The sequence below is a fragment of the Rhodococcus sp. Chr-9 genome (assembly GCF_000801125.1).
Classification (GTDB): Bacteria; Actinomycetota; Actinomycetes; order Mycobacteriales; family Mycobacteriaceae; genus Rhodococcus; species Rhodococcus pyridinivorans.
Window position 1 is genome coordinate 1 of record NZ_JTIZ01000071.1, and the last position, 57,671, is coordinate 57,671.

Sequence of the window (57,671 nt, forward strand, 5' to 3'; positions counted from 1 at the left end):
TGCCGGGAATCGAACCCGGGTCCTCCGCCGCCTCGCGAGGGCTTCTCCGTGTGCAGTTCGCTATGTCTCTACTCGGATCTCCCGTTCTCGCGAACAAGACGAGATGACGATCCCAGTCGCTGTTTGTTGTCCCGCACGTCTCCGCGACCGAGCCGTACGGTAGAGCTCTCTAGTCGATGCCAGGATCCGGGTCGAGAGCAAACCCGGGCTGACAGAGACGCGCTCGCTTAGGCAGCGAGGGCGTACTCGCGCTGAGTGGACTCGGCGCTTAATTGGTTACAGCGACGCTTACGGTGGTCTCTTGCCTGCACCGACACGCTTCCCCTTGCTCAACGTACGCAGTCGAAACCGTTCAGCCCCGTACGCGCCTGCGACCTTCGCAGGACTACCTACTGTAACGACCCGAAGGCCCGATGTCATTCCCATTTTCGAAAACGATTCGTTGCCGGGTCATGAGCCTACTCACACCGCCGCTCACCGGCAACGGAACCGGGTCGGGGTGACCCGAGTCCGGCGTCGCCGGGTGTCACCCGTAGCGCTCCGTCCGGTGACGCGCTTTCCACGATGCCGGGTCCAGCGCCTCCAGGATTCGTGTTCTTCCCACCCCACCCCGGATCAGCCGGGCAGGCTGACGAGTGCGACGGCCAGTCCGGCTGCGAGCAGGCCGAGCAGTTTCACCCGGCTCACGCGCTCTCCGAGCACGATGACGGCGAGTAGCACCGTCACCGCCGGATACAGCGCCGCGATCACGCTCACCAGCGACAGCAGGCCGTGCTGGTAGGCGAACAGCAGTGCACCGTTCGCGATCACGTCGATCACGCCGATCCCGATCAGGATCGGCAGGAGCGACCGGATCGGCCACACCACGGTGCGCCACGAGAAGGCGATCACCAGCCAGACCACGAGGGTGGCGGTCGCGCGGGAGGCGGCGAGCGGCCACAGGCCGGTGCCGGTGCCGACCTGACCGAGGCCGATGAACGACAACGCGAAGGCGATGCCCGATCCGACCGTCCACCACGCGATCCTCGACGTGAAGCGCGGGTGTCCGACACCGGTGACGGTCTCGTCGGATTCGCGGCTGACCAGCCCCACCGCGATCACCGCGACGACGATGCCGAGATAGGCGAGAAGACCGGGCCGGTCCCCCGTCGCGATCCCGAACAGCACGGGGATTCCGGCCACGACGACAGCGGTGACCGGTGAGACGACCGACATCGGCCCGTTCGCCAGTGCGAGGTAGAACCACCAGACGGCGATGCCGCCGGCCACGCCCGCTGCGGCACCCCACGCGAGGGACGCCGCGGTGAGGTCGCCGCCGACGATCGACGCGGCGATCAGGGACACGACGAGCGAAGCCGGGTAGGTGACGGCGACGACGCCGAGTGCGCTCGCGCGACGGGAGGCGGCACCCCCGGCGAAATCGCTGAGGCCGTACCCGACCGCCGCGAGGAGCGCGAGCGCGACCGCGATCAGCGGCTCATGCCCTTCACTCGCCGGCCGAGCTCGCGGGTCACCTCACGTTCGGCGGTCCGGCGGGCGAGATCCTGACGCTTGTCGTAGTCCTGCTTGCCCTTGGCGAGCGCGAGCTCGACCTTGACCTTGCCGTCGGAGAAGTACATCGACAGCGGCACGAGGGTCTGGTTGCCCTCCCGGGTCTTGCCGACGAGCGCGTCGATCTCGCGACGGTGCAGCAGCAGCTTGCGGGTGCGGCGCGGAGCGTGGTTGGTCCACGTGCCGTGCCCGTATTCCGGAATGTGCAGACCCCGCAACCACACCTCGCCGTCGTCGACGGTCGCGAATGCGTCCACCAGGGAGGCCTTTCCCTCCCGCAGGCTCTTGACCTCGGTACCGACGAGGGCGATGCCCGCCTCGTAGGTGTCGAGGATGGTGTAGTTGTGGCGCGCCTTCCGGTTGGTCGCGATGACCTTCCGGCCCTTTTCCTTCACGTGCAGGCCTTTCCGGTCCACGATCGATCGAACAGAACACCGTCCAGCATAGGAACCTCGCACGACACCTTATTCACGCACGTACAGACGCAAGGTCACATACGAGGTGAGAGCGGCCATTCCCACGCCCACGAGGACCAGGAACGGCGAGACCAGAAGGATGTCGCTGTCGGTGATGCGGGCGACGATGTTCGCGTCGTAGACCTCGGTGAGCATGTCGTCGACGAACATGCTCTTGGCGACGAAGAGTCCGCCGATGGCGAGTGCGGCACCCACGATCGCGGCGATCACCGCTTCGAGGAGGAAGGGCAGCTGCGTGTACCAGCGAGTCGCGCCGACCAGCCGCATGATGCCGACCTCGGTGCGGCGGGTGAAGGCCGCGATCTGCACCATGTTCGCGATCAGAAGCACGGCCGCGATCGCCTGGATCGTGGCGATTGCGAACGCGCCGTTGCGGATGCCGCCGAGCACGCCGAACAGACGCTCGACGAGATCCTGCTGGTTGAGCACGCTGTCGACTCCGGGCCGGGTACCGAAATCGTCCTGGATCGCCGCGAATCGATCCGGATCGGACATCTTGATCTTGAAGGAGGCAGGGAAGCTGTCGGCACTCACGAGTTCGGCGAGTTCGGGCTGATCGGCGAAGACACGATCGGTGGCGTCGAGGACGGCGTCGTCGCGGCTCAGGTACTGGACCGACACCACGTCGTCGGTGCTCTCGAGGTCGCTGCGCAGGGTGGAGCAGAGATCCTGCTTGCACTCCGGATCGAGCGAGGAGATGTCCTCGGTCAGGAACACCTGCACCTCGACCCGGTCGAGGAAGATCCGTTCCGTTTTGCCCGCCATCTGGACCACGAGCAGCCCTGCACCGAACAGCGCGAGGGAGATCGCCGTGGTGAGGATCATCGCGATGGTCATGGTGAGGTTGCGGCGCAGGCCGGTGGTGACCTCGCTGAACAGGAAGCTGGCACGCATCGGGTGGGATTCCTTCGGTTGCCTGGTGGGGATGCTCGGGTGACGGGATCTAGCGGCCGACGCCGTAGACGCCGCGTGCCTCGTCGCGCACGACGCGTCCGAGATCGAGTTCGACGACCCGTCGCCGCATCGAGTCGACGATGTGGTGGTCGTGGGTCGCCATGAGCACCGTCGTGCCCGTGCGGTTGATGCGTTCGAGCAGCAGCATGATGTCCTGGCTGGTCTCGGGGTCGAGGTTGCCGGTCGGTTCGTCGGCCATCAGCACGAGCGGCCGGTTGACGAACGCACGCGCGATCGCGACACGCTGCTGTTCGCCGCCGGACAGTTCGGCGGGCAACCGGTCGGCTTTGCCGGACAGTCCCACCAGGTCGAGAACCTCCGGCACCGTCCGTTCGATCACTCCGCGCGGCTTACCGATCACCTCGAGAGCGAACGAGATGTTCTCGGCGACCGTCTTGCGCTGGAGCAACCGGAAGTCCTGGAAGACGCATCCGAGATTCTGGCGCAGCTTCGGTACGCGACGCGCCGGCAGCCGGTTGACGTGGAAATCGGCCACGTGGATGTCGCCGGTGGTGGGCTTCTCCTCTCGCAGGAGCAACCGGAGGAAGGTCGACTTCCCGGATCCGGAGGGACCGATGAGAAAGACGAACTCGCCCTTCTCGACGTGCACCGAGACCCCTTCGAGCGCGGGACGCGTGGACGTCTTGTAGGACTTGGACACATTCTCCAGCCGGATCACGTGGACATGCTAACCGTTACCGGACGGTGACCTACGGCACCGGCTCGTCGGTGCTCTACGACGACGGAGCGTCGGTGTCCTCGGTCACCGTCGGATCCTGCTGGTCGTTCAGTCCGGGGATCGTGGGCAGGTCGAACGGGAACTGCCTGTTCGTCGTGGTGGGGGGCGCTGTCGTCGTGGCATCCTGCGGCGGCGTCCCGCCCTGTTCCCTGCCCGGCACGCCGGTCGCCGTCGTCGGCGGATAGGGCGTGTCGGTGGTCTCCGGCACGGACTTCTCCTGCGGGGCGGTGGTCGCCGGCGGCACGTACGGCACGTAGGGCGTCTCGGAGATGATCACGGCGGTCGACGGCGCATCGGGGGTGTCCTCGGGCGGGTTGAGGAACAGGTAGGTCACCCACAGCGCAAGCCACAGGGTGCACAACGCGAAGGTCGTGGTCCTGATCCGCCCACCGAGGAGGTGCGACGGGATGCGCCTGCGGTGCTTCTCCTCCGGCTCGGTGGCCGCGCCCCCACCCGACGTCCCTCCACCCGGTGTCACTGTGCCTCCACTCGATCGACCACGCTGGCGGTGTCGAGCTGGGGCGTGACGGTGATGCCCCGTTCACGCAGTGCTCGCGCGATCCGCGCACGCAGCAGACGGCCCACCTGGAACTGCTTGCCGGGCAGCGTGCGCGCGACCATGCGGACGCTGAGCTGATCCACCTCGAGGCTCTCGACACCCATCACACTCGGTTCGTCGAGCAACAGCTCCCGCAGGCGGGGTTCCTTGTATGCGGCGACACCCAGTTCGCGCAGCATCTCGGTGACGTCGGCGATGTCGGCGGTCACCGGGATCGGCACGTCCACCACGGCGCGCGCCCAGTCCTTCGACAGGTTGACGGCCTTGTTGATCTGCCCGTTGGGGACGGTGATGACCTCACCCGCCGTGCTACGCACCCGGGTGACGCGCAACGTGACGTCCTCGACGGTGCCGATCGCGTCCTCGGACGCACCGGTCACGGAGATCTGCACGGTGTCGCCGAAGCCGTACTGCCGTTCGGTGATGATGAAGAACCCCGCGAGGATGTCCTGCACGATGCGCTGGGCACCGAAGCCGAGCGCCGCGCCGAGCACGGTCGCCGGCGCGACCAGGCTGCCGATGGGCAGCTGCAGATAGTCGAACACCTTCAGGGTCGCAACGATGTACACGAACGAGATCGCCATCCACGTGACCACCTGGGCGACCGAATGGCGATGCTTCGTCGCCTCGGACCGCACGAGGTCGTCGGACTGCGTGTAGCGCTCGTCGATGCGGCGCGTGATGCGGCTGCCGATCCAGGAGACGAACCGGGCGATCAGAACCGCACCCAGAATCGTGAGTGCGATCAGCAGCCCGCTCGTCGACAACCAGTCGAGCAGTCTAGCTCCGGGAAGAAACGGCACAGGCCCCTCTCCTGTTTCCGATCACGATTTCTGCTCTTCTCGCATACGCCAGCGGATGCCCGATTCGAGGAATCCGTCGATGTCGCCGTCGAGCACCGCCGAGGGGTTGTTGACCTCGTACTCGGTGCGCAGGTCCTTGACCATCTGGTAGGGATGCAGCACGTACGAGCGCATCTGGTTGCCCCACGAACTGCCGCCGTCGCCCTTGAGCGCATCCATCTCGGCGCGCTCCTCCTGGCGCTTGCGCTCGAGGAGCTTGGCCTGCAGGACACGCATGGCCGCGACCTTGTTCTGCAACTGCGACTTCTCGTTCTGACAGGTGACGACGATGCCGGTCGGGATATGCGTCAGGCGCACGGCGGAGTCGGTGGTGTTGACCGACTGGCCTCCCGGGCCGGACGAGCGGTAGACGTCGACGCGGACGTCGTTCTCGTCGATGTCGATGTGGTCGGTGGTCTCGACGACCGGCAGCACCTCGACCTCGGCGAAGGAGGTCTGGCGGCGGCCCTGGTTGTCGAAGGGGCTGATGCGGACGAGACGGTGCGTGCCCATCTCGACCGACAGGGTCCCGTAGGTGTAGGGCGCCTTGACGGCGAAGGTGGCGGACTTGATGCCGGCCTCTTCCGCGTAGGAGGTGTCGTAGACCTCGACGCCGTAGCCGTGCTTGTCGGCCCAGCGGATGTACATACGCATGAGCATCTCGGCCCAGTCGGCGGCGTCGACGCCACCGGCGCCCGCGCGGATGTTGACGAGCGCGTCGCGCTGGTCGTACTCGCCGGACAGCAGCGTGCGCACCTCCATCGCCTCGATGTCGGCGCGCAGGCTCTCGCGTTCGGCCTCGGCGTCGGCCAGGGCGGCGGTGCGGGCCTCGCCCTCCTCGCCCTCGGCGAGCTCGTACAGAACCGGGAGATCCTCGAGCCGCTGGCGCAGGCCCTCGACCCGGCGCAGCTCACCCTGTGCGTGCGACAGTTCGCTGGTGACCTTCTGGGCGTGGTCCTGGTCGTTCCACAGCTCGGGGTCGGCGGCCTGGTGTTCGAGTTCGTCGATGCGCCGTCGCAGCTCCTCGACGTCGAGGACCGACTCCACGGTGCGGAGGGTCGTGTCGAGCTCGGTCAGGGCTGCGGAAACATCGGGATGCACGATTCAACAGGTTACCGGAGCGACGAACCGGCCCGCCGTGGGCAGCGATCGACACGGCAGGGCCCCGGTCGGGTCGAGCACCGCGCCGACCCCGGAGTGGACGGCAAGCTGCTCGGCCCCGGACGACGGCGGCTAGCGTTTCCGTCATGACCACCGACTACACCGCCGACCTGGACCTCGCACTCCGACTCGCCGACGCGTCCGACGCCATCACCCGCGACCGCTTCGGTGCGCTGGACCTGAAGGTGGACGACAAGCCGGACCTGAGTCCGGTCTCCGACGCCGACCTCGCCGTCGAGCGCGCCATCCGCGAGATGCTCGGCGAGCAGCGACCGGACGACGCGGTGCTCGGCGAGGAGTTCGGTGGCGACGCGGTCTTCCGCGGGCGGCAGTGGGTCGTCGATCCGATCGACGGCACGAAGAACTTCGTGCGTGGCGTACCGGTCTGGGCGAGCCTGATCTCGCTCCTCGAGGACGGTGTGCCTGTCGTGGGCGTGGTCAGCGCCCCGGCACTGAACCGTCGGTGGTGGGCGGCCGTGGACGGCGGCGCCTGGGTGTCGCACGACGGTGCCGAGCCCCGGCGCATCTCGGTGTCGGAGGTGACCGACCTCGCGTCGGCGTCGCTGAGCTTCTCGAGCCTGAGCGGCTGGCACGAGCGTGGCATCCGTGATCGTTTCGTCGCCCTGACCGACGACGTGTGGCGGGTGCGCGCCTACGGCGACTTCTTCTCCTACTGCCTGCTCGCCGAGGGCGCCCTCGAGATCGCGCTCGAACCCGAGGTTTCGCTGTGGGATCTGGCCGCGCTCGACGTGCTGGTGCGCGAGGCAGGTGGACGGTTCACGAACCTCGAGGGTGCGGACGGTCCGCACGGCGGCAGTGCGGTCGCGACCAACGGCACGCTGCACGACGAGGTGCTCGGTCGACTGAAGTGAGTGGCCGGCCCCACGCACGGATGGTCACGCGTGGGGCCGGGTTCGTCAGCGGACCGGGAGATGCACAGCGGTCTCGAGGTCGGCTTCGTTCGTGACGCCCGGATCATCGAGATAGACGTTGAAGTGGTGGGTGGCCACGTCGTCGTCGACCCGGGCCGCGGACAGGCCGTGTTCGGTCAGGAATTCGGCGATCGCCTCGTGGGCCCGCGGGATCGATTCGGCGTACGGCCCGGTCACGGTGGCGACGACCGCCCGGCGTGAGGGGAACTCGTGGACCGTCAGCGGCTCGCGGGCCGTGGTTCCCGGCGCCACCGGCAGGAACACCGATTCGTCGACGTCCGACTCACGGAACTCGCCGTCGTGTTCGATGCATCCGCCGGGTCCGGTCGGGACGATGCCCTGCTCCTGCAGGGCGGGCATGAAGCGTTGCCACAGTTCACCTTCGGCCGAGTAGTCGGCGACGGTGCCGCGGAGGCAGACGTAGGTCTGCTGAGGAATCTCGCGCGGCATCGGCGGTCTGCTCGGGGAGGTATCGGCGGTAACCGCTGACCTCGTCGACCACGGCGGGGATCAGCACTCCCTGCGAGTCGTAGTGCCGCAGCATCCGCACGCTGATCCGGGTCAGGGACGAGAACTCTCCGATGGACATCAACCTGGTGGTGTCGGCCATGGCGCCGAGTCTGCGACCTCACACGGTGTGAGAGTCAACTCGTGCTCGCGACACAGCGGACGATGCTGGGCGACACGCGTCCACCGCGGAACTTACTGCGCGGTAGACAGTGACCTTACTCAGAAGTAAGATCGGGAGTGTCCGCTGCCGCATCGAGAGACTTCTGGTGATCATGAGCAAGCAAGACAGCGTGGGCCGCCACACGCCTCGCGACACGTCCGCCGTCGGCCTCAATCCGATCAAACGCGACGCCATGGGTGCTGCCATGCGCGCGCTCACCCGGATCACGGGTTCCGAACTGGCCGACCGGTACAAGATCCGCGAGACGATCGACCGGATCACGTACCAGTCCACGAAGACCGGCTTCAAGACCCTCGGCGCCGCCACGCGCACCTTCAAGAAAATGTCCGGCGGCGCGAGCGGCCCGCAGCGTCTCACCACCGCGAAGAACGCCGACTTCTTCGATCTCACCCCGACCGACGATCAGCAGATGATCACGGAGACGGTGCGTGAGTTCGCCGCCGAGATCCTGCGCCCCGCCGCGCACGACGCCGACGAGGCCGCCGCGGCCCCGGCCGATCTACTCGCGCGCGCAGCCGAACTCGGCATCACCATGGTCAACGTACCCGAGGCGTTCGACGGCGCCGCCGACGAGCGCGGCGTGGTCACCAACGTGCTGGTCGCCGAGGCCCTCGCGCACGGCGACATGGGCCTGGCCCTGCCGATCCTCGCGCCGAGCGGTGTGGCCGTGGCGCTCACACAGTGGGGCACCGAGGACCAACAGAAGACCTACCTGCCGGCCTTCGCCGGCGACGATGTCCCCCAGGCGTCGGTCGTCATCGCCGAGCCGCGCGCCCTGTTCGATCCCTTCGCGTTGCAGACCAAGGCGGTGCGCTCCCCCAGCGGCTACCGGCTCAACGGCGTGAAGTCGTTCGTCCCGGCGGCGGGCAGCGCCGAACTGTTCGTCGTGGCAGCCGAACTCGACGGTAAGCCGTCCCTCTTCCTCGTCGAGGCGAAGAGCAAGGGCGTCGTGATCGAGGCCGATCCGGGCATGGGCCTGCGCGCCGCCGGACTGGGCCGCCTCCTGCTCGAGGACGTCGCGGTGCCGGAATCGGCACGTCTCGGCGACGACGACGCCGACGTCCGCGCCGAGCAGTACGCCGACGCCGTGCGCCTGTCGCGCCTGGGCTGGGCAGCTCTGGCGATGGGCACCGGTCAGGCCGTGCTCGACTACGTGGTCCCCTACGTCAACGAGCGCGAGGCGTTCGGCGAGCCCATCAGCCACCGGCAGGCGGTGGCGTTCATGGTGGCCAACATCAAGATCGAGCTCGACGGTCTACGTCTGGTCACCCTGCGCGGTGCGTCGCGGGCCGAGCAGGGCCTGTCGTTCGCTCGCGAGGCGGCCCTGGCCCGCAAGCTCGCCACCGACAAGGGCATGCAGTTCGGCCTCGACGGCGTCCAGCTGCTCGGCGGCCACGGCTACACCAAGGAACACCCCGTCGAACGTTGGTACCGCGACCTGCGAGCAATCGGAGTCGCCGAGGGCGTCGTCCTCGTCTGATCGGCCCGACCCGAACAAGGAACCTGTGATGATCAATCTCGAACTTCCCCGGAAGCTCAAGGCTTCCGCGAACCAGGCCCATCAGGTCGCCGCGCAGATTTTCCGGCCGATCTCCCGCAAGTACGACCTCGCCGAGCACGAGTACCCCATCGAACTCGACACCATGGCCGCGATGGTCGAAGGGCTCAACGACTCCGGCCAGGGCGCGGCGGGTGCCGCGCTCGGCCGCGACAGCAAGGCCAAGCAGGACGGCCCCGCCGGAAATGCCAACGGCGGCAACATGGCCGGACTCCTCAATGTCATCGAGACGTGCTGGGGCGACGTCGGCCTGACCCTGTCGATCCCCTACCAGGGCCTGGGCAATTCCGCGATCGCCGCGGTGGCCACCGACGAGCAGCTCGAACGCTTCGGCAAGGTGTGGGCCTCCATGGCAATCACCGAGCCCGGTTTCGGATCCGATTCGGCGGCCGTGACGACCACGGCCGTGCTCGACGGCGACGAGTGGGTCCTCAACGGCGAGAAGATCTTCGTCACCGCCGGTGAGCGTTCCACGCACATCGTCGTGTGGGCGTCCGTCGACAGGTCGAAGGGCCGCGCCGCGATCAAGTCGTTCGTCGTGCCGCGCGAGGCTCCCGGACTCTCGGTCGCGCGTCTCGAGAAGAAGCTCGGCATCAAGGCATCCGACACCGCGGTGCTCGTGCTCGACAACTGCCGCATCCCGAAGGACAACATCCTCGGCTCCCCGGAGGTGAACACCGAGAAGGGGTTCGCCGGGGTCATGCAGACCTTCGACAACACGCGTCCGATCGTGGCCGGCATGGCCGTGGGTCTCGGTCGTGCGGTACTCGAGGAACTGCGCACGATCCTGAAGGAGGCGGGCGTCGAGGTCTCCTACGACATCCCCGCGAACAACCAGCATGCCGCGGCCGCCGAGTTCCTCGCGCTCGAGGCCGACTGGGAGGCCGCCTACCTGCTCGCGCTGCGCGCGACGTGGATGGCCGACAACAAGAAGCCCAACTCCCTCGAGGCGTCGGTGTCGAAGGCGAAGGCCGGCCGCACCGGCACCGCGGTCTCGCTCAAGGCCGTCGAACTCGCCGGAACCTACGGGTATTCGCAGCGGCCGCTGCTCGAGAAGTGGGCACGCGATTCCAAGATTCTCGACATCTTCGAGGGCACCCAGCAGATCCAGCAGCTCATCGTCGCTCGGCGGGTGCTCGGAAAGTCGTCCTCCGAACTGAAATAACGCTCGGGGCATGGGGTCCGTCCGCGGGCGCCGGAAGGATGGGACCGGTGTCTGCGCACGGTACCGGACGTGTCGGAGGATCCATCGGGGTAGAGCCCTCGCCGCAGGTGCGGCGAGGGCTCTACCCGTTCCAGGAAGATCATCCGTGGAAGATTGCCTGGAATGTGAGCTACGTCACGGCTACTGTGTGTGCTGACGCCGACACACAGCTAGGGGGACGGATGCTCGGTCAGGACATTCTCGGCAGGATCACGAGTGGGCGGATCACGCTCGACGACACGATCGGCCAGGTCAAGGACACCATCGGATCACTCGCGGTACTCCATCGCGCAGGTCTGCTGCACTTTCCGCGCGTGGACCACAGCATCGGGACGATCATGGCGGCCAACAAGTACGGCCCCTTCGCCGGCGCCGTGCACGCACAGGCCGAACGCGGTCTCGACGCCGTCGCCCTGATCGACGAGGCCGGCGATGTCACCTACAAGGAACTCGAGGCCCGCTCCAATGCCCTCGTGCGTGCGTGGCAACGCGCCGGGGTGGAGCCGGGATCGGTCATGGGCATCATGGCCCGGAATCACCGCGGTCTCGTGTTGACGATGCTCGCCACCGCCAAGCTCGGTGTGCGACTGGTGATGATGAACACCGGTTTCGCGCCGCGGCAACTCGTCGATGTCGCAGCGCGCGAACAGGTCTCGACGTTCGTCTTCGACAGCGAATTCGCCGAGGTCGCAGCCGCGCTCCCCGACGACGTGCGCCGGTACGTCTCCTGGGCGGACGACGAGGTCCCCGGCATCCCGACGCTGGAGCAGTCGATCGAAGGGCTGGACGGCTCGTCCCTGCCCGCGCCGGAGGTCTTCGGTGGATTCGTATTGCTCACCAGCGGCACCACCGGCACCCCGAAGGGCGCGCCGCGCGGCCGCACGTCACCGTTCGCGTCGGTCCAGTTCCTCGATCGGGTTCCGCTGCGCCCCGGGCAGACGATGCTCATGGCCGCCCCGGCCTTCCACGGCACCGGCGTCTCGCAGTTCGCGCTCGCCCTCGCACTGGGTCAGACCGTGGTGATGATGCGGCGCTTCTCCCCCGTCGACACCTTGGGCCTCGTCGAGCAGCACGGAGCGATCGTGCTGGTGGTGGTCCCGACGATGCTGCAGCGGATCCTCGACCTCGGACCGGAGAAGATCGCCGAGTACGACACCTCGAGCCTGAAGATCGTCTTCTCCGCGGGTTCGTCGCTCTCGCCCGACGTGTGTCGCCGGACGACGGAGGCGTTCGGACACGTGCTCTACAACCTGTACGGCTCCACCGAATGCGCCGTCGCGACGGTCGCGACCCCCGACGACATCCGGCAGGCCCCCGGCACGGCCGGTCGCCCTCCCGTGACGTGTCGGGTGGTGCTGTTCGACGACGACGGCAACCGCATCACCGAGCCGCACGTCCCCGGCCGCATCTTCGTCTCGAGCGGCCTGTCCTTCGCCGGCTACACCGACGGTCGCGACAAGGAACGCATCGACGGGTTGCTGTCGATCGGCGACATCGGGCACTGGGACGAGAACGGCCTGCTCTTCGTCAACGGTCGCGACGACGACATGATCGTCTCCGGCGGCGAGAACGTCTATCCGCTCGAGGTCGAGAACCTGCTCGCCGAGCGGGAGGACATACTCGACGCCGCCGTGGTGGGTGTCCCCGATCCCGAGTTCGGGCAGCGACTGCGAGCCTTCGTGGTTCCCTCCCCCGACTCCTCCCGCAACGCCGAGGACATCAAGGCGTTCGTGAAGTCGAATCTCGCCCGGTACAAGGTTCCGCGCGAGGTGGTTTTCCTCGACGAGCTGCCGCGCAACGCCACCGGGAAGCTGCTGCGCCGGGTGCTGGTGGAGATGGATCTGCCCGAGGATCCCGAGAAGGGGTACACCACCGCCCGGGGGTGACCCCCTCGAACGAACGAAGGCCGGTCGTCCGAGACGACCNAATGAACCTACACGAGCACGGAAACGGAATGCAAATCGCCTCGTCGGACGCGGATGAGCCTCGACGACAACCGAAATCGCAACCCCGAGGTGTCTCGGTTCACATTTCCACCATGACTATCGCCACATAACGACGGTGTAACGATCTTGCATCGACCCCCGTTATCACCTTCCTGAGCTGCGAAGACTCAATCGTCCCATCCCATCAGGTGGACAAACACCTCTCCCGGCGGGGGATGACGCGCCGCGGAGCGCTTTGTACTGTCGGTCCCGGCTCGAAACAGCCGAGCCACCACCGGCCCGTCGCCGCCAGTCTGCCCCGCGGGATCCGGTGCCTACGAAGACCCGAGGGGCAGGGACGCAACCGACGTGGTCCCCGATCCGGACGGAGACATTTCTCCGTCGAGCGAGATCGACGAGGGCCGTCGCGCTCCGCGAGCGCGGGAAGGACTCCACAGAATGACCAACTTCAGCACGCGTGCATTCCGCACTGCCGTCGTCACCGGTGCACTCGCCGCGGTTCCGTTCGCGCTCGCCACCGGCACCGCGTCCGCCGCCCAGCACAACTGGGACGGCGTCGCCCAGTGCGAGAGCGGTGGCAACTGGGCCATCAACACCGGCAACGGCTACTACGGCGGCCTGCAGTTCTCGCAGAGCACCTGGGAGGCCAACGGCGGCAGCGGCCGCGCGGACCAAGCCTCGAAGGCGGAGCAGATCCGTGTCGCCGAGAACGTCCTGCAGACACAGGGCCCCGGCGCGTGGCCCGTCTGCGGTCAGTACCTGACAACCGAATCCGCGCCGGCTCCCGCCGCACCCGAGGCGCCCGCACCGGCACCCGAGGCTCCGGCACCCGCGGCTCCGGCCGCCCCCGAGTTGCCGGCCGAGGTCACCCAGGCCGTCGACACCGCGAACCAGCTCGCCCAGCAGTACGGCTTCGGCGCCGAGTTCGCGCAGATCGTCGATATCACGCTGGCCGGTCGCTGACGCAGACCGTCTCTGCGAACACGACGAAGGCCCGCGGTGCGAACCGCGGGCCTTCGTCGTGTCGGTTTCCGTTACCGGATCAGCCGCCGGTGGATTCAGCCGCCAGTGGATTCGTAGGCATCGACGGCCTGCTGCACCCGCCGCAGCGCCCGTCCGTAGGCTTCGAAATCGCCGCTGGTCTGCGCGTTGGCCAGCTCCGCGAGTGCCGAATCGAGCTCCGCGACCGCGGCATCGCGATTCGCGGGAGTCGTCGGCGCCGGCGAGGTGGGCTGCTGTTGCTGCTGATCGGAAGGCTGGTTCTCGTCCGTGGTGCCCTCGATCACCTCGCCCCGCGTCTCGTCCTCCACCTCGGCGGTGGGCAGCGCCTCGCCACCGGGAGCGGTGGCCGCGTCGCCGACGCCGGGACCGAACACCTGGTCGAGCGCACCGGCGAGAGTCGGTGCGTAACCGATCCGGACGCCACCGCTGGCACCCGGCTCCCGGTAGCTGACGAGCACGCGCGACAGCTGCGGGAAGGTCGACGTGCTACCCGCCGTCGCGTTGCGCTCGGTGTACATCGGCTGGACGTACAGGATGCCGCCGTCCGCGATGGGCAGGGTGAGCAGGTTGCCGTATTGGATCCGGTTGGACCGTTCGAGCAGGGTCCGTTCCGAAGCCACTCGGGTGTCGGAGATCATCGCGTTCTGCGTCTGCTCCGGACCGAAGGTCTGCGTATCCGTCGGCAACTGCAGGATCGTGAACTTCCCGTAGTTCTCCGGGTCGGATTCGACCGAGATGTACGCCGACAGGAACTGCCGGTTGTAACCCACCATCGCCGAGGTCAGACGGAACCGGGGATCCGCCGTCTCGCGATCGCCCATGAGCAGGTAGTAGGGCGGCTGGTTCGCGCTGGTGTCGACCGTCGGGTCCGCCGGCACCGACCAGAACGCATTGTTCGTGAAGAACTCGCGCGGGTCGTCGACGTGGTACTTGGCGAGCATCTCGCGCTGCACCTTGAACAGATCCTCCGGGTACCGGAAGTGCGCCCGCAGCTCGTCGGAGATCTGGTCCTGCGGGGTCACCGCATCAGGGAAGACACCCATCCACGCCTTCAGGACCGGGTCCTCATCGTCGACCTGGTAGAGCGTCACTGTGCCGTCGTAGGCATCGACCGTCGCCTTCACCGAGTTGCGGATGTACGAGACCTCCTTGCGGGGCAGCAACCGGCCGGTGTTCTGGTCGATGCTGTCCTCGACGAGGCCCTCGAGCGACGCGCGCTGCGCGTACGGGTAGTAGTCGAGCGTGGTGTACGCGTCGACGACCCACTTGATGCGGCCGTCGATCGCGGCCGGGTAGGCGTCGCCGTCGGCCGTCAGCCACGGCGCGACCTTCGTCACGCGCTCACGCGGGTCGCGGTTGAACAGGATCTTCGAGTCGCTGCCGATGGCGCTCGAGAACAGGATGTTGCGTTCGCCGTACTTCGCGGCGAAGGCGAGCCGGTTGAACCAGTTGCCGATGTCGACGCCGCCCGAGCCGGTGTAGGTGTACTTTTCGGTGTCGGTGTCGTACTCGCGCGGACCGGACGAGTCGGCGCTGTTGCCGACGATCGCGTAGTCCGGATCGGCCTCGGCGATGACCTCGCCGTAGTAGATGCGGGGCTGCTCGACGGGGATGACCTGGTTCTCCGCGGCGAGCGACGCCAGGTCGCTGACGAAGTAGACGGGATAGCCGCTGTTGCTGTTGGCGGCCTCCTCCGCCGAGGCACTCGCGGCGGCGTTCACGCGGTTGGCGGGCGCCGCGACGAGACCGTTGCCGTGCGTGTACACGGTGTGGCGGTTGATCCAGTCGGTCTGGTTGCCGGTCAGGCTCGTCGGCGAGAGCTCACGCGCCGCGACGATGTAGTCCTCCATACGACCGTCGAGCTCGTACCGGTCGATGTCGAGCGACTCGGGGTAGCCGTAGAAGTTCTTCAGCTGCGTCTGCTGCGTGAACGTGCGGGGAAGCACGTTCGGGTCGAGCAGGCGTGCGTTCGCGATCGTGGTGATGTCGGCCGGGATGTTCTCGGGCGAGGTGGTGCCCACACCCGGGTAGTCCTCGTACGCCACCTTGTCGTCGGTGATGCCGTACGCCTCGCGGGTCGCGGCGATGTTGCGCTCGATGTACTCGCTCTCCTTGTCGGCAGCGTTCGGGCGCACCGAGAACTGCTCGACCATGAGCGGGTACACCGCGCCGACGAGGATCGACGAGAGCACGAGCAGCGCCGTCGCGAGCGCGGGGATCCGCAGGTCGCGCAGGAAGATCGCGGCGAAGAACGCGATCGCGCAGATGACGGCGATCGCGAGCAGGATGAGCTTGGCCGGCAACACCGCATTGATGTCGGTGAAGCCACCGCCGGTGAAGGTGGGTTCCTTGCGGCTGCTCCACAGCAGTTCGTACCGATCGAGCCAGTAGGCGAACGCCTTGAACGCGACGAACAGGCCGGCGAGGACCGCGAGCTGCACACGCGAGGCCGTCGACATGCTTCCCCCGCGACCGGCGAGGCGGATGCCGCCGAAGATGTAGTGGGTGACGAGGTTCGCGATGAACCCGAGCACGATCGCGACGAAGAACCAGTTGAGCAGGAAGCGGTAGAACGGCAGGTCGAAGGCGTAGAAGCCGACGTCGAGACCGAACTGCGGATCGGTGGTGCCGAAGTCGCCGCCGTTGAAGAACATCTGGACGGTGACCCAGCCGGCCTGGGCGACCAGACCGGAGAGCACACCGAGCACGACCGGGATACCGATCCCGAAGGCGCGCATGCGCGTCATCACGGTGGTGCGGTAGCGCGCCACCGGATCGTTGGGTCCGGTGGTCGGCACGAAGACCGGGCGCGACCGGTAGGCGAGCAGCATCGCCAGCCAGACGACACCGCCGATGAACAATCCGACCGCCAGGAACAGTGCGATCCGGGTCAGGAGAACCTTGACGTATACGTCCCGGAAGTCGACCTCGCCGAACCAGAGCCAGTTGGTGTAGGTGTCCACCAACCGTGGTCCGAGCAGGAGCAGCACTGCGGCCACCACTGCCAGGATCAGCAGAACTCTGCTCCGCTTCGACAATGTAGGTACTCCGGTCGGGGGCCTCATGCCCACGTGCCACGCTCCCAACTCGTCCGGCGGCGCGATCGCACCGCATCTGTACATCTCGCGCTCGACGAAAGCGTGCGAGCACGCCTCGTTCTCACGGAGTGACCGTTTCGCCCCACTCTACGGAATCCTCGTACAGGGGGTCGCACGACGCAGGTCCGGCAGCGCACACCCGCGTACGGGTGCCAGGATAGGCCGGTGAACCAACGTCTTCCCGTACCTTCCGAACAAGGACTCGCGCGCGCCGTCCACGAGATCATCGATTTCGCGGATGCGGAGGGTTGGGACCGCCCTCCCGTCATGTTCGCGCTCGTCCCGACCGTGCTTCTCGCAGCCGCCGAACCCGCCCTCGCCGACCAGCTCGACGAGGGACACGAGTACACCCCGATCGCGCAGGAATCTCTCCCCGACGACGTCGAGGGCGGCAGTCCCGCACTCGAGGAGTTCCTCGCCACGACCACCTGGCCCGGATCGGTTGCCGGGTGCGCTCTCGTGCAGGAGGTGGTCGTGCTGCCGCCGAGCGCCGAGAACGAACTCGACGACGCCTTCACGCCATTGCTCGCCGACGCCCACGCGGCAGACGAGGCGGCCCGGCTCGCAGCGCACAGTCACCCGGAACGACGCGCCGCCCGCCTCATCTCCGCGGTCCTGCGCGACGGGCCGTCACTCTCGCTCCTTCAGTTGCGCCCCCTCGACGACGACGATCCGTTCGCGGGCACTGAACTGCGGACCTACGACAACCTCGCCCCGCACGTCGTGGCCGCGTTGTACGCGACCCTCGAGGCGAGCGACGACGACTACTGAGAGGGCGATCACCGCACTGCCGGCCCCCGTGCGGCGCGCGGGATCGGCTGCCGACGGGCGGGATCAGCTGCAGGCGGGCGCGTCGCGTCCGTCCGCGATCGCTGCCAGCGCGTCGATCGCACCCTCGAGCGTCTCGACCTTCACGAGCTGCACACCCTCGGGGGCGCCGCTCTGCGCCTCCGCGCAGTTCTCGGCGGGCACCAGGAAGACGGTCGCGCCGTCCTCCGACGCCGCGGTGAGCTTGTGGGTGATCCCGCCGATCGGACCGACCATCCCGTCCGAGTCGATGGTGCCGGTACCGGCGACGTCCAGACCGCCGTTGAGCAGGCCCGGGCTGAGCTTGTCCACCACGGCCAGACTGAACATCAGGCCGGCGGACGGTCCGCCGATGTCGGCGAGGTTGAAGGTGACCTCGAAGGGCACCTCGGGAACCTCCTCGGTGGCGATGCCCAGGAAGCCCTTGTCCGGGTCGCCGGGCCGGGAACCGACAGGAACGTCGAACGACTCCTCGGCATCGCCGCGCCGGACGGTGACGTCCACCGACTCACCGGGCGGCACGTCGCCGACCGCGCGCTGGACCTGGCCGGCCGTGCGCATCTCCTCGCCGCCGACGGCGACGATCCGGTCGCCCGCCTCGAGCAACCCGGCGGCAGGGGCGTCCTGGCCCACCTCGGCGATCCGCAGGGTCACCGGCAGGTCGAGATAGTGCAGGGCGGCGAGTTCGGCGGACCGCTCCGACTGGGCGAACTGCGCCTGGTCGACGGCCTGGACCTCGTCCTTGCTGCGGTCGGGCGGGTAGACCTGCTCGCGCGGCGCCACGCCGTAGCGCCCGCTGATCCAGGCGGTGAAGGTCTGCGCGAGGGTGAGATTGTCGGTGACCCCGACGGTCGTCATGAACAGACTGCCCTCGGTCTCGTCCTCTTCGATCCCCTCGAGCGCGACGACCGGGGTGCCCTCGATCTCCCCGAGCGTGTCGAAGACGGGGCCGGGGCCGAGCGCCACGTACGGCGCCCGGACGTTGAACGCCACGACCACGATGACGAGGATCGGGAGCACGAGCGCGAGCGGCAGGACGTAGCGACGATTCACCCGGCCAGGGTAACGGTCGCCCGACCACCCCCTTCACACCACGACCGTGTCGTGTTCGCCATGAGCGTGACCACGACGCCGGTCCCCGCCCTGGACGCCTTGTACCGTTGGATACATGAGCGACACGCCCTTCGGATTCTCGAATCCCGACGACGACCCCGACCGTAGGAAGGACGAGGGTTCCGGTAGCGGCGGAGCCGGTGGCGGCATGCCCTTCGGATTCGGACTCCCCGGCAGCGGTGGGGGCGACAACCCGTTCGGCGGTCAGGGCTTCGATCCCGCGCAGTTCGGTCAGATGCTCAGCCAGTTCGGCCAGATGCTCGCCGGTATGGGCAGCGCCATGGGTTCCGGCGGCGGCTCGGGTCCGGTCAACTACGACATCGCGACGAAGCTCGCACGTCAGCAGATCGGGTCCGTCGACCCGGTCTCGCCCCGTACCGCCGACGCCGTGACGGACGCCGCGCGCCTCGCGGAACTGTGGCTCGACGCGGCCACCACGCTGCCCGCGGGTGCGTCGAAGGTCGTGGCGTGGACGCCCGTCGACTGGCTCGACAACACCCTCGAGACGTGGAAGCGCCTGTGCGATCCGATCGCCGAGCAGGTCAACGGCATGATGCTGAACGGTCTGCCCGAGGAGGCCCGTGCGATGGCCGGGCCCATGCTCGGGATGTTCTCGCAGATGGGTGGGGTTGCTTTCGGCTCCCAGCTCGGCCAGGCCCTCGGCCAGTTGTCGAAGGAAGTGCTCACCTCCACCGACATCGGTCTCCCCCTCGGCCCGGAGGGCACCGCCGCTCTCCTGCCGGCCGCGGTCGAGAGCTTCGGTGAAGGACTCGAGCAGCCCGCTCAGGAGGTGCTCGTCTTCCTCGCCGCACGCGAGGCCGCCCACCAGCGCCTCTACAGCCACGTGCCGTGGCTGCGTCAGCGGATGCTGGCGACCGTCGAGGAGTACGCACGCGGCATCCGCATGGACATGTCGTCGATCGAGGATCTCGCCCAGGGACTCGACCCGTCTGCACTCACCGACCCGTCCAAGCTCGAGGAAATCCTCAAGCAGGGCGCGTTCGAACCCCAGACCACCCCGGAGCAGAAGGCCGCACTCGAACGACTCGAGACGATGCTCGCGCTCGTCGAGGGCTGGGTCGAGACGGTCGTCGCCGACGCGCTCGGCGAGCGGCTCCCGGGTGCCTCGGCCCTCACCGAGACCCTGCGCCGTCGCCGCGCCACGGGCGGACCGGCCGAGCAGACCTTCGCTACGCTCGTCGGCCTCGAGCTCCGGCCCCGGAAGGTGCGCGAGGCCGCTGCGCTGTGGCGACGCCTCACCACCGACGCCGGCACCGAGGCCCGCGACCATGTGTGGGCGCATCCCGACCTGCTGCCGGACTCGTCGGATCTCGACAACCCGACGGCCTTCGTCGATCGTGTGATCGGCGGTGGCACCGGAGCCTTCGAGGATCCGATCGCCCAGCTTCAGGCGACCATGGAACGTGAGCAGGCCGAACGGGATCGCGCGGCCGAGGACGGATCCGGCGAGGACCGGCCCGGGGACGACAGCACCTCCTAGAACGACCCGATAGAGGCACCCGCGCCTGTGGACAAACTGCTCCTCGTGAGCCGTCCACGGGCGCGGATACTGTCAGTCTGTCTCCATGATCACCGCATCGCGCGAGACGACCACGAATCCCGCGCCGGCCGAGGCTGCGGTTCTCCGGGTCGATCCGGAACTGGCCGTGCTCGAGCGGTCCGACGGCTCGCTCCAGCTCGGCTGGGGTCCCGGCACCGCGACCGTCGTCCTGCCACCCCAGGGCATGGACAGCTTCGACCTCGGCGTTCTCGTCCGACTGCTCGACGGCCGGCTCACCCTCGACGAGGTGCTGGACGTCGCAGCCGAGCGCGGGCTTCCGTCCGGACGGGTCCGGCAGGTGCTCGATGAGCTCACCGCGACGGGTGCGGTCCGGCAGGTCCCCGCGTCGCCCGGTCCGGCGCGACCGCGGCGGGTGCGGGTCCACGGCTCGGGTCCGCTCGCTTCGGCGATCGTCGAGGATCTCCCGGTATGGGATGTGCGGTGGGTGCGCTCGTCGTCCGGTGACGAACTGCAGGACCCGGCCGACTGTGTCGTCCTCGCCGACGGGCAGGTGCCCGACCCCCATCTCGTGAACATGCTCGTGCGGGCCGGTGTCCCCCATCTCGCGGTGCGGATCAGGGACGGACGCGGCATCGTCGGCCCGTTCGTACTCCCCGGCCGGAGCAGTTGTCTGCGCTGCGCCGATCTCGTGCGGGCCGATCTCGATCCGTCCTGGCCGCGACTGGCGAGTCAGCTGTACGGGCGGCAGGGCCACGCCGGCAGGGCGGTGACGTCGGCGACCGCGGCGATGGCCGTCGGCCAGATCGAGGCGTTCCTCTCCGCAGATCCGTCCGTGACCCCGGCGGTCGACCGCACACTCGAACTGGACCTGCGAACCCACCGCATCGTCACGCGCCGATGGTTCCGTCATCCCCGGTGCGACTGCTCGGCCATCGCTCGGGTCGGTCAGGCATGATGGGGGGCGTGCCAGACATCCCTCGCAGAAGCTCGTCCCGCACTGCCAAGCTCGCGAGCATTCCTCTGGGAATCGCCGGGCGCGCCGCTGTCGGTTTCGGCCGTCGACTCGCCGGTGGAGATCGGGAGGAGATCGACGCCGAGATGACGGCGAAGGCCGCCGAACAGTTGTTCAGTGTGTTGGGCGAACTCAAGGGCGGCGCCATGAAGTTCGGCCAGGCCCTGAGCGTGATGGAAGCCGCCGTCCCGGAGGAGTTCGCCGAGCCGTATCGGGAGGCGCTCACCAAACTGCAGGCGGAGGCCCCTCCACTGCCCGCCCAAGCCGTGCACCGCGTGCTCGACCAGCAACTCGGCACGAAGTGGCGTGAGCGCTTCGAGTCGTTCGACGACGTGCCCGTCGCGTCGGCCAGTATCGGCCAGGTGCACCGGGCCGTGTGGTCGGACGGACGCGAGGTCGCGGTGAAGGTCCAGTACCCGGGCGCCGACGAGGCTCTGCGCGCCGACATGCGCACGCTGTCCCGGTTCGCCGGATTGTTCGCCACGATGATGCCGGGTGCCGATGTGCGTGCGCTGCTCGACGAGTTGTCCGCACGCACCGAGGAAGAGCTCGACTACCGGATCGAGGCCGACAACCAGCGAGCCTTCGCGAAGGCGTTCGCCGGCGACGAGAAGTTCGTGATCCCGCGTGTCGTCGCGAGCGCCCCGAAAGTCGTCGTGACCGAATGGCTTTCGGCCACTCCGCTGTCTGTGATCATCAGCGGTGGCACGCGGGAGCAGCGCAACCGGGCCGGTGCGCTGCTCGCGGAGTTCCACTTCTGTTCGCCCGCGCGCGCCGGTCTGCTCCACAGCGACCCGCATCCGGGCAATTTCATGCTTCTCGACGACGGCCGTCTCGGAGTCATCGACTTCGGGGCCACGGCGTCGATGCCCGACGGCTTCCCGCCGGTGCTCGGACGGATGGTCCGACTCGCCCTCGAGGAACGTTTCGACGAACTCACCCGGCTGCTCTACGACAACAAGTTCGTCCTGCCCGGCCGCACGGTCACCGACGAGGAGATCGCCGACTACCTCCGGCCGTTCACCGACCCGATCCACACCGAGTCGTTCCACTTCACCCGCACATGGCTGCAGCGGGTGGCGGGCACGGCCACGGACTTCTCGAGTTCGACCTTCAAGACGGCTCGGACGCTGAATCTTCCGCCCGAGTACGTGAGTGTGTTCCGGGTGCTGCTCGGCTCGGTCGGCATCTGCGCTCAGCTCGACGCCGAGGCACCGTACATGCGCATCCTCAGTGAATGGCTACCCGGCTTCGTCGAGGAGTGACAAAGCCGGGCAACCGTATTCACGCACAGACCAGTTCCTTGCGGGGTTCGGGCAGCGGATTCTTCCGCGGCCGGCCCCGCGGCCGCTTGCGGGCCACGACGACACCACGGTCGATGATCTCCCCGCCCCACACGCCCCAGGGTTCCTCCCGCTCGAGAGCGGCGTCGAGACACTGGGCACGCACCGGGCAGCCCGCACACAGCGTCTTGGCGTACTCGAGATCGGCCGGGGTCTCAGCGAACCAGAGGTCGGGGTCGTTGTCGTGGCACGGCAGGGTGTCGCGGTCGCGGTCGTTGCGGGAGACCGCGAAAGTGTCGCTGCGCGACAGGATGTCGGTACAACGCATCTCGTCTCCTTCCGTTCGGTTCGGCAGGCTCGACGGGTATTCGCTCGGCACGTGAGCTCCTTCGTTGGTTCGGTGGAATGCGATGCGAACCCGGCCGGAGAACGAGAAAGGCCACGGTCCGCTGGGCGGGGTCCGTGGCCTGGAGGAGACGAAAGGTCTACCGGGAAACAGTTCCCGATCGACTTCCGACCACGGACGAGACGGCGGCGGCGTGCACACGTCGGCGTGCACGCGGCGCGGCTGCCACTGCGGGTGCCACAGATGTGGCGGTGCGAGTGGTAGCGGCGGCCCCAGCGACACGAGGGGCCGCTGCCGCTGCAAAAGCATCGAAACCGAGCATCGGGGCCACCTCACTTTCTCGTCGCGCACGGACCGTCTCCCGTGACATCGTCATCCAGACTAGATTCGTGAGCACGATCGGCACAAGTTATTTTCTACCTGCGGTTTCGTGCCGCGTTCTTCGTCCCCGCACCAAAGTCGGAGGGCATGTCCCTCGCGACCACGAGACTCCTGCCCGACCTCGACGAGGCCGAACGCCTCGTCCTCGGGCTCGATGCGTTGCGCGCCGACGACGGCTCGAACAAAAGCACCTTCCGGGTGTTCCGCGACCGGCCGGGCACTACTTCTGCCTGTGCGCCGAATGAACACGGTCGGGTAGTCGTCAGAGGTCGAGGGTGTCGACGGTGCGCTCCCCCCGCACGAGGGCGAGCACGTCGGCACCGTACTGCTCGAGCTTCTTCGCCCCGATCCCCGGGATGGCGACCAGCGCACGATCGTCGCGCGGCTGCTGTTCGGCGATCGCGACGAGGGTGTTGTCGCTGAAGACGACGTAGGCCGGAACCTTCATCTCCTTCGAACGCTCCCGGCGCCATTCCTTGAGCGCGACCAGCAGATTCTCGTCGAGATCGGATGGGCAACCCTCGCAGCGGCCGAGCATGGTCGAGGTGGTGCCCATGAGCGGCTTGCCACAGACGCGACATTGCGGGCGCTTCTTCCGCGGGGAGGACGGTTCGGCGATCTTCGACGCGGGTGAACTGTCGGGGATGAGCCCGTGAAGGAATCGAGAGCGTCGCCGCGACCGACGTCCGCCCGCCGTGCGGGACAACGCCCACGACAGTTGCAGGTGCACACGGGCTCGGGTGACACCGACATAGAGCAGCCGCCGTTCCTCCTCGATGCCGGCCTCGTCGGGCGGTGTGTCCTTGTCGCCGGTGACATGAGTGATCGGCAGGGTGCCGTCGGTGAGTCCGACGAGGAAGACGGCGTCCCATTCGAGGCCCTTCGCCGCATGCAGCGACGCGAGGGTGACGCCCTGGACCGTCGGTGGCTGGCGCGCCTCGGCACGGGCCGCGAGATCGCGCAACAGACCCTGCAGATCGAGATCGGGTTCGTGCTCGAGCAGTTCCTCGGTGAGCTGCACGAGCGCGACGAGCGACGCCCAGCGCTCGCGTGCCTGCGCACCCACCGGTTCGGTGTCGGTCAGGCCCAGCGGCACCAAGGTGGCCCGGACGAGGCTGCGCAGCCCGGCACCGCGACCGGCATCCTCCGGCAGGTCGTCGCGCGTACCCACCTGACGCAGCGCGTTGACCGCCTGCCGGACCTCCGCGCGGTTGAAGAAACCTTCACCGCCGCGCACCTGGTACGGGATACCCGCCTGCGTGAACGCCTGCTCGTAGGCCTCGGACTGGGCGTTGATGCGGTAGAGCACCGCGATCTCGGCCGCCGGGACCCCCTTGCCCATCAGCTTCGCGACGGCCTTGGCGACCGCCTGCGCTTCGGCGGGTTCGTCGTCGAACTCGGCGAAGGTGGGCTCCGGCCCGGACGGACGCTGACCGATGAGCTTGAGCCGGGTGCCGGCGATGCGGCCCCGCGCCGCACCGATCACGCGGTTGGCGAGGTCGACCACCTCCGGCGTGGAGCGGTAGTCGCGTTCGAGGCGCACGACCGTGGCGTCGGGGAACCGGCGGGAGAAGTCGAGCAGGTGCTTCGGGGTGGCGCCCGTGAACGAGTAGATGGTCTGGTTGGCGTCGCCGACCACCGTGAGGTCGTCGCGCGCGCCGAGCCACGCGTCGAGCACGCGCTGCTGCAGCGGCGTGACGTCCTGGTACTCGTCGACGACGAAGCAGCGGTAGCGGTCGCGGAACTCCTCGGCCACCGCGAGGTTGTCCTCGAGGGCCGCGGCGGTGTGCAGCAGCAAGTCGTCGAAGTCGAGATACATCCCGTCGCCCGACCGGGTCTTGAGCTGCTCGTACGTCTCGTAGACACGCGCGACCCGCTCGGGATCGGCCGGTGGGGTGCGGTGGGCGCGGGCGGCCGCGGCGGGATAGTCCTCGGGCGCGACGAGCGTGCCCTTGGACCATTCGATCTCGGACAGCAGGTCGCGCACGGTGTCGGTGTCGGTCGGGAAGCCGCACCGGTGCGCCGCCTGCGAGACCGCCGCGAACTTGCGATCGAGCAGTTGCCAGGGTGTGTCGCCGACCACCTGCGGCCAGAAGTACCGCAGCTGCCGCAGCGCAGCGGCGTGGAAGGTGCGGGCCTGCACCTGCGTACCGTCGCCACCGATGCCCAGGGCGCGTAGGCGGGAACGCATCTCCCCTGCCGCGCGGGCGGTGAAGGTGACGGCGAGGACTTGGCTCGCGGAGACGTGACCGGCCGAGACGAGATGGGCGATGCGGCGGGTGATCGTGCGGGTCTTGCCGGTACCGGCGCCGGCGAGCACGCAGACCGGCCCGCGTGGGGCGAGCACCGCTGCTGCCTGCTCGGGGTCGAGACCGTCCACCACATCCGCACACATGGCCTCCATCATGACAGCGACCGCCGACAGCGCAGCCCACCGGTGAGATCACCCGGTGTGGTGAGGACCACAGCTCACCCCGTCGCGGAACATGTTCGGCGGCTGTGATGTTCTCGAAGACATGACGCCCACCGACGCACCCGCCCTCACCGTCTACTCCACCACCTGGTGCGGTTACTGCAGGCGGCTGAAGACCCAGCTCGACCAGAACGGCATCCCATACGCCGAGATCGACATCGAGTCGGATCCGGCCGCCGCGGAGTTCGTCGGCAGCGTCAACAACGGCAACCACGTGGTGCCCACCGTCAAGTTCGCCGACGGCAGCACCGCGACCAACCCGTCGCTCGCCGAGGTCCAGCGCGCTCTGGGTCTGTAGCTCCCGCTCTTCCGGTAAGGCCGGTCGCGTTCGTCGCGGCCGGCCTTACCCGTGTCCGGTCCCGACTCGATCCTGCGCCCTCTACCGCAGTGCCCTCTACCGCACGGCCTGCTACTCCTTGGCCCAGCCCTCGAGCATCCCGCGCGCAATGGAGATCGAACCGGGCAACAACAGCGGGGCGTCCTCGGCGGACGCCCAGTCGCCAGTCGCCAGCGCCGCACGGACCTCGTCACGAGTGAACCACCGCGCCTCGGTGATCTCCCCGTCGCGGAAGTCCAGCGCCTGCTCGGGATCGGCGATCGCCGCGAATCCGAGCATGAGCGATCGAGGGAACGGCCAGGGCTGACTGCCGAGATACCGCACGTCGCGCACCTCGACACCGACCTCTTCACGGATCTCCCGCACCACGCACGATTCGAGCGACTCACCGGCTTCGACGAAGCCTGCGAGAACGGAGAAGCGCCGCTCGGGCCACACCGGTTGCCGGGCGAGCAGCACCCGGTCGTGTCCGTCGTGTACGAGGCAGATGATCGCCGGGTCGGTGCGAGGGAACTCCTGGTGTCCGGTCTCGGTGCTGATCCGCGACCAGCCGGACATCGTCGGACGGGTGGGCGAGCCGTCGACCGCGCTGTAGCCGGCGTTGTCGTGCCAGTTCAGCAACGCGACCGCGCTGACCATCAGATCGGCGTCGGCATCGTCGAGACGCTCGCCGATGCGCCGCAGATCGGCCACCGTGCCCGTCTGCGCCAGGACGCGAGACGCCCAGACGTGGTGTCCGTCGCGGATACCCAGGAAGATCGCGCCCTCGACCGGTTCGGGACCGAGTTCGGACGCCTCACCGAGCACGAGCGCGTTGTCGGAGACACGGACCTGGTTGCGACGATCGACCCGCAGGAGTTTCGCACCGGCCCAGCCGGCGCGCAGGGCGTCCTCGTCCGAACGCAGTTCCTCCGCCCGGTCGACGACGGTACGTGAGAGCAGCGGGGTACCCGACAGAGCGAAACCGGTCACATCAGCACCCTAGCCACGCATGGCGCCCGGCGACGAACCCACCAGCCGGATGTAGAGCAGTTTGTCGTTCGCTTCGAGCGCGTCGACCTCGGGCGAACCGATCCGCCACATCCGCCCGTCGCGGACGACGGCGAGCACGATGTCCTTGAGATGCCGCGGGGATCCCCCGACCTCGCTGGGGTCGACATCGCGTTCGGTGATGGCGAACCCGGCTTCCGGGGTGAGCAGGTCCTCGATCATCTCGACAACGTTCGGCGTGGTCGTGGCGATGCCGAGCAGTCGCCCCGCCGTCTCCGACGAGATGACCACCGAGTCGGCACCGGACTGACGCAGCAGGTGGGTGTTCTCCGACTCGCGGATGGCGGCGACGATCTTCGCGCGCGGGGCGATCTCGCGGGCGCTGAGGGTCACGAGCACCGCGGTGTCGTCGCGGTTCGCGGCGACGATCACCGCCGACGCGTGCTGCACCCCGGCGAGCCGGAGCACATCGGACTTCGTCGCCGAACCCTGGACCGTCACGAGGCCCTGGCCGGCCGCGGACTCGAGAACCACCGGATCGGTGTCGACCACGACGATCTCGGACGGGGGTACCCCGTCGCCGAGCATCGCGTCGACTGCGGTACGGCCCTTGGTGCCGTAACCGATGACGACGGTGTGATTACGCACGCGGCGCCTCCAACGCTGGATCTTGAATGCTTGCCGGGAACTCTCGGTCAGTGCCGACAGAGTGGTACCGACGAGCACGATGAGGAAGAACACCCGGAGCGGGGTGATCAGCAAGATGTTGATCAGGCGCGCTTCGGGTGTGAACGGGGTGATGTCGCCGTAGCCGGTGGTCGAGAGCGAGACCGTGGCGTAGTAGACGCAGTCCAGCAGCGACAGTTCGTCGCCCTGGGCGTCGCGGTAGCCATCGCGATCGAGGTAGACCACGACGACCGCGAGGAACAGCGCCGCGAACGCGTAGCCGATGCGACGCGCGATCGCGAGTCCGGGACTCGTCTGTTCCTGGGGTACGCGCAGCACACCGACGAGCGCGAAGTCGGGGCGCTCGGTGAGCTGATCGGAGCGGCTGAACCGCGCACGCAACCTCCCGGGCATCGCGGTGTCCCACCTTCCTGCTGTCGGCCTCCACTGGTGGCCACCCTCGGTCGTCGCGGTACCGAACGAACTGCGCCCGGTACCGGATCGCAGCGTACCGCCGCGCGCTAGTGTGGCACGCATGTCCACGAAAGCGTCGCAGCGCTCTGCGATCCGGCTGGCAGGTCTACTTCTCGGCGTGGGGGTCCTGCACTTCGTGCGACCGGAACCGTTCGACGGCATGGTGCCCCGCGCCCTGCCGGGTGATGCCCGCACCTACACCTACGCCTCGGGGGTCGCGGAGATCGCCGTCGCCGGCGCGCTCGCCGTGCCCCGCACCCGGCGCCTCGGCGGTTCCCTGGCCGCGGCGCTGTTCCTGGCGGTCTTCCCCGCCAACGTGCAGATGGCCGTGACGTGGCTGCGCAGCCCGAAGCTCTCCCCCGCCGCCAAGGCGGTGTCGCTCGCCCGGCTCCCGCTGCAGGTCCCGCTCGTCACCGAGGCACTGAAGGTCCGCCGCACATCCTCCCGCTGAGCTGACCACACGCGGTGAGTGAGGTCACAGCGAGCGGGTATGCGTCGGTATGGACACCGCACGTGGCCTGAAGGTGGTCGTCGTCGGCGCGACCGGAAATCTGGGAACCGGGATCGTCGAGGCGCTCGGACGCGAACCCGACGTCACCGAGATCGTCGGCGTCGCGCGACGACCGACGGAATGGACGTCCCCCAAGGCGACCTTCACGGTCGCCGACACCACCACCGACGACTTCCGCCCCATCGTGCGGGGCGCGGACGCGGTGATCCACCTGTCCTGGCTGTTCCAACCCACGCACCGCCCGGAGGTGACCTGGGAGAACAATGTGCTCGGCGCGATCTCTGTCTTCGAGGCGGCTGCCGCGGAGAAGGTTCCCGCGCTGATCTACTCGTCGTCGGTCGCGGCCTATTCGCCCGGACGCTCGACGGATCGCGTCACCGAGGACTGGCCCACGCACGGGTGGCCGGGTGCCGCCTATCCCCGCGAGAAGTCGTATCTGGAACGTTTTCTCGACACCCTCGAACTGCGGGCGCCGGAGATGCGCATCGTACGGATGCGGCCCTACTTCCTCTTCAAGCGCGAATCGGCGACCTCACAGCGACGCCTGTTCGTCGGCCCCCTGCTCCCGGGAAACCTGCTGCGCAGCGGACTGCTCCCCGTGATGCCGCTGGTCGAGGATCTGCGTGCCCAGGTACTGCACACGAGCGACGTGGCCGACGCCTTCGTCCGTGCGACCGTCCGGCCCGTCCGCGGCGCGTTCAACCTCGCCACGGAACCGCCCGTGGACGGCGCGTTCCTGGCAGAGATGTTCTCCGCCAGGAAGATCCACGTACCGCGTGCAGCACTCCGCAAGGCCGTGCGGGCGGCCTGGCACGCGCATCTCGTTCCGGCCTCCCCCGGCCTGCTCGACACCGTGCTGCAACTTCCATTGCTCGACAACACGCGCGCCCGCACAGAACTGGGCTGGGAACCGCAGTATTCGCCGCCCGAGATCCTCGAGGAATTCCTGTCGGGACTGCGGGAGGGAGCCGGGATGCCCACCGCTCCCCTTGCACCCGATACCGCCGGACGCCGGGCACACGAAGCGGCCACCGGTATCGGGCAGCGCCCCTGAGGTTGCGTCACTCGCCGTCGGCACGCCCTCGCAGATTCCCCGCCTCGAGCACGAGGCGTTCGAGCATCGCCGCATTCGGCAGTTCCTCGGGCGCGACGGTGCGTCCGGTGCGGACGTAGTGGAAGGCCGCTCGGACCTTGTGCAGCGGCAGTTCGGCCGGTCGGCCGGTGAGCCGCTCGGTCCGCGCTGCCATCAACTGGGCCCAGGCGAGCCGGTAGGCGGCGAGCTGCACACCCACCGCGGCGAGCTTCTCGCCTTCCGGTTCGGCGCCGGTCTTCCAGTCGATGACCGTCCAACCGCCGTCCGGATCCTCGAAGACGGCGTCGATACGTCCGCGGATCACGGTGCCGCCCAGGGCCGTTTCGAACGGCACCTCGACCTCGACGGGGTTGCGCGACGCCCACTTCGACCGCAGGAATGCCTCCTGGAGCCGGTCGAAGTGCGAATCGTCGCCGTCCTCGTCGTCGGCACCGGGAAGCTCGTCGAGGTCGAGCAGGCGCGTCGCGCCGAATCTGCGCTCGAGCCACGCGTGGAAGGCGGTGCCGCGACGCGCGAGCGGATTGGGCCGGAACGGCAACGGACGACGCAGACGCGCGGCGAGGGCGTCGGGATCGGTGGCGAGATCGACGAGTTGGCTGACTGACAGCTGTGCGGGCAGCACCACCTCGGCGCTCTGCTCGGCGCGCTGTTCGCGTTCGGCCAGGAGCGCATCGACGTCGGTGGCCCACTCGTCGGGATCGTCGTCGTATTCGGTCGGGAGGTCGGTCCGGTCGAACTCGGCGAGGACCAGTGCCGCGCCGCGTTCGACCTCGGTGCGCCGGGCACCGAGCGGGTCGCGCGGCCACAGTGCGCTGCGCGGTGAGGCCGTGAGCGGGTTCTCCTCCTTCGGTTCGGGTTCCGGAGCCCAGTGGTCGATCGCACCGAGTTCGGGCCGGGCCGTGACGATCTCGTGCAGTTCCTCGAGGAACGGCGAGGGTCCCTTCGGTTCGGATCCGGTGTCTGCCCAGTGGTGGGCGGAGACGAACAGTGTTCGTTCGGTGCGGGTGAGAGCGACGTAGAACAGCCGACGGTCCTCGTCGAGCTTGCGGCGCTTGAGCGCGTCCTTGTGGGAGTCGATGGCCCGCTCGAGCATCTTGCGATCGGAGAGGTCGTCGAGCTCGAGCACGGGCACACCGTCGGTGCTGCCCGGATCGTCGGCGGGCAGCACCCGGTCGCCCCGCAAGTGCGGGGGAAGTTCGGTCGTCGAACCGAGCCAGGTCGCGGCGGCGGTGGAGGATGGGAAGACCCCGGCAGCGACATGTGGGACGGCGACGACCTCCCATTCGAGGCCTTTCGCGGAGTGGACGGTGAGGACCTGCACGCGGTCGGGGTCGACTTCCACCTCACCGGGCGCGAGCCCCTGCTCGATCTCCTCCGCCGCCGCGAGATAGGACAGCAAACCGGGCAGGGTCGCGTTGGTCCGCCCCGCGTAGGACGCGACGACCGAGGCGAAGGCGTCGAGATGCTCGCGGCCGGCGACACCGCGTCGGCGGCCCACGCGGGCCTCGGTCTCGATGCCGATACCGAGCACACGCTCGACCTCGGCGACGAGTTCGGTGAGCGGCTGGCCGAGCCGCTCGCGCAGGGAGGTCAATTCGCGACCGAGCGCGACGATGCGCGCGTAGCCGAACTTCGAATAGCGGCTGCTGTCGCCGGGATCGGAGATCGCATCAGCGAGACCGGCCTGGTCGGCATATTCACCGGGCAGCGCCGAATCGAGGGCGTCCTCGAGCGCGTCGGGATCGGTCACCGCACCGGCGACACCCCAGCGTCCCGCGATGGCCAGTTCCTGGGCGCGCTCCCACAGTGCCTTCAGGTCGGCGGCACCGAGCTGCCAGCGGGCGCCGGTGAGCACCCGCACAGCTGCGCTCCCGGCCAGCGGATCCGCCGCCAGGCGCAGCATCGCGAGCACGTCGGCGACTTCGGGCGTGTGCAGCAACCCGCCGATGCCGACGACCTCGACCGGAAGGTCGCGGGCGCGCAGCGCCTCGGCGATCGGAGCGGCGTCGGCGTTGCGCCGGACGAGGACCGCAGCGGTCGGCGGTGTGCGTCCGGCCTCGCGGGCGGCGGCGTACTCGTCGGCGATCCGGTCGGCGACCCAGTCGCGTTCCACCGCGACGTCGGAGTGCAACGCGAGGCGGACGTCGCCGGCGGCCGCGTCGGGGCGGGGACGCAACCGGCTGACCGACACCCCGCGATCGCGCAGAGGTTCGGACGAGACGTTCGCCAGTTCGAGGGCCTGCGGCGGATTGCGCCAGCTGGTGAGCAGTTCGCGGGTGGGTGCCGGCTCGCCGTCGGCCGCCGGGAAGTCGGTCGCGAACCGCGGCAGGTTGGCGGCCGACGCGCCGCGCCAGCCGTAGATGGACTGCATGGGATCGCCGACCGCGGTGACCGCGAGACCGGGATCGGCGCCACCGCCGAACAGGGCGGCGAGTAACACGCGCTGGGCGTGCCCGGTGTCCTGGTACTCGTCGAGCAGCACAGCCCGGAATCGTTCCCGCTCCCCGGCTCCCACCTCGCGGTGATCGCGGGCGACCCGCGCGGCGAGCGACATCTGGCTCCCGAAGTCGAGAGCACCTTCGCGACGCAGTGTCTCGGACAGCCGTTCGACGAGCGGAAGCAACTGCAACCGCGCGTGCTGGGTCTCGAGGTAGCCGAGCAGCGTCTTCGACGGTGCTCCGCGCTGCCCCGGGCCGGGCGGGAGGGTGTGCACCAGCTGTTCGAGTTCGACGTGGGCGTCGCGCAGCAGATCCGGCTCGACGAGGTGCTCGGAGAGCTGGCCGGACAGGGCGAGAACGGCCTCGGTCACCGATGCGGGATTGCGGTCGGTGTCGAGTTCGCCGTCCCACGAGCTGACCACGCGGTGCGCGACCTGCCACAGCTCGGTCTCGGACAGCAGCGTCGCCGACGGTTCGATGGGCAGCAGCAGACCGTGCTCGGTGAGCAGGCGACCGGCGTATGCGTGGTATGTGCTCACCTCGGGTTCGCTGCCGAGGATCCGTGCGCGCAACCCGCCGCTCGGATCGAGGTCGCGCAGGAGCGCCGATCCGGCGAGCTTGGCCAGGCGCGCCCGGATGCGGGCCGTGAGCTGCTGCGCGGCCTTACGCGTGAAGGTCAGGCCCAGCACCTGCTCGGGTTCGACGAGACCGTTGGCGACGAGCCACACCACCCGCGCGGCCATCGTCTCGGTCTTGCCGGCACCGGCCCCGGCGACGACCAGCATCGGGCCGGGCGGGGCCTCGATGACGGCGGCCTGCTCGGTCGTCGGCGGCAACTGTCCCAGTGCCTCCGCCAGGCGCTTCGCGCTCACCCGTGGTGCACTCATTCCCCTGTCACCTGCCTGCCTTCGTCGTGTGCCGGGCAGCTCGACAGCACCGGGCAGTGCCGGCACCCGTCGTTGACCCTCGCAACGAAGCGGGGGCCACGGGTCGCGGCCGCCGCGTCGTGGATGATCTCCCGCCACTGCGCGAGACCGTCCTCGTCGAGGGGCGGTTGCACGCGCTGCGTCGCGCCTTCCTTGTTGTGCGGCTTCGCCACGAAGACCAGGCGCGCGCCACCGGGCTCCGATGCCGGTTCGCCCTCGATCGCGCCGGCCGCCGCGGCCACCTGGTAGGCGGCGAGCTGGGCATGATCGCGCGCGGCGTCCTTCGACACCGGGTTCTTCGCGGTCTTGACGTCGATGACGACCGGGCGGCCCTCGGCGTCGCGTTCGAGCCGGTCGATGCGACCACGGAGCCGCACGCGGGGCTTGTCGTCGGAATCGGGTTCGAGGATGCCGTCGACCTTGATCTCGACGCCGATCTCGGTGAGCTCTCCGCGTGTGCCCTGCAGCCACGTCGAGAAGGTGTCGAGCATGCGGCGGGTGCGTTCGAGCTCGCGGCGGGCATACCATTCGGCACCCAGATCGACCGAGTCCCATGCCTTCTCGAGGGCCTGGTCGATGCGGTCGGGAGGGATCCGCCCGGCGAGCGCCTGGACGAGGGTATGTACCAGCGTGCCGGTGACGGCATGGCTGTTCTCGCCGTCGGAACCGCCGTGGCGCTCGAACATCCACCGCAGCGGACACGTCGTGAGCTGTTCGACCGTGGACGGCGACAATCGCACCGCGTCGTCGTCGGGATCCCACAGCGGGTCGGCGGTGCTGGGATCGGCCGTGCCGTACCAGTCGTCGGGGTGGGCGCCGCGCACCCCGGCGCGCGCGNTCGTTCGGGTTCGGTCTCGGCGATCTCGGGATCGCAGACCACGCTGCGCAGTTCGGCGACGAGGGCGGGCAGGGCCAGCACGCGGGTGCGGACCTCGTCGGGCGCCGGTTCGGCCAGGAGGTCGTCGGGCGCGTCGAGGTCGTCGGTGCCGACACCGCGCAGTTCGTCGACGAAACGGGACCGGACCAGTTCGCTGTCGCCGCTCACCGAATCGACGGCGGTCACCAGAAGGTGGGTGCGGGCGCGACTGCATGCCACCAGGAACAGGCGCCGCTCCTCGGCGAGCAGCGGTGCGGTGCGGGAGAGCCGCGAACCGGCCTCGTCGCCGCCGTCGGCACCGGAGACCGCGTCGATCAGGGCCTCGATGCCGAGCAGGGTGCCGCGGGCGCGCAGGCTCGGCCACAGCCCTTCCTGGACACCGGCGACCACCACGACGTCCCATTCGCGACCGGCGGCGGAGTGCGCGCTGACGACCGTGACCGCTTCGGATTCGGCGGCGACACGGGTGCGAGCCGTCGCAGGGATCTCCTGCTCGGTGAGATAGTCGACGAACCCGGCGATGTGTGCGCGGGGCAGACGGTCGACGTAGTCGGCGGCGGCGTCGAACAGAGCCACGACGCCGTCGAGATCGCGGTCGGCCTGCGCCCCGATCGGCCCACCCCAGGCCGACGCGGCGGCCCATCGCCGTTCGAGTCCGGTGGCCTGCCATGCCTCCCACAGCACGTCCTCGAGACCGCCCCCGCGCAGCGCCGCCGAGCGGGCCTTGCGCAGCACACCGAGCACCTTCCTCAGCGGTGCCGCCTCGACGTCGGTCAGCCCGCGGATCAGATGCGAGTTCCCGGCGGTGTCGTCGCCCTCGGTGAGCAGGATGCGCAGCAGTTCGGCGGAGTCGCGGTCGTTGCCCGATGCTAGCTCGACCCGCCGCAGACCACGCCGCAGTCTCCGCAGCGCGACCGGTTCGGCACCGCCGATGGGCCCGGACAGCAGGGCAAGTGCTTCGTCCCCGCCGAAGCCACTGTCGGATACCGCGCGCAGCACGAGCAGCAGTCCCGCGACGCTGTGCTGGCGGGCCAGCGGGAGTTCGGAGGCGGCGGTCGTCATCGGGACGCCCGCCGCGAGCAGCGCGCGACGCAGCGGCGCGAGTACCCGCGGCACGGACCGGACAACGATCGCCATGCGCGACCACGGCACACCGTCGACGAGATGGGACCGGCGCAGGGTGTCGGCGACCAGTGCCGCCTCCTTGGCCTGCGACGAGCACACCGCCACGCGGACCTGCCCCGGATCGCCCTCCTCGACGCGGTGCCCGGCCATACCCCGGTGCGGCGGCAGGCCCGGCAGTCTGCGGGTGATCCCGTCGGCGAGGGACGCCACCTCGGGAGCGGCACGATGGTTGACACCCAACACGATGCGGCGCGATCCGTCGGCCTCGCCGAGACTCTCGAGGAAGGAGGTGTCGGCGCCGCGGAAGCCGAAGACGGCCTGATCGGGGTCGCCGGCGATCGTGCTCGTGCGGGTGCCGGTACCGATCACGCGGACCAGGTCGGCGGCCTGCGGATCGAGATGCTGGGCGTCGTCGACGAGCAGGTGGCGGATGCGGCCGCGCTCGGCGGCCAGCAGATCGGGATCGGTCGCGAACGCCGCGAGCGCCGCGCCGACGAGTTCGGCCGCGTCGAGTGCCGGAGCGGTGGCCTCCGGAGCTTCGAGACCGACGGCACCGCGAAGCAGCATCACCTGCTCGTAGCGCTCCGCGAAACGCCCGGCCGCGACCCATTCGGGCCGATTGCGGCGCTCCCCGAGCGCGACCAGATCCTCCGGGCCGAGACCGCGCTCGTTGGCGCGCAACATCAGGTCGCGCAGTTCGACGGCGAAGCCCGTCATGCCCAGTGCCGGACGCAACCGCTCGGGCCACATCCCGGCGCCGTCATCGATGTCGCCGCGCAGCAGTTCGCGCAGCACGGCGTCCTGTTCGGCGCCGGTGATCAGACGGGGCGGCGGATTGCCGTGCGCCGAGGCCTGCAACCGCAGCACCGCGAAGGCGTAGGAGTGGACGGTACGGACGAGCGGCTCGCGTGTGGCGCGGGGCACTGCGCCGTCGCCGAGCGCGATCAGACCGGCCGTGATCGCCTCGCGCACGGCGGTGGCGGCCCGCCGCGAATGCGTGAGGATGAGCACCGACTCGGGATCGGCGCCGGAGGCGATGCGGTGGACCGCGAGGTCGACCAGCAGGGACGTCTTGCCCGTGCCGGGACCGCCGAGGACCTGCCACGGCCGCCAGCGGAGGGAGGGCGGGGCGTCGTCGAACAGCACGCGCACGTCGTCGGGCCACTCGCGGGCCACCGGCGCCTCGGCGGACCTGCGCACGAGGCGCGCGGCCGGGCGGCGGACGCGATCGGGGATCTGCGGTTCGGACATGCGCGAGACGGTGGCGGGCAGGTCGGTGACCTGCGCCCGTGGTGGGTGCAGGTCGGGGATGCCGGTATCGACGTCGAGCATGACCCCATCCCACCAGACGGGTACGACAGCGTCCGGGGCACACCGCGGAGTCACGACTGGGATAGTGGTCGGCGTGAGTGCCACGGATCTTCTGCACACCCATCTGTTCGGCCCCGTCGACGGACCGGAGGTCCTCGCCCTGCACGGACTCACCGGTCACGGCCGACGCTGGCGGAACCTCGCCGAACGACACCTGCCCCACCTGCGGTTCGTCGCTCCGGACCTCCGGGGTCACGGCCGGTCGCCGTGGACTCCCCCGTGGTCGTGCGAGGCGCACATCGCCGACCTGAAGGCCGTGCTGGACGCACACACCACCGGTCCCGTCACCGTGGTGGGCCACTCCTTCGGTGGTGCCCTCGCGCTGCATCTCGCCGCCGCGGTGCCCGACAGGGTGCGGGCGCTGGTACTCCTCGATCCGGCGATCGGCCTCCCGGCCGACCGGATGCTCGAGATCGCCGACCTCACCCTCCACAACCCCGACTACACGGACGAGGCGGAGGCGCGGGCCGAGAAGGTCCACGGTGACTGGGGCGAGGTGGCCCCCGAGTTGCTCGACGAGGAGATCGCCGAGCACCTCGTCGAACTCGACTCGGGGCGTGTCAACTGGCGGATCTGCGTACCTGCGCTGGTGACCTCGTGGGGCGAGCTGGCCCGCGGACCCGTCCTGCCGCCGGCCGGTATCCCGACGATCTTCGTGCAGGCCGGGAAGGTGCAACCCCCGTACACCACGTCAAATTTCCGTCGCGACCTGGCGGAACGACTCGGCGACGACCTGACCCTGCTCGAATTCGACTGCGACCACATGATCGACCAGGCGCGTCCCGCCGAGACCGCCGAACTCGTGGCCCGGATGGTGTAGCCGGTGGTCACCACGGACGAGCAGATCGAGCGGGTCCGCGAACTCGTGGCCTCCGTGCCCGCAGGCCGGGTCGCGACCTACGGCGACATCGCCGGTGCCGCGGGCCTGTCGAGTGCACGCACCGTCGGATGGATCATGCGGACCGATTCCGCCGACCTGCCGTGGCACCGCGTGGTCCCGGCGTCCGGGCGACCGGCCTCGCACCTCGCGCGCCGGCAACTCGCGCGTCTCGAACTCGAGGGCGTCCCGATCTCCGGCGACCGGATCGATCTCACCCGTGCTCGACACCGGTTCCCGCCGGGCTCAGGCGAGCACGGCGGCGAGCCACGCGCAGACGACGAGTAGGTCCGGTCCCCGCGCCCACTGCCGGAGCAGATCGACCGGAATCTGCCCGACGGCCGTCTCGAGGATCAGACCGTCGTACCCGATCGGAGGTCGCGTGCGCATCCGATAGGCGGCCGCGCACCCACCGACGATGACGATCACGACGCTCGCCACCGACGCACTCCCGGCGAATCCCGTCACGGCACCGGCGACGACCGCGGCCGACCCCGGGACGGCCGAGAGTGCGCGACGCAGATACGTGTCGCTCGTACCGAGCAGGACGGCGAGATCGGGATCGCGGCTCACGTCGCGCAGACCCGCACCGAAAATCGTCGCCACGGTGAAGACGGCGACGAGCTGCACCACGACAGCGGCGGGCGGCGATACGACCGACATCAGCACCACGACGCCGAGCAGCGCCACGCACGCGACGAGCACGGGTGTGGGCCTACGGACATGGCAGAGCAGATCGGAACGGACGAGTGCCGCGATCCGGCGGCGCGGCAGGGCCCGCGAGCGGCGGGATCCGATGCGCAACCAGGCCTTCCGTTCGACCACGCCTGTCAGCAGCGAAGGATCGAGTGCCGTGAACGACGCCGACACACCGACCGCGGTGTCCGATCCCACCCTCCACTCCGGTGCAGCGATCCTGTCGCATCGACGCAACGCCGAGACCGCCGGTGCCGCAACGGCGATCCACGCCCCCACCACGAACAACGGTCCCGGCGGTGGCACCGCGACGCCGACGGCGGCGACCGTCACCACGCCCGGAACGGCGACGAGGCACAGCCCGACCACGACCCGCACGACCGCGGGCACGAGTACCCGGCACTGCACGAGCATCGGAAGGGCGACGGCACCGACACCGAGAGCGGCAGCGAGACATGTGAACGCGACGCGCCCCTCCGGGGTGGTCACGAACGTCGCGAACCGTCCCGCGAGAGCACCCGCGATTGCACCGCAGATCAGGAGCGCCGCGACTCTCGGGCGGAGTGCCGCACCGCGATCCACCGGTGTGGACAGCAGCCAGAACTCCGTCTCGGTACCGCACGTCACCGGACCTGCGGCCCGGGTGGACGCCGTCCCCGCAGCGACCGCGATCGCGACGACGGCCCATCCCCACGCCGAGGTGCACCCCGAATCGCGCACGATCGGGTCCCCGCACGCGAAGGTCGTCGCCGGAAGGGAGAACAACCACCACGCCAGTCCCCCGCCGACATACAAGCCGAGGACGACCAGCACAGCGAGGGCCGGACGATCCACCAGCGGCGCGCGCCGGCGCTCGAAGGCGTGACGGAGCGCGCGGAGGTCGCGCGCGCCGGGGACGGTTCCGGTCAGCTCCATCGGTCCGCCTCCACCACCTGGTCGGCGACCGCGTCCACCAGCGCGACATCGTGCGAGACCATCAGCACGGTGCCGCCCGCGCGCTTCTCGGCTTCCAGTGTGGACGCCAGCCACCGGCGACCGGCGTCGTCGAGATGCTGTTCGGGTTCGTCGAGGACGAGCAACCGCCGGGGCCGTACCAGCGCGGAGGCCAGCGCGAGCCGGCGGCGTTGCCCGCTCGAGAAGGCCAGCGGCAGTCGATCGGCCGACGCGGCGAGACCGACCTCCTCGAGGACCTGTGTCGCCGCGTCGAACGGGTCGGTCACGCCGTGACCGGTGGCGACGAGTTGCAGGTGTTCGTGCGCGGTGAGATGCGCGAATGTCGCCACGTCGCCGAGGACTGCGGCGACCTGCCGTCGCAGCGTCGGCGAGCTCTCGTCGACGGGGACGCCGTGGATCTCGACAACGCCCTCGTCGAGTCGGTCGACGCCGACGACGCATCCGAGCAGGGTGGACTTGCCGGTGCCGTTCGCGCCGATCACGGCGCAACATCGGCCGGGGGCGACGTCGACGTTCACCCCGGTGAAGACGGTCAGGTCACCGAACGAGCGGTGGGCGTTGCGGACGGACACGGCGGGTGTGCCGTGCGGATAGGGATCGAACATGGAAAATCTCCCGGTGTTCCTCGTCGGACGGAGTGTCGAGGGCGAGGACGGAACCGGGTGAGCGCGGACGTGGCCGTCCGGCGGTGTCGGGGTGGGAGTGGCGGCGGAACCCGCCGCGCAGACGTCGTTCCTCGGAGGTCGGGCCCCGGATGCTGCGACCGAAGGCGAACAGCGGATCCTCCGCGGCGGCGACGAACGCGAGTGCTGCGACGACCACCACCAGCAGGCCGAGGAGCAGTCCGGCGGTGTCGCCGGTGGAGACCGCGGTGACCGGAACGACCGCGGCGACGAGCCAGGACATGAGGACGACGAACACCGCCGCGCCGTTCCGCCAGCCGAAGAACATACCCGCCAGTCTATCCGCGACACGGCAGTGCGATCGGTGCCGGACACGGCAGTGCGATCGGTTACAGCACAGCGAGTACAGACGATCACGAGCGCGGCGGATGAGGCAGCATGAAGACATGAGCACGCTCACCCACGTCGAAGCCGTGATCGTCGCGGGAGGCCGCGCGACCCGCATGGGAGGCGTCGACAAGCCCGCTCTGACCGTCGGCGGCCGCAGGATGCTCGACACCGCCCTGGGCGCGGTCGAGGGGTGCGCGCGGGTGACGGTGGTGGGTCCGCACCGCGACGATCTCGACCTCCACGTGCTGCAGATCCAGGAGACACCGCCCGGCGCGGGTCCGGTCGCGGCGCTGGCAGCGGCGGATCCGGTCGCCGATCTCGTGGTCACTCTCGCCGCCGACCTTCCGTTCGTCACACCGACGACGGTTGCGGCCCTGCTGGAGGCCCTGAACGAGGATGCGACGGCCGAGGCCGCCTTCGCGGTGGACGACACCGGCCGGGTGCAGTTCCTGCTCGCCGCGTGGCGGACACCGGCGCTGGCCGCGCGTCTGGACTCTCTCGGTGGAGACGTCGCGAACCGGCCCATGAAGGCGTTGTTGCCCGAGCGGTACGTCACCGTCTCGGTGTCCGAGGCGACCGACTGCGACACCCCTGCCGATCTGGAGGCGGCGCGCGCCGGATCCGCGACGGCCCGTGTGGCCGCCGATCCGGACCGGGCGCGGAGAACCCTACGGGAAGCGTTGTCGCCGTTGCCTTCCCGCACCGTTCCGGTCGAGGAGGCGCGGGGCGCCACATTGGCGGCTCCGCTCGTCGCGGTGGAGGCGTTGCCTCGCGTCCGCACCTCGGCGATGGACGGTTACGCGGTGGCGGGCGACGGACCGTGGTTGTTGCGCAACGAGATCCGCTACGCGGGCGACGGAGGCTCGCTCACGCTCGGCGACGGGGAAGCGGCCCGGATTGCGACGGGCGCCCACCTGCCGGCCGGCGCGACCGCCGTCGTGCGCGACGAGTTCGTCCGCGTGGAAGGCGGTCTCGTCAGTCGCCTGCCCGATGCGCCCGTGCGCGACGATGCGCGGCGCCGCGGGGAGGACTGGGAGTCGGGGACGGTCCTCGCCGAGGCCGGCACCGCCGTGAGCCCGGCGGTCGCCTCCGCGGCCGCCAGCGGTGAGGTCACCGAACTCCGGGTGCGAGGTCCTCTACGGGTGCACATAGTGCTCACCGGCGACGAGATCCGACGCACCGGCCCTCTGCGCGAGGGGCAGACGCGCGACTCGCTGGGTCCGGTACTCCCGGACTTCGTCCGCTGGTGCGGCGCCACGGTGGTCGGTGAAGGGCATCTCCGCGACACCGCCGACGGATTCGATGCGTTGTTCACGGGCACCGATGCCGATGCGATCGTCATCGTGGGCGCGACGGGCGGTGGCGCCGCCGATCAGTTGCGCGGTGCGCTGGCGCGGGCCGGCGCGCAGGTGGTCGTCGAACGGGTGCGGTGCAAGCCCGGTGGATCACAGGTCGCGGCGACGCTGCCGGACGGCCGTGCCGTGCTGGGACTGCCCGGGAATCCGGTGGCGGCGGTGTCGACGCTGCTGGTGCTGCTGCCTGCGATCGTCGACGGCCGCACCCTCCGCACCCCGGCGACTCCTGTGACCGCTCCGCTGGCGAACGCCTCGGAGGTCGTCGGCGACATCACGCGGTTGCTCCCCGCCCGCCAGGACGTGCAGGGACGATGGTTGTGCGACAACACGATTCGCACCGCGCATCTCGCCGGCCTCATCGGGCGCAGCGCGATCGCCGTGGTGCCACCGGGAGCGGTGGACGGCGACCGCGTCGAATTGCTGCCGCTCCCCCGCTGATTCAGGCGCGGTGGCGAGCCGCTCCCACAGGAGCGAGGCGCAACGCATCGACTGCGGAGCGGTAGCGCCGGGCCACGAGGTCGACGACGGGTTCGGCAACACCGATCGGCGCAGCGACGCCGTCGGCGCCGACCTCCGCCAGGCGGTGGTGGAACAGACCGTCGGCGAGAAGATACGACGCGACGAACACCCGGTGTGCGCCGCCGGCGCGGACCTCGTCCACGACGGTCGCGACCCGCGGTTCTCCGGTGGCGATCCATCCGACGCGCACCGGGGTCTGCACGAGCGACGAGACCATGCGGGCCGTCACGTGGACGTCGTGGCGGGCGCGAGGGTCGGACGAGCCNGCCCTCGACCCAGCCGGCCTGCCGCAACCGCTCGACGAGGACACGGGCGAGAGCAGGATCGGGACCGAGCGCGGGGGTGATCGTCACCGCGTCGTTCCCGCCGGCCGCGACCTCGCGCGGAACGTCGGTGTGCACGTGATAGCCGGAGGCGAGGAAGGCGGGGACGAGCACGGTCGGACGGCCGGTGTCGCGCAGGACCTCCGAGGGCGACGGTCCGAGGACATCGACGAAGGCGACACGGGTGGGACCGACGCGGGAGGAGACGGCATCGGCGAGCGCCGCGATCATGTCGACACCGCGCGGATTGCGGGTGCCGTGCGCGACGAGCAGGAGCGCCGGGTCGGCGTGTGTACCGGTCATGGATGCATTCCTTCCGGGTCGACGGCGAGGCGGTAGCCGCGCTTGACGACGGTCTGCACGATCGCCGGTGCGCCGAGAGCCGAGCGCACCCGGGCGACCGCGGTTTCGACGGCGTGAGTGTCGCCGCCACCGCCGGGCAGGGCCGCGAGGAGTTCCTCGCGGGAGACGACGAGACCGGCGCGCGCGACGAGTGTGCGCATCAGGGCCATCCCGGTAGGGGGAAGGCACCGCACGGTGCCGTCGACGATCACGCAGCGCCCTCGCGGGCTGAGTACGTGACCGCCGGCCTCGATGCGCACAGCCCGCCGGGGCAGTTCCTCGGCGATGTGCCGGGCCAGCGAGCCCAGCCGGGATCGGGTGGGCATGCTGACGGGTACGTCGAGTTCGGTGAGCGGTGCCGCGGTGACGGGACCGACGCACACCGCGGTGACGCCGGTCCGCAGCGACCGGAGCATCGGCTCGAGCCAGCCGGTCTCCTTGGCCCGCATGAGCATCGACGCGACGGCCGGTGCACTGGTGAAGCTCACGGCGTCGAGTCCGCGTTCGACGATCTGCTCGATCATCCGGTCGAGCGCGGTGAGATCCTCGGGGGCCGTCCATCGGTAGACCGGGACGGGCACGACGTCGGCGCCCGCAGCGCGCAGCGCATCGCACACGTCGGTCCCAGGCTCCCATTCGGTGCGCTCGCCGTGCAACTGCACCGCGATGCGGCGGCCGGCGACCCCCTCCTTCAGCAGAAGTTCGAGCACCTCGGCGGTCGATTCCGAGGAAGGAGACCACTCCTCGCGGAGTTCGGCGGCCCGGATCGCGCCCGTGACCTTCGGGCCACGGGCGAGGATCCGGCTCGAGCCGAGTGCCTGCGCGAGGTCGTCGGCGAGTCCCCAGCCCTCCGCTGCACCCATCCACCCGCGGAATCCGATCGCCGTGGTGGCGATCGTGATGTCCGGGGGCTGCGCGACGATGCAGCGGGTGACGCGCTCGAGCTCGTCGTCGTCGGACAGCGGGATGATGCGGATGGCGGGGGCGTGCACGACCTCGGCCCCACGCCTGGTGAGGAGCGTGGCGAACTCCTCGGCACGCCGAGCTGCCGTCACGCCGATGGTGAATCCCCGCAACGGCGCGTTGTCGTCGCTCACGAACCCTCTCCGGTCGGCCCCTCGTGCCGCTGGTCACGGGGGACGAGGCTGTGGATCTGGACGACTCCCGCCCATACGCGCACCTCGTAGACGGGCAGACGCACCGACGGATCGTCGAGGTACCGGCCGTCGTCGAGGGAGAAGACCTGCTTGAGCAGCGGCGACGCCACGGTGGGCTCTCCGCCCCGGTCGCCCACGATACCGCGGGACATCACCGCGGCGCGGCCGAACGGATCGAAGTTGCTTACTGCGCGCAGCGTTCCGTCGTCGAGCAGGAACAGGGCCACCTGCTCGCCGCCGCGCAGCAGCACGGCCACGCCGCGGCCCGGAATGAGATGGCTGAGTGGACAGGCCGAGGTCCATTCCAGTCGCCCGTCGAACACGCTGTCGCGCGTCGATCCCCCTACGGTGTGCGTCTCGATGACGGTCATCGCTGTCCTCCTTGAAACTGCTGTCCTGAAGTGTGGGTGCCGGGTGTTTCGAGCGCGTTACCCGCTCGTTCCCTCGGGGTAAGCGGTCGTCACGCCCCGGTTCCGGGTCCGATGCCCGGCATACCCACGAGGACGGGGACCTTGCGGGGGCCGCTGTCGTCGAAGCGGACCGTGGGGTCGGGCTGCTCGGGCGCGTTGACGAACGAGACGAACCGCGCCAGCTTCTCCGGATCCTCGAGGACACCGGCCCACTCGTCCTTGTAGCCCTCGACATGCTTGGCCATCGCGGCCTCGAGATCGTCGGCGATGCCGAGGACATCGTCGCACACGACCTCCTCGAGGTGCGCGAGACCGCCCTCGAGTGCGTCGAGCCACGGCGCGGTGCGCTGAAGCCGGTCGGCGGTGCGGATGTAGAACATCAGGAACCGGTCGATGTAGCGGACGAGGGTCTCGTCGTCGAGACCACCGGCGAGGAGCTGTGCGTGCTTGGGCGACTGGCCGCCGTTGCCGCACACGTACAGGTTCCAGCCGTTCTCCGTCGCGATGACACCGACGTCCTTGCCGCGTGCCTCGGCGCATTCACGGGCGCAACCCGACACACCCATCTTGAGCTTGTGGGGCGATCGCAGTCCGCGGTAACGCAATTCGAGGGCGACGGCCATCCCGACCGAGTCCTGCACGCCGTAGCGGCACCAGGTGGAGCCGACACAGCTCTTGACGGTGCGCAGCGACTTGCCGTACGCCTGGCCGGATTCCATGCCGGCGTCGACGAGACGCTTCCAGATCTGCGGGAGCTGTTCGACGCGGGCACCGAACAGGTCGACGCGCTGACCGCCGGTCATCTTCACGTAGAGACCGAAATCGCGTGCCACCTCACCGATCACGATGAGCTGCTCGGGGGTGCACTCGCCACCGGGCATGCGCGGCACGACCGAGTAGGTGCCGTTCTTCTGGATGTTGGCGAGGAAGTGGTCGTTCGTGTCCTGCAGACCTGCCTGCTTCGGGTGCAGGATGTGGTCGGAGTCGGTGGACGCGAGGATCGAGGCGACCACCGGCTTGCAGATGTCGCAGCCGTGTCCGGTTCCGTACTGCGCGATGAGCGCGGAGAAGGTGCGGATGCCGGTGGCCTGGACGATCTCGAACAGTTCGGCGCGCGACTGCTCGAAGTGCTCGCACAGGGCCTTCGACATCTGCACACCCGACTGGGCGAGCAGTTGCTTGATGCTCGGGAGGCAGCCGCCGCAGGTGGTGCCCGCACTCGTGCACGACTTGATCTGCGCGATGTCGCAGGCGCCCTCGGAGATCGCGCCGCAGATCGCGCCCTTGGTGACACCGTTGCACGAGCACACCTCGGCGTCGTCGGGCAGCGCGCCGGCGCCCGGCTTCTCCCCCACCGGGGAGATCAGCGTGGCCGGATCACCCGGCAGTTCGCGGCCCACCAGCGGTCGCAGCGTGCCGTAGGCGGAGGCGTCGCCGACGAGGATGCCACCGAGCAGGGTCTTCGCGTCGTCGGAGACGACGAGCTTGGCGTAGGTGCCCTTCGCGGAGTCGGACAGCACGACCTCGAGGGCGCCGGGCGTCGTCGCGTGGGCGTCGCCGAAGCTCGCGACATCCACGCCGAGCAGTTTGAGCTTCGTCGACAGGTCGGCGCCGGGGAACTCGGCGGTGCCGCCGACGAGCCGGTCGGCGACGACCTCGGCGGTGCTGTAGCCGGGGGCTACGAGTCCGTAGCAGGTGCCCTCGACGGCCGCGCATTCACCGATCGCGTAGACGGCCTCGTCCGAGGTGCTCCGACAGGTGCGGTCCGTGAGCACACCGCCGCGGCCGCCGAGTTCGAGTCCGGCCTCGCGGGCGAGTTCGTCCTGGGGACGGATGCCGGCGGAGAAGATCACGAGCCCGGCCGCGAGGACGGAGCCGTCGGACAGGGTCACCTGGAGCGCCTCAGGTCCGGCCTCGATCTTCTCGGTGCCCACACCGGTGTGGGTGACGAGGCCGAGGTCGGTGACGAGACGGTCGAGGACACGGCCGCCGCCCTCGTCGACCTGGGCGGGCATGAGCCGGTTGTTGTACTCGACGACGTGCGGGGTCACGCCCAGCAGGCGCAGCGCGTTGGCGGCCTCGAGTCCGAGCAGGCCACCACCGATGACGATGCCGGCGAGGCCGGCGGCCTTGGCGCGTTCGGCGGCGGCGCGGATGCCGTCGAGATCGTCGAGCGTGCGGTAGACGAAGCAGCCGGGCAGGTCGTGGCCGGGCACGGGGGGCACGAAGGGGTACGAGCCGGTCGCGAGGACGAGGCTGTCGTAGGGCAGAACGTCGCCGCCGGCGGTGGTGACGGTGCGGGCCGCGCGGTCGATTCCCACGGCGCGGGTGCCGACACGCAGGTCGACGAGGTCGTCTGCTGCGTAGTCGTTTCCGGCGAGGGCGAGTTCCTTGCGGTCCCAGGCTCCGACGTAGGACGACAGTCCCACGCGGTCGTAGGCGGCGTCGGCCTCCTCGCCGAGCACGGTCACCGACCAGCTGTTCTGCTCGTCGCGGACGCGAAGGGCTTCGACGAAGCGGTGGGCGACCATTCCGTGTCCGACGACGACGACGTTCTTGCGGCTCATGATGTTCTCTTTCTTCGTGCCGGGATCGGTCAGACTGCGACGCGGGCCGGGGCGGGAGCCTCGGTGGAGGGCTCGCTCGTGGGGGTGGTGTTCGGGCGGCGGAGGAAGACGAACCAGGTCACCGCGATGCACACGAGGTAGAAGATCGCGAAGACCCAGAAGGCCATCGTCGCGGACTGCGCCTCGCCGCCGTAGGAGGCGCGGAAGACGAGGTTGATGCCCACGCCGCCGAGTCCGCCGATGGCACCGGCGAAGCCGATGAGGGCACCGGACATGCTCCGCGACCAGGCGGCCTTCTCGTCGCGATCCAGTTCGTCGAGATCCTGCGCACGGGCCTCGAAGATGGACGGGATCATCTTGTAGACCGAGCCGTTGCCGAGCCCGGAGAGCAGGAACAGGGCGATGAAGCCGAGCACCATGGCGGTCAGCACACCGCCGGTCGCGGCGCCGGTGGTGCGGTCGTCGAGGGTGCCGGCGACGATGAGCACCGCGGCGGCCAGGGCCATCGCGACGAAGGTGTAGAGGGTGATCTTCCCGCCGCCGATGCGGTCGGCGAGCTTTCCGCCGAGCGGGCGCGAGATGGATCCGAGGAGCGGGCCGATGAAGGCGATCTGCGCGGCGTGCAGTGCGGCCTGGGCGGGGGTGTCGCCGCCGGCGAGGAAGTTGATCTGCAGGACCTGACCGAAGGCGAAGCTGAAGCCGATGAACGAACCGAAGGTGCCGATGTAGAGGAAGGAGATGATCCACGAGTCGCGGAACTTCAGCGCGGCGCCCATGGCCCGCAGGTCGGCCTTCTGATCACGGAGGTTGTCCATGAACAGGGCGGCGCCGAGCGCGGCGACGGCGCACAGGACCAGGTAGACCGCGCACACGATCCAGGGCTCGGTGTTGCCGACGGTGGCGATGACGAGCAGGCCGATCAGCTGGACCGCCGGGACACCGATGTTCCCGCCGCCGGCGTTGAGTCCGAGGGCCCAGCCCTTCAGTCGCTGGGGGTAGAAGGCGTTGATGTTGGTCATCGACGAGGCGAAGTTGCCGCCGCCGACACCGGCCAGTGCCGCGACCAGCATGAACGTCGTGTAGGAGTGACCCGGGTTCAGCATCAGGTACAGCGCCCCGATGGTGGGGATCAGCAGTACGAGGGCACTGAAGATGGTCCAGTTGCGGCCACCGAAGCGGGCGGTGGCGACGGTGTAGGGGATGCGGAGGATCGCGCCGACGAGCGTGGGGACGGCGACCAGGAAGAACTTACCGGCGGCGTCGATGCCGTACACCTCGGTGGGCATGAACAGCACCATCACCGACCAGATCGACCAGACGGAGAAGCCGACGTGCTCGGCGATCACCGACCAGATCAGGTTGCGCTTGGCGACCTGCTTGCCGCCGGCCTCCCACGCCTCCACATCCTCGGCGTCCCACCGCTCGATGTTGTGCTTGCGCGCGAATTTGTCTCTGAGACTTTCTTTTTCGATGAAGGTCGTCATCGCCGTTCCTCCTCGGGTCCGTGTTGATCCCAAGGTAGGAAACGGGTGTTGCTACGGTGCTGCCCGCGGTGACCGTCGCGTCAAGAGTTGCTCACCCCGGCCCCGGCCGCCCTGTGAGGTGTTACAGGAGGAACCGCACGAGGTCGGCGGTGTGCGCCAGGCCCGGGAAGGCGTCCTCGGTCGAGCGCGGGTGCAGCGCGTGCACGGCCAAACGGAAGATGACCGCGCGCAGCAGCATCTGCGGCCATTCCGGCAGGTCCTCCCAGCGACCGATGAGCCCTTCGTCGGCACCGCCCCACGACAGTGCGTCGACGACGGCGACGGCGGCCGCCCACGAGGCCGGACGCCAGTAGGGGGTGATGTCGGTCAGCCCGGGTGCTGCGCGCCCGGCGAACAGGACGGTGCCGAACAGGTCGCCGTGGACGAGCTGGTCGGGCAGGTGCACGGGCTTGCGGAAGGTCGCGAGCTGGTTGATCAGGTCGAGACTCTTACGGCCGTCGGGGGTCACCGTCTCGGGCGCACCCGCCGCGCGGGCGCTGCGCAGGGGCACGGTTTCCCAGGCCGCGCGGTCGGCCGCGACGAAGACGTCGACGTCCTCCCAGGGTGCGACCGGAGGCTGCATGAGGAAACGGGGACGTTCGAGCTGCGCGGTGGCGGTGTGCAGCCGCAGCGACAGCGAGACCACTTCGTCGTGCCTGGGCTCGGACGTACCGACGATGTAGGTGTCGGCGCGCCATCCGGAGACCACGTAGCGACCGTCGGTGGACCGCACCGGACGGGCCAGCCGCACACCGTCGACGGTCAGGGTCTCCCGCACTTTGGCGGACCAGGCCGCGCGAGCATGATCGGCGACTCGGGACAGCACCACGTCTCCACACCGGAAACCGCCGTCCCAGTCGGGCCCGAGCGGGACCGGTTCGACGTCGCGGAGACCGAATGTGGAGCACACGTGCTGAGGCGGTTCGAGTGAGCTCACGCAGCTCAACCTACCGCCGCACACCGCTCGGATCGGGAAGGCACTCCGCTGTTTCAGGTCACAACGAGGTCACCGTCAGTACACCGGTAGCGAGGGATCCACCTGCTGCGCCCACGCGATCACCCCGCCGTGCAGATGTGTCGCGTCCGAGAATCCGGCTCGCACAAGCACTTCGAGCGCCTCGGCCGATCGGATTCCCGTCTTGCAGTACAGCACGATCGGCGTGTTCTGCGGCAGGTCGGCGAGGACCTCACCGGAGAGGATGCGGTCCTTCGGCACGAGCCGGGCACCGTCGATGCGGACGATCTCCCACTCGACGGGTTCGCGCACGTCGATCAGCGCGATGTCGCGGCCCTCGTCGAGCATCCGGCGCAACTCGCTGGGGGTGACGGCCGAGCGAGCCGACGCGGCGGCATCGGGAACGATCCCGCAGAAGGCCTCGTAGTCGACGAGTTCGGTGACGGGCACCCGTCCCGGATCCCGGCGCAGGGTCACCGTCCGGAACGACATCGCGAGCGCGTCGTAGATCAGGAGGCGACCGAGCAGCGGCTCGCCGATCCCGGTGATGAGCTTGATCGCCTCGGTCGCCATGACGGTGCCGATCGTGCCGGGCAGGACGCCGAGTACCCCGCCCTCCGCGCAGGAGGGAACCATCCCCGGTGGCGGTGCCTCGGGGTAGAGGTCGCGGTAGTTCAGGCCGCGCCCATCCGGGGCGTCCTCCCAGAACACCGACACCTGGCCTTCGAAACGGAAGATCGATCCCCACACGTAGGGCTTGCCCGCGAGGACCGCGGCGTCGTTGACGAGATAGCGGGTCGCGAAGTTGTCGGTGCCGTCGAGGATGAGGTCGTACTGCTCGAACAGCTGCACGGCATTGCTCGACTCCAGGCGCGTCTCGTGCAGGCGCACAGTCACACCGTCGTTGATCGCCAGGATGCTGTCGCGGGCACTGTCCGCCTTGGGCCGTCCGACGTCGGAGCGGCCGTGGATCACCTGGCGCTGCAGGTTGGACGTCTCCACGTCGTCGAACTCGACGATGCCGATCGTGCCGACCCCCGCCGCCGCGAGATACAGCAGGGCGGGCGAACCCAGGCCGCCGGCGCCGATACACAGCACCCGCGCGTTCTTCAGGCGACGCTGGCCGGTGACCCCGACATTCGGGATGATCAGGTGACGGCTGTACCGCGCGACCTCCTCGTGACCGAGCTCCGGGCCGGGTTCCACCAGCGGCGGAAGGGATCGGCGCGTCGACGGTGCCGTTGCGGTCACGGGTTCTCCTGTCGCGATGCGTCCTGCGTCACCGTCCATGGTGCCATTCCCTGCTGCGACCCCCACTCCGCCCGTCGACCCCCACCTCGCCCGTCGACTCCGCCCGGCCCGTCGACCCCGACCGGCGCCTACGCCCGCGGGTACGGCCACGGGTTGAACCGGCACCGCGCCCCGTCGGCGGGGACCGTGCCGCCCGGGTCCAAGCGCGCGATGTCGTCGTTGGCGGTGCCGAAGGTCTGCTGCATCATGATCGGCGCGAGGCCGCCGTCGGTGGTGCAGGCATCGTGTTGCGCCAGGCCGATGGCGTGGCCGACCTCGTGGTTGACGACGTACTGGCGGTACGACCCGATGTCGCCCTGGAAGGCGACGGCCCCGCGCACCCACCGCGCTTCGTTGAGGAACACCCGCTCCATCGAGGGGTTGAAGCACGATCCCTCGAGCGGGATGTCGTAGCCGCATCCTTCGCGAATGGTCATCTGCGAAGTGAGGGAGATCCGGAAGTCCGGCTCGCCGGTGTCGATCCGGCGGAAGGCGACCGCCTCGTCGCCGATCCAGCTGCGCGGGTCGGCGAGGGTCCGGTCGACCATCGACGCGAAGGCCGCGTCGCCGCCGTAGCCGGTGGTGTCGATGCCCTCCTCGAGTTCCACCGTGTAGGTGAACACACGGGTCTGCCCCGCGCCGACCTGACCCGTGGTGCCGGGCACGACCCGCCACTCCCGCGCACCGACCTCCGTGAATGGGCCGCCCTCCGGCAGCGCACCGGACTCGAGCGACTCGGGGAAGGTTCCCTCGGGTTGCGGGGCCTCGACGATGATCTCGGTGACCTCGCTCGCGTCGGTCTGGTCGGCGGGCTCCTCCGCTCCGGCGCCACGCGCGGCGTCCCACAGCACGATCAGGGTCACGACGGCGAGGATCGGAACGGCGTAGGCGCGCCAGCCGTAGGTGGCGACGAACCTGCCCACGCGGGTCTGCTTGCGGACGTCCCGTTCGGGTCGCGGTCGGCGCGGCGGCCGGTCCGGCCGTCCCACCGGGTCCCACACGGCACGCAGGGGCTGGTGCGACCGGCGACCCACCTCGGGTCGTTCCGTTCCTCGCGACCGGGACGAACCGGGCAGCGTCGGGGAAGGATCTGTCGGCGAGGAGCCCTGCGGGCCCCTGCTCTCGCGCACTCCTCCACGCTCGATCACGGATGTCAGGATGTCATATCGAGACCATTTCGATATCCGAAGCGCCGAACCTGCGCTCCCATTCGTGCACCGGGAACGGATACTGGGCGGTAGGCCGATCCGTTCGACACGCGACTTCACCTGTAACGTGCAGAGACGAGGAGCGCCGAGGTGGTACAGGCCACGTTCGGAAGTAGTGCAGATTGGGAGTAAGCATGACCGACGTCACCGAACGAGCATCCGGCCGGGGTTCCAACGGCAAACGGGGCGCCCGGATGCCGCGTGACGAGCGTCGTGCCCAGTTGCTCGAGGCTGCCAGCGAGGTATTCGTCACACGCGGTTACCACTCGGCCGGCATGGACGAGATCGCCGAGTGTGCCGGAGTGAGCAAGCCCGTCCTGTACCAGCACTTCCCCGGCAAGCTCGAACTGTATTGCGCCGTGCTCCAGAACTACGTGGACACCCTCATCAACGGCGTACGCCAGGCCCTGCGGTCCACCACCGACAACCGTCAGCGCGTGCGCGCCGCAGTGCAGGCCTTCTTCGATTTCGTCGACAACGACAGCCAGGGATTCCGGCTCGTCTTCGAATCCGATCTGATGGGCGAACCGCAGGTGTCGCGGCGAGTGGAGCAGGCCACCGAGGCGTGCGTCGACGCCGTCTTCGACCTCGTCAGCCACGACTCCGGTCTCGATCCGTACCGGGCCCGCATCCTCGCGGTCGGCCTGGTGGGAACGAGCCAGTTCACCGCACGCTACTGGCTCGACGCCGCACGCCCGATCCCCAAGGAGGACGCGGTGGACACCACGGTCGCGCTGGCCTGGGGCGGTCTGAAGCACGTGCCGCTGCAGCCGGAACTCCGTCGTCGCTGACGACACAGAGGCGCACCGTCGTCGCTGACGACATATGAGCACCGTCGTCGCTGACGACACATACCGAGAACGACGAACGGGCCGGGGCGACATGCCCCGGCCCGTTCTCGTCGGTCGCTCTCAGTTGGCGGCGAAGCCGACCTTGCCCAGCGTGGCAGGACCGATGTCCACGTAGCTGATCTTGGCGGCCTGCACGAGAACCTTGCGGCCCTTCTCGTCGACAAGGGCGAGCACCCCGTCGTCGGCGCCGTTCAACGCGGCCCGGACGAGCTTCTCCACCTCGTCGGGCGTCTGGTCGCTGACGACGACAACTTCGCGCGGGCTGTCCGCGACGCCGATCTTGACCTCCACGGTGGACCTCCGATTCTCATGCATTGAAACCGAGCTGGTACTGCTATCAGCCCCAGGCTAATGCAGTCCGAGCACCGACATCCGCTCGGCGTGCTCGACCTGCATGCGATCGAACAGTGCGGCGATGTTCGCCAGGTCACCGGACGCGAGAATCACCAGCTCGGCGAGTTCCTCGTTCTGCGCGAGGACGTACTGCGCCTGGGTGATGGCCTCGCCGAGCAGCCGGCGTCCCCACAGCATCAGGCGGTCCTTCTGCAGCGGGCTGCGCTCGACGACCTCGCGGACCTCATGCACCACGAACTCCGAGTGGCCGGTCTCGGCGAGGACCTCTCGGACCACCGTGGACACCTCGGGAGCAAGCATGTCGGCGATCTCACAGTAGAAATCTGCGGCGATCCTGTCACCGACGTATGCCTTCACGAGAACCTCGAGCCACGTCGACGGAGTGGTCGAGGCGTGGTAGGCGTCGAGGGCTTTGCGGTAGGGCTCCATCGCCGCGTAGATCTCCACACCACGATCGGTGAGCGCGGTGTGGAGCGTCTCGAAATGGCTCATCTCCGCAGCTGCCATGCTTGCGAGGGCGACCCGCCCGCGCAGGGACGGGGAGAACCGTGCGTCCTCGGCGAGCCGGTAGAACGCCGAGATCTCGCCGTACGCGAGCAACGCGAAGAGCTCTGCGACACCGGGGTGATCGGCGGGGACTGCGGGTCCGCCCGGCGTCGTGCCGGACTCGGAGGTGGACTGCGGCGTATCGGCTCCCATGACGACGAAGCGTAGTACTACCTCGTGGAATGCGCCGGAACCGGTACAATGGATCGGGAAGCCCGCGCTTCGAGCCGCCGACCGTGGCCCGCGAGCTTCCCAGATAATGTGCGCGCACCCGAACTGCGGATCGCTGCCGCGCTTCGCCGAGCCTGGTGGAAACCGCTCGCGCTGAGGTGCAGGCCGGTCGCCTTTCCCCCTCGTGCGTGCGTGCCGAGACCAGGAAGGCCGGACCCCTGAGCAAGATCACCATCGACCACGAAGACGACGCGAGCGAAACGACCGTCTCCGCACAACTCGACTCCACCCACGTACCCCCCACCTTCGGCGAACTCGGTGTCCGCGACGAGATCGTCCGCGCCCTCGCCGAGGTCGGCATCGAACGCACCTTCGCGATCCAGGAACTCACCCTGCCGCTGGCCCTCGCCGGCGACGACCTCATCGGGCAGGCCCGTACGGGTATGGGCAAGACCTTCGGCTTCGGAGTTCCGCTCCTGCATCGCATCGCCACCGAGGGCTCCGGCACGACCACCCTCGACGGCACTCCCCGTGCACTCGTGATCGTCCCGACCCGCGAGCTGTGCATCCAGGTCACCAACGACCTCGTGAACGCTTCCAAGTACCTGCCCGGCAGCCGCAAGTCGGGCCTCGAGGTCCTGTCGATCTACGGTGGGCGCCCCTACGAGCAGCAGATCGACGAACTGAAGAAGGGTGTCGACGTCGTCGTCGGTACTCCCGGCCGTCTGCTCGATCTCGCCAACCAGGGCCATCTGATCCTGGGCAAGATCGGCGTGCTCGTCATGGACGAAGCCGACGAGATGCTCGACCTCGGCTTCCTGCCCGACATCGAGCGCATCCTCACGATGGTCCCCGACCGTCGTCAGACGATGCTGTTCTCGGCCACCATGCCCGGCCCGATCATCACCCTCGCCCGCACGTTCCTGAACCGCCCGACGCACATCCGGGCCGAGGAGGCCGAATCGTCGGCCGTGCACGAGCGCACCCAGCAGTTCATCTACCGGGCGCATGCACTCGACAAGGCCGAACTCGTCGCCCGCGTACTGCAGGCCGAGGGTCGCGGCGCCACCATGGTCTTCACCCGCACCAAGCGCACGGCGCAGAAGGTGGCCGACGACCTCGTCGAGCGCGGTTTCGCGTGCGGCGCGGTGCACGGCGACCTCGGTCAGATCGCGCGTGAGAAGGCACTCGACAAGTTCCGCAGCGGCAAGATCGACGTGCTCGTCGCCACGGACGTCGCCGCCCGCGGCATCGACATCGACGACGTCACCCACGTCATCAACTATCAGTGCCCCGAGGACGAGAAGACCTACGTCCACCGCATCGGCCGTACCGGTCGCGCCGGACGCACCGGTATCGCGATCACCCTCGTCGACTGGGACGACGTGCCGCGCTGGCAGCTCATCGACAAGGCTCTCGATCTCGGTATCCCGGATCCGATCGAAACCTACTCGAGCTCCCCGCACCTGTTCGAGGAGCTGAACATCCCGTCCGACGCCACCGGACGCGTCCGCAAGGCCGCTCCCGCCGCCTCGGAGAACGGTGAGAAGCGCGAGCGCGTCGAGCGCGAGGGCGGATCCCGCCCGAAGCGCAACCGGGTCCGCCGTCGTACCGTCCGCGGAAAGTCTGCCGACGGCTCCGCAACGGATGTGGCCGCAACCGGTTCGGACGACTCGGTGAAGGCCGAGAACGAGCCTGCCGCAGCGGAGACGGGTGAGGACACCGGGGCGGCCGCTCCGGCACGTCGTCGCCGTCGTCGCCGTCGCACCCGCTCGGGCGAGGGCCCGGCCGGTCGCGCAGAGCAGCAGGACACGTCGAACGTGGAAGCGGTCTCGACGTCGTCTGCCCGATAACCACGTGCTCGCGCCCGAGCGCCGCACCCGCACCGACCTTCTCGTCGCAGCCGCACTCGTCGTCACCGCTCTGGTGGCGGCGAGTGTCGTCTGGCTGAACTCGGATGCGCGGGGCACCACGTCGACCACCTGGGACGGCCCTGTCCCCACTCTCGCTGCCGCGCAATCTCTTCCGCGCACGCTCGCCGAACTGTGGCGTGCTCCGAGTACGGCGACGACCGCACCGGTGGTGTCCGGCGGCACGGTCGCCACGGCAGACGGTGGTGCGGTCGTCGGCCGCGACCCGCAATCCGGCGAGGAACGCTGGCGGTACGACCGCGACCGGGCGTTGTGCGCGGTCACCGAGGCCTGGGGCGACGTGGTCTCGGTCTATCGCGGCCCGCGGGGATGCGGTCAGGTCACCGCGCTCGACTCGGGCAGTGGCTCTCGGGGCGCGCAACGGTCGAGCGACGCCGACGATCCGATCCGGGTCGTCGGCGCCGGTTCGCACCTGATCGCCTTCGGCGAGTCACGTCTCGAGATGTGGCGCTCCGATCTGGTGCGCACGGTCGAGTACGGGCGCGTCGACGCACCGGTGAACCCGAACGCGCAGCCACGATCGGGTTGCGAACTGCGCTCGGCGGATTCGGGCGCCGAAGTGCTGGCCGTGCTCGAGCAGTGCGCGAACGAGCCGACCAATCGGCTCACCCTTCTCGATCCCACCCCCGACGACAGCACCAAGCCCGAGGAGTTCGCGTCGTCGGTGCTGCCGGAAGCGGGCGGGGACTCCCGCATCGTCGCGGTGGTCGGCGACCGCACGGCGGTCTACCTGGCCCCGGACGACAACGACGGGCCGCGCATCGAGGTCTTCGACAGCGAGGGCGTCCTCCTCGACACGCACGCCCTGCCGCGTCCTGCCGGCGAATCGGACGACCCCGCCCTCGAGCGCGGCGGCGTGCTCGTGTGGTGGACGGGCCGCGACACCGTCGCATTGTCCACCACCGATTTCGCCCCGCAGTGGACCGTCGAGGACACTCTCGGCAACGGCGACATCATGGCCGGTTCGCTGCTCCTTCCCGTCGAGGACGCCCTCGTGGGAGTCGACTCACGGACCGGTGAACCCGGCCCGCGCATCGACGTCGAGCGCGGGACGGTCTCCACGGTGAACGTCGCCGTCGCGGGGAATGTGGTGGTCGAGCAACGCGGCGATGAGCTCGTGGCACTGCGCTGATGGCGAGCCGTCCCGGTCGGTGCTGAAAGCGAGCCGTCCCGGTCGGTGCTGACGTCTCAGTCCGCGACGGCGGTCTCGAAAGTCTCGAGTTCCGCCTCCCCCGACCAGTAGCGCAGCAGGTTCTCGGAGAGCGCCCGGTACGCCTCGGCGCCCTTGTTCTTGCGTCCCGCCAGCACCGTCGCGCCCGAGGCGGAAGCCTCCGCGAAGCGGACCGTGCGGGGTACGGGCGGGGCCAGCACCGGCAGGTCGTACCGGTCGGAGACATCGGCGAGCACGTCGCGACTGTGCGTGGTCCGCGAGTCGTACAGGGTCGGCAGCGCGCCGAGCAGCTCGAGATCCGGATTGGTGATCTGTTTCACCTCGTTCACCGTGCGCAGGAGCTGCCCGACTCCCCTGTGCGCGAGCGTCTCGCACTGCAGCGGAACGAGCACGGACCGCGACGCGGTCAGCCCGTTGAGGGTGAGGACGCCCAGAGAGGGCGGGCAGTCGATGACGACGACGTCGTAGTCGTCCTCCACCGACGCCAACGCCCGCTTCAGGGTGTATTCACGCCCCGGCTTCATGAGCAGCATCGCCTCCGCACCCGCGAGGTCGATGGTCGCCGGCAGCAGCGACATCCCCTCCGCGGTATCGAGCAGAACGTCCTTCGTCTCGACACCGCCCACGAGCACGTCGTGCACGGATCGTTCGAGCTTGTCGGGGTTGTGCCCGAGAGAGAAGGTCAGGCACCCCTGAGGGTCGAGATCGACGACGAGCACCCGCCGGCCCAGCGCCGACAGCGCGGCCCCCAACGACGCGACGGTGGTTGTCTTGGCGACGCCACCCTTCTGATTTGCCACTGCAAGTACCGTTGCCACGACCCCGATCCTCGCGCACTCGGCGGCGCAGCGCGAGGTGAATCCGCCCACGAGACCGCAGGAGGCAGCCCGCCGTGATCCGCAGAGCCACACCCGAGGACGTCCCCGCGATCACCGGGCTGATCTACGACCTCGCCGAATACGAGAAGGCCCGGCACGAGTGCACCGTGGTGCCCGAGCAG

50 protein-coding genes, 1 other RNA gene and 2 pseudogenes (1 of these 53 running past the window's edge) are annotated in these 57,671 nt (G+C 69.3%); 19 read left to right on the forward strand and 34 right to left on the reverse strand.

Annotation, left to right across the window (positions count from 1 at the left end; translation table 11 throughout):
• From ssrA to prfB, 8 genes are all read right to left on the reverse strand, one after another.
• Positions 1-360, reverse strand: a transfer-messenger RNA (tmRNA) gene (gene ssrA, locus QR64_RS25710); the annotation flags it as partial.
• A gap of 255 nt (positions 361-615) precedes the next feature.
• A complete protein-coding gene (locus tag QR64_RS07515; RefSeq protein ID WP_051121498.1) occupies positions 616-1,473 on the reverse strand; it encodes a DMT family transporter in 858 nt (285 codons plus the stop codon).
• Positions 1,470-1,946, reverse strand: coding sequence for an SsrA-binding protein SmpB (gene smpB / locus QR64_RS07520; protein ID WP_024101458.1), 477 nt, complete (start codon positions 1,944-1,946; stop codon positions 1,470-1,472). Before smpB ends, QR64_RS07515 begins: the two co-directional genes overlap by 4 nt.
• A gap of 69 nt (positions 1,947-2,015) precedes the next feature.
• Complete coding sequence (gene ftsX / locus QR64_RS07525) at positions 2,016-2,921, reverse strand: permease-like cell division protein FtsX (RefSeq protein ID WP_039584778.1); 906 nt, start codon at positions 2,919-2,921, stop codon at positions 2,016-2,018.
• Between the two features lie 49 nt (positions 2,922-2,970).
• On the reverse strand, positions 2,971-3,660 hold the full coding sequence (ftsE, locus tag QR64_RS07530; RefSeq protein ID WP_006550350.1) for a cell division ATP-binding protein FtsE: 690 nt from the start codon (positions 3,658-3,660) through the stop codon (positions 2,971-2,973).
• Positions 3,661-3,715: 55 nt separating this feature from the next.
• Positions 3,716-4,198 carry a hypothetical protein gene (locus QR64_RS07535; protein ID WP_052227239.1) on the reverse strand — a complete coding sequence of 161 codons (483 nt, stop codon included), beginning with the start codon at positions 4,196-4,198 and terminating at the stop codon, positions 3,716-3,718.
• Positions 4,195-5,082: a mechanosensitive ion channel family protein gene (locus QR64_RS07540; RefSeq protein ID WP_006550346.1), complete on the reverse strand. Its 888-nt coding sequence runs from the start codon at positions 5,080-5,082 to the stop codon at positions 4,195-4,197. The genes QR64_RS07535 and QR64_RS07540 overlap by 4 nt, the downstream gene beginning before the upstream one ends.
• 21 nt (positions 5,083-5,103) lie before the next feature.
• Positions 5,104-6,222 carry a peptide chain release factor 2 gene (gene prfB / locus QR64_RS07545; protein WP_006550345.1) on the reverse strand — a complete coding sequence of 373 codons (1,119 nt, stop codon included), beginning with the start codon at positions 6,220-6,222 and terminating at the stop codon, positions 5,104-5,106.
• Positions 6,223-6,368: 146 nt separating this feature from the next.
• Between prfB and hisN the strand changes: the two genes are divergently transcribed.
• Positions 6,369-7,154 carry a histidinol-phosphatase gene (gene hisN / locus QR64_RS07550; protein ID WP_039584779.1) on the forward strand — a complete coding sequence of 262 codons (786 nt, stop codon included), beginning with the start codon at positions 6,369-6,371 and terminating at the stop codon, positions 7,152-7,154.
• A gap of 45 nt (positions 7,155-7,199) precedes the next feature.
• Here the strand turns inward: hisN and QR64_RS07555 are convergent, their stop codons facing one another.
• Positions 7,200-7,664 carry a GyrI-like domain-containing protein gene (locus QR64_RS07555; protein ID WP_052227240.1) on the reverse strand — a complete coding sequence of 155 codons (465 nt, stop codon included), beginning with the start codon at positions 7,662-7,664 and terminating at the stop codon, positions 7,200-7,202.
• The gene (locus QR64_RS27660) at positions 7,591-7,824 is read right to left on the reverse strand and encodes a MerR family DNA-binding transcriptional regulator (protein WP_235367049.1); all 234 of its coding nucleotides are present in this window, start codon (positions 7,822-7,824) and stop codon (positions 7,591-7,593) included. Before QR64_RS27660 ends, QR64_RS07555 begins: the two co-directional genes overlap by 74 nt.
• A gap of 166 nt (positions 7,825-7,990) precedes the next feature.
• On the opposite strand from QR64_RS27660, the gene QR64_RS07560 reads away from it, so the two are divergent.
• From QR64_RS07560 to QR64_RS07575, 4 genes are all read left to right on the forward strand, one after another.
• Complete coding sequence (locus QR64_RS07560; protein WP_039584780.1) at positions 7,991-9,385, forward strand: acyl-CoA dehydrogenase family protein; 1,395 nt, start codon at positions 7,991-7,993, stop codon at positions 9,383-9,385.
• Between the two features lie 28 nt (positions 9,386-9,413).
• Positions 9,414-10,628 carry an acyl-CoA dehydrogenase family protein gene (locus tag QR64_RS07565; RefSeq protein WP_019288456.1) on the forward strand — a complete coding sequence of 405 codons (1,215 nt, stop codon included), beginning with the start codon at positions 9,414-9,416 and terminating at the stop codon, positions 10,626-10,628.
• A 221-nt stretch (positions 10,629-10,849) separates the two neighbouring features.
• A complete protein-coding gene (locus tag QR64_RS07570) occupies positions 10,850-12,553 on the forward strand; it encodes an acyl-CoA synthetase (RefSeq protein WP_052040031.1) in 1,704 nt (567 codons plus the stop codon).
• Between the two features lie 498 nt (positions 12,554-13,051).
• Positions 13,052-13,576: a transglycosylase family protein gene (locus QR64_RS07575; RefSeq protein WP_006550275.1), complete on the forward strand. Its 525-nt coding sequence runs from the start codon at positions 13,052-13,054 to the stop codon at positions 13,574-13,576.
• 95 nt (positions 13,577-13,671) lie between these two features.
• On the opposite strand, the gene QR64_RS07580 is transcribed toward QR64_RS07575, so the two are convergent.
• Positions 13,672-16,686: a UPF0182 family protein gene (locus tag QR64_RS07580; RefSeq protein WP_174556232.1), complete on the reverse strand. Its 3,015-nt coding sequence runs from the start codon at positions 16,684-16,686 to the stop codon at positions 13,672-13,674.
• 192 nt (positions 16,687-16,878) lie between these two features.
• Between QR64_RS07580 and QR64_RS07585 the strand changes: the two genes are divergently transcribed.
• A complete protein-coding gene (locus QR64_RS07585) occupies positions 16,879-17,484 on the forward strand; it encodes a PPA1309 family protein (RefSeq protein WP_039584782.1) in 606 nt (201 codons plus the stop codon).
• 63 nt (positions 17,485-17,547) lie between these two features.
• Here QR64_RS07585 and QR64_RS07590 read toward each other — a convergent pair whose 3' ends face one another.
• Entirely contained in the window at positions 17,548-18,573 is a 1,026-nt protein-coding gene (locus tag QR64_RS07590; protein WP_006550272.1) for a PDZ domain-containing protein, read from the reverse strand.
• A gap of 115 nt (positions 18,574-18,688) precedes the next feature.
• On the opposite strand from QR64_RS07590, the gene QR64_RS07595 reads away from it, so the two are divergent.
• The 3 genes from QR64_RS07595 to QR64_RS07605 all read left to right on the forward strand — a co-directional run bounded on the left by QR64_RS07595 (position 18,689) and on the right by QR64_RS07605 (position 22,432).
• The gene (locus QR64_RS07595; RefSeq protein ID WP_024101466.1) at positions 18,689-20,134 is read left to right on the forward strand and encodes a zinc-dependent metalloprotease; all 1,446 of its coding nucleotides are present in this window, start codon (positions 18,689-18,691) and stop codon (positions 20,132-20,134) included.
• Positions 20,135-20,219: 85 nt separating this feature from the next.
• Positions 20,220-21,110: a hypothetical protein gene (locus tag QR64_RS07600; RefSeq protein ID WP_019288462.1), complete on the forward strand. Its 891-nt coding sequence runs from the start codon at positions 20,220-20,222 to the stop codon at positions 21,108-21,110.
• Positions 21,107-22,432 (forward strand): ABC1 kinase family protein, encoded by a 1,326-nt coding sequence (locus QR64_RS07605; RefSeq protein WP_033097113.1) that lies wholly within the window; start codon positions 21,107-21,109, stop codon positions 22,430-22,432. Before QR64_RS07600 ends, QR64_RS07605 begins: the two co-directional genes overlap by 4 nt.
• 19 nt (positions 22,433-22,451) lie before the next feature.
• On the opposite strand, the gene QR64_RS07610 is transcribed toward QR64_RS07605, so the two are convergent.
• Positions 22,452-22,778, reverse strand: a complete 327-nt coding sequence (locus tag QR64_RS07610; protein WP_228044579.1) for a WhiB family transcriptional regulator — start codon at positions 22,776-22,778, stop codon at positions 22,452-22,454.
• A 661-nt stretch (positions 22,779-23,439) separates the two neighbouring features.
• The gene (locus QR64_RS07615) at positions 23,440-25,581 is read right to left on the reverse strand and encodes an ATP-dependent DNA helicase UvrD2 (RefSeq protein WP_183079265.1); all 2,142 of its coding nucleotides are present in this window, start codon (positions 25,579-25,581) and stop codon (positions 23,440-23,442) included.
• A gap of 112 nt (positions 25,582-25,693) precedes the next feature.
• Between QR64_RS07615 and QR64_RS07620 the strand changes: the two genes are divergently transcribed.
• Positions 25,694-25,948 (forward strand): mycoredoxin, encoded by a 255-nt coding sequence (locus QR64_RS07620; protein ID WP_024101470.1) that lies wholly within the window; start codon positions 25,694-25,696, stop codon positions 25,946-25,948.
• Between the two features lie 111 nt (positions 25,949-26,059).
• Here the strand turns inward: QR64_RS07620 and nudC are convergent, their stop codons facing one another.
• Together nudC and QR64_RS07630 are read right to left on the reverse strand one after the other, a co-directional pair.
• Positions 26,060-26,959 (reverse strand): NAD(+) diphosphatase, encoded by a 900-nt coding sequence (gene nudC / locus QR64_RS07625; RefSeq protein WP_006550265.1) that lies wholly within the window; start codon positions 26,957-26,959, stop codon positions 26,060-26,062.
• 9 nt (positions 26,960-26,968) lie between these two features.
• Positions 26,969-28,057 (reverse strand): potassium channel family protein, encoded by a 1,089-nt coding sequence (locus QR64_RS07630; RefSeq protein WP_006550264.1) that lies wholly within the window; start codon positions 28,055-28,057, stop codon positions 26,969-26,971.
• Positions 28,058-28,178: 121 nt separating this feature from the next.
• On the opposite strand from QR64_RS07630, the gene QR64_RS07635 reads away from it, so the two are divergent.
• Together QR64_RS07635 and QR64_RS07640 are read left to right on the forward strand one after the other, a co-directional pair.
• A complete protein-coding gene (locus tag QR64_RS07635; RefSeq protein WP_033097208.1) occupies positions 28,179-28,568 on the forward strand; it encodes a MauE/DoxX family redox-associated membrane protein in 390 nt (129 codons plus the stop codon).
• Positions 28,569-28,617: 49 nt separating this feature from the next.
• Positions 28,618-29,682 carry an NAD-dependent epimerase/dehydratase family protein gene (locus QR64_RS07640; protein ID WP_039584784.1) on the forward strand — a complete coding sequence of 355 codons (1,065 nt, stop codon included), beginning with the start codon at positions 28,618-28,620 and terminating at the stop codon, positions 29,680-29,682.
• Positions 29,683-29,689: 7 nt separating this feature from the next.
• On the opposite strand, the gene QR64_RS07645 is transcribed toward QR64_RS07640, so the two are convergent.
• The 3 genes and pseudogenes from QR64_RS07645 to QR64_RS07650 form a co-directional block, all read right to left on the reverse strand.
• Positions 29,690-33,046, reverse strand: a complete 3,357-nt coding sequence (locus QR64_RS07645) for an ATP-dependent helicase (protein ID WP_039584785.1) — start codon at positions 33,044-33,046, stop codon at positions 29,690-29,692.
• Positions 33,043-33,922: RecB family exonuclease (locus QR64_RS27665; RefSeq protein WP_235367051.1), on the reverse strand; the 880-nt coding region annotated here is incomplete at its 5' end. The genes QR64_RS27665 and QR64_RS07645, both read right to left, overlap by 4 nt.
• A gap of 1 nt (position 33,923) precedes the next feature.
• Positions 33,924-36,338: pseudogene (locus QR64_RS07650) on the reverse strand (ATP-dependent helicase); the annotation flags it as partial.
• A 154-nt stretch (positions 36,339-36,492) separates the two neighbouring features.
• Here QR64_RS07650 and QR64_RS07655 point away from each other — a divergent pair.
• A complete protein-coding gene (locus QR64_RS07655) occupies positions 36,493-37,278 on the forward strand; it encodes an alpha/beta fold hydrolase (RefSeq protein WP_006550259.1) in 786 nt (261 codons plus the stop codon).
• Positions 37,279-37,281: 3 nt separating this feature from the next.
• Positions 37,282-37,623, forward strand: coding sequence for an MGMT family protein (locus QR64_RS07660; protein WP_006550258.1), 342 nt, complete (start codon positions 37,282-37,284; stop codon positions 37,621-37,623).
• On the opposite strand, the gene QR64_RS07665 is transcribed toward QR64_RS07660, so the two are convergent.
• From QR64_RS07665 to QR64_RS07675, 3 genes are read right to left on the reverse strand one after another with little or no spacing between them, the layout of a single operon-like run.
• Positions 37,582-38,946, reverse strand: a complete 1,365-nt coding sequence (locus tag QR64_RS07665; protein ID WP_039584787.1) for a DUF6297 family protein — start codon at positions 38,944-38,946, stop codon at positions 37,582-37,584. The two genes, QR64_RS07660 and QR64_RS07665, sit on opposite strands and share 42 nt — an antisense overlap.
• Positions 38,937-39,590 (reverse strand): ABC transporter ATP-binding protein, encoded by a 654-nt coding sequence (locus tag QR64_RS07670; RefSeq protein WP_039584788.1) that lies wholly within the window; start codon positions 39,588-39,590, stop codon positions 38,937-38,939. The genes QR64_RS07665 and QR64_RS07670 overlap by 10 nt, the downstream gene beginning before the upstream one ends.
• Positions 39,523-39,936 carry a DUF6412 domain-containing protein gene (locus tag QR64_RS07675; RefSeq protein ID WP_039584789.1) on the reverse strand — a complete coding sequence of 138 codons (414 nt, stop codon included), beginning with the start codon at positions 39,934-39,936 and terminating at the stop codon, positions 39,523-39,525. The genes QR64_RS07670 and QR64_RS07675 overlap by 68 nt, the downstream gene beginning before the upstream one ends.
• 118 nt (positions 39,937-40,054) lie before the next feature.
• Here QR64_RS07675 and QR64_RS07680 point away from each other — a divergent pair, with 118 nt between their 5' ends.
• Complete coding sequence (locus tag QR64_RS07680; RefSeq protein WP_039584790.1) at positions 40,055-41,791, forward strand: NTP transferase domain-containing protein; 1,737 nt, start codon at positions 40,055-40,057, stop codon at positions 41,789-41,791.
• 1 nt (position 41,792) lies between these two features.
• Here the strand turns inward: QR64_RS07680 and QR64_RS27670 are convergent.
• The 9 genes and pseudogenes from QR64_RS27670 to QR64_RS07720 all read right to left on the reverse strand — a co-directional run.
• A partial coding sequence (locus QR64_RS27670; RefSeq protein WP_318025573.1) for a CbiX/SirB N-terminal domain-containing protein occupies positions 41,793-42,137 on the reverse strand: 345 nt, incomplete at its 5' end.
• 1 nt (position 42,138) lies between these two features.
• Positions 42,139-42,498 (reverse strand): annotated as a pseudogene (locus QR64_RS27675) (sirohydrochlorin chelatase); the annotation flags it as partial.
• A complete protein-coding gene (locus QR64_RS07690) occupies positions 42,495-43,634 on the reverse strand; it encodes a uroporphyrinogen-III synthase (protein ID WP_024101479.1) in 1,140 nt (379 codons plus the stop codon). The pseudogene QR64_RS27675 and the gene QR64_RS07690, both read right to left, overlap by 4 nt.
• Positions 43,631-44,065, reverse strand: a complete 435-nt coding sequence (gene nirD / locus QR64_RS07695) for a nitrite reductase small subunit NirD (protein ID WP_006550251.1) — start codon at positions 44,063-44,065, stop codon at positions 43,631-43,633. The genes QR64_RS07690 and nirD overlap by 4 nt, the downstream gene beginning before the upstream one ends.
• An 89-nt stretch (positions 44,066-44,154) precedes the next feature.
• Complete coding sequence (gene nirB, locus QR64_RS07700; RefSeq protein ID WP_033097106.1) at positions 44,155-46,671, reverse strand: nitrite reductase large subunit NirB; 2,517 nt, start codon at positions 46,669-46,671, stop codon at positions 44,155-44,157.
• 29 nt (positions 46,672-46,700) lie between these two features.
• Positions 46,701-48,155, reverse strand: a complete 1,455-nt coding sequence (locus QR64_RS07705) for a nitrate/nitrite transporter (protein WP_039584791.1) — start codon at positions 48,153-48,155, stop codon at positions 46,701-46,703.
• 121 nt (positions 48,156-48,276) lie between these two features.
• Complete coding sequence (locus QR64_RS07710; protein WP_006550248.1) at positions 48,277-49,131, reverse strand: TIGR02569 family protein; 855 nt, start codon at positions 49,129-49,131, stop codon at positions 48,277-48,279.
• 75 nt (positions 49,132-49,206) lie between these two features.
• Entirely contained in the window at positions 49,207-50,439 is a 1,233-nt protein-coding gene (moeZ, locus tag QR64_RS07715; protein WP_052227241.1) for an adenylyltransferase/sulfurtransferase MoeZ, read from the reverse strand.
• An 89-nt stretch (positions 50,440-50,528) separates the two neighbouring features.
• Positions 50,529-51,587: a DUF3152 domain-containing protein gene (locus QR64_RS07720; protein ID WP_373922158.1), complete on the reverse strand. Its 1,059-nt coding sequence runs from the start codon at positions 51,585-51,587 to the stop codon at positions 50,529-50,531.
• A gap of 194 nt (positions 51,588-51,781) precedes the next feature.
• Here QR64_RS07720 and QR64_RS07725 point away from each other — a divergent pair, with 194 nt between their 5' ends.
• Positions 51,782-52,438 (forward strand): TetR/AcrR family transcriptional regulator, encoded by a 657-nt coding sequence (locus tag QR64_RS07725; RefSeq protein WP_006550245.1) that lies wholly within the window; start codon positions 51,782-51,784, stop codon positions 52,436-52,438.
• 120 nt (positions 52,439-52,558) lie between these two features.
• Here the strand turns inward: QR64_RS07725 and QR64_RS07730 are convergent, their stop codons facing one another.
• Together QR64_RS07730 and QR64_RS07735 are read right to left on the reverse strand one after the other, a co-directional pair.
• On the reverse strand, positions 52,559-52,789 hold the full coding sequence (locus QR64_RS07730; protein WP_006550244.1) for a DUF3107 domain-containing protein: 231 nt from the start codon (positions 52,787-52,789) through the stop codon (positions 52,559-52,561).
• Positions 52,790-52,846: 57 nt separating this feature from the next.
• Positions 52,847-53,551: a ferritin-like fold-containing protein gene (locus QR64_RS07735; protein ID WP_006550243.1), complete on the reverse strand. Its 705-nt coding sequence runs from the start codon at positions 53,549-53,551 to the stop codon at positions 52,847-52,849.
• A gap of 206 nt (positions 53,552-53,757) precedes the next feature.
• Here QR64_RS07735 and QR64_RS07740 point away from each other — a divergent pair, with 206 nt between their 5' ends.
• Positions 53,758-55,422 (forward strand): DEAD/DEAH box helicase, encoded by a 1,665-nt coding sequence (locus QR64_RS07740; protein WP_019288483.1) that lies wholly within the window; start codon positions 53,758-53,760, stop codon positions 55,420-55,422.
• A 4-nt stretch (positions 55,423-55,426) separates the two neighbouring features.
• Complete coding sequence (locus QR64_RS07745; RefSeq protein WP_019288484.1) at positions 55,427-56,632, forward strand: hypothetical protein; 1,206 nt, start codon at positions 55,427-55,429, stop codon at positions 56,630-56,632.
• Positions 56,633-56,688: 56 nt separating this feature from the next.
• Here the strand turns inward: QR64_RS07745 and QR64_RS07750 are convergent, their stop codons facing one another.
• Positions 56,689-57,489 carry a ParA family protein gene (locus QR64_RS07750; RefSeq protein WP_039584904.1) on the reverse strand — a complete coding sequence of 267 codons (801 nt, stop codon included), beginning with the start codon at positions 57,487-57,489 and terminating at the stop codon, positions 56,689-56,691.
• Positions 57,490-57,563: 74 nt separating this feature from the next.
• On the opposite strand from QR64_RS07750, the gene QR64_RS07755 reads away from it, so the two are divergent.
• Positions 57,564-57,671, forward strand: the beginning of a protein-coding gene (locus QR64_RS07755; RefSeq protein ID WP_006550239.1) for a GNAT family N-acetyltransferase. Its footprint extends 378 nt past the window's final position; 108 of the gene's 486 nt are visible here — the first part of the coding sequence; it begins with the start codon at positions 57,564-57,566; its stop codon lies beyond the right edge, outside the window.

Bases quoted from the DNA above. Each gene is read 5' to 3' on its own strand.
- QR64_RS07725 (WP_006550245.1), top strand. From the start codon at position 51,782: ATGACCGACGTCACCGAACGAGCATCCGGCCGGGGTTCCAACGGCAAA.
- QR64_RS07665 (WP_039584787.1), bottom strand. From the start codon at position 38,946: ATGGAGCTGACCGGAACCGTCCCCGGCGCGCGCGACCTCCGCGCGCTC.
- QR64_RS27660 (WP_235367049.1), bottom strand. From the start codon at position 7,824: ATGGCCGACACCACCAGGTTGATGTCCATCGGAGAGTTCTCGTCCCTG.
- hisN (WP_039584779.1), top strand. From the start codon at position 6,369: ATGACCACCGACTACACCGCCGACCTGGACCTCGCACTCCGACTCGCC.
- moeZ (WP_052227241.1), bottom strand. From the start codon at position 50,439: ATGGACGGTGACGCAGGACGCATCGCGACAGGAGAACCCGTGACCGCA.
- QR64_RS07675 (WP_039584789.1), bottom strand. From the start codon at position 39,936: ATGTTCTTCGGCTGGCGGAACGGCGCGGCGGTGTTCGTCGTCCTCATG.
- QR64_RS07565 (WP_019288456.1), top strand. From the start codon at position 9,414: ATGATCAATCTCGAACTTCCCCGGAAGCTCAAGGCTTCCGCGAACCAG.
- QR64_RS07575 (WP_006550275.1), top strand. From the start codon at position 13,052: ATGACCAACTTCAGCACGCGTGCATTCCGCACTGCCGTCGTCACCGGT.
- QR64_RS07605 (WP_033097113.1), top strand. From the start codon at position 21,107: ATGATGGGGGGCGTGCCAGACATCCCTCGCAGAAGCTCGTCCCGCACT.
- ftsX (WP_039584778.1), bottom strand. From the start codon at position 2,921: ATGCGTGCCAGCTTCCTGTTCAGCGAGGTCACCACCGGCCTGCGCCGC.
- nirB (WP_033097106.1), bottom strand. From the start codon at position 46,671: ATGAGCCGCAAGAACGTCGTCGTCGTCGGACACGGAATGGTCGCCCAC.
- QR64_RS07630 (WP_006550264.1), bottom strand. From the start codon at position 28,057: ATGCCCGGGAGGTTGCGTGCGCGGTTCAGCCGCTCCGATCAGCTCACC.
- QR64_RS07635 (WP_033097208.1), top strand. From the start codon at position 28,179: ATGTCCACGAAAGCGTCGCAGCGCTCTGCGATCCGGCTGGCAGGTCTA.
- QR64_RS07640 (WP_039584784.1), top strand. From the start codon at position 28,618: ATGGACACCGCACGTGGCCTGAAGGTGGTCGTCGTCGGCGCGACCGGA.
- QR64_RS07610 (WP_228044579.1), bottom strand. From the start codon at position 22,778: ATGCGTTGTACCGACATCCTGTCGCGCAGCGACACTTTCGCGGTCTCC.
- QR64_RS07670 (WP_039584788.1), bottom strand. From the start codon at position 39,590: ATGTTCGATCCCTATCCGCACGGCACACCCGCCGTGTCCGTCCGCAAC.
- QR64_RS07680 (WP_039584790.1), top strand. From the start codon at position 40,055: ATGAGCACGCTCACCCACGTCGAAGCCGTGATCGTCGCGGGAGGCCGC.
- QR64_RS07705 (WP_039584791.1), bottom strand. From the start codon at position 48,155: ATGACGACCTTCATCGAAAAAGAAAGTCTCAGAGACAAATTCGCGCGC.
- QR64_RS07600 (WP_019288462.1), top strand. From the start codon at position 20,220: ATGATCACCGCATCGCGCGAGACGACCACGAATCCCGCGCCGGCCGAG.
- nirD (WP_006550251.1), bottom strand. From the start codon at position 44,065: ATGACCGTCATCGAGACGCACACCGTAGGGGGATCGACGCGCGACAGC.
- QR64_RS07615 (WP_183079265.1), bottom strand. From the start codon at position 25,581: ATGGAGGCCATGTGTGCGGATGTGGTGGACGGTCTCGACCCCGAGCAG.
- QR64_RS07620 (WP_024101470.1), top strand. From the start codon at position 25,694: ATGACGCCCACCGACGCACCCGCCCTCACCGTCTACTCCACCACCTGG.
- QR64_RS07570 (WP_052040031.1), top strand. From the start codon at position 10,850: ATGCTCGGTCAGGACATTCTCGGCAGGATCACGAGTGGGCGGATCACG.
- QR64_RS07595 (WP_024101466.1), top strand. From the start codon at position 18,689: ATGAGCGACACGCCCTTCGGATTCTCGAATCCCGACGACGACCCCGAC.
- QR64_RS07555 (WP_052227240.1), bottom strand. From the start codon at position 7,664: ATGCCGCGCGAGATTCCTCAGCAGACCTACGTCTGCCTCCGCGGCACC.
- QR64_RS07645 (WP_039584785.1), bottom strand. From the start codon at position 33,046: ATGAGTGCACCACGGGTGAGCGCGAAGCGCCTGGCGGAGGCACTGGGA.
- QR64_RS07735 (WP_006550243.1), bottom strand. From the start codon at position 53,551: ATGGGAGCCGATACGCCGCAGTCCACCTCCGAGTCCGGCACGACGCCG.